This is a genomic window from Saccharothrix stipae (assembly GCF_054781895.1).
The window spans coordinates 227,010-284,140 of record NZ_BAAGTN010000031.1 but is presented as its reverse complement, the minus strand read 5'-3'; the positions used below and the strand labels follow the sequence as shown (position 1 = coordinate 284,140).

The following is a 57,131-nucleotide window of genomic DNA, read 5'->3' as shown; positions in this document are numbered from 1 at the left end:
AGGTGCGTCGGCACCGAGCCGATCGCGCCCTTGCGCACGTCCGCCATGGCCTCGCCGATCGCGGCCGCCACGGCGTTCGACTTGGGCGCGGTGGCCAGGTGGATGGTGGCGTGGGCGAGGTTCAGCGCGCACTCCGGCAGCCCGATGAGCTGCACGGCCTGCGCCGCGGCCACGCAGGTCTGCAACGCGGTCGGGTCCGCCATGCCGACGTCCTCGCTGGCGTGGATGACCAGCCGCCGCGCGATGAACCTCGGGTCCTCCCCCGCCTCGATCATCCGGGCCAGGTAGTGCAGCGCGGCGTCCACGTCCGAACCGCGGATCGACTTGATGAACGCGCTGGTCACGTCGTAGTGCTGGTCGCCCTGCCGGTCGTAGCGCACGGCCGCCTTGTCGACCGTCGCCTCCAGCGTCGGCAGGTCGAGCACGCCCCCGGTGCCGACCGCGTCCGCCGCCGCTTCGAGAGCGGTCAGCGCGCGCCGGGCGTCACCGCCGGCCAACCGGACCAGGTGGTCCTCGGCGTCCGGCTCGACGGTGACCGTGCCGCCGAGCCCGCGTCCGTCCTGGACCGCGCGCTTGACCAGCACGCGCACCGCGTCGTCGGTCAACGGGCGCAGTTGCAGCACCAGCGACCGGGACAGCAGCGGCGAGACGACGGAGAAGAACGGGTTCTCCGTGGTCGCCGCGACCAGCAGCACGATCCGGTCCTCGACCGCGCCCAGCAGCGCGTCCTGCTGGGTCTTGGAGAACCGGTGCACCTCGTCGATGAACAGCACGGTCGACTCGCCGGAGCGGACCAGGCGGCGGCGTGCCTCCTCGATGACCGCGCGCACCTCCTTCACGCCCGCCGACAGCGCCGACAGCGCGGCGAACCGCCGGCCGGTGGCCTGGGAGACCAGCGTGGCCAGCGTCGTCTTGCCGGTGCCCGGCGGGCCGTAGAGCATGACCGAGGCGGGCGACGAGCCCTCCACCAGCCTGCGCAGCGGCGCGCCCGGTCCGAGCAGGTGGTCCTGCCCGACCACCTCGTCCAGGGTGCGCGGGCGCATCCGCACGGCCAGCGGCGCGTTGGCGGCGATGCGCGCCGCCTTCTCCTCCGGGTCGACGCCGAACAAGCCGTCGTCGAACAGCCCTTCGTTCACGTGTTCGACTGTAGCTTCCCCGTGCACAGCCGCTGTCCGAGCGTGCAACGGCGGTTCCGCCGCAGGTCGCGAGCGGTGCAGGGTGTGCGGCATGAGCAAGTTGAGTCCGGAGCAGATCGCCCGGCACGCGCACGACGCGGGGTTCCGCGGGCAGGACCTGACGATCGCGGTGGCGGTCGCGCTGGCCGAGTCCGGCGGCGACCCCCGCGCGCACAACGCCACCCCGCCGGACAACTCCTACGGGCTGTGGCAGATCAACATGCTGGGCTCGATGGGGCCGGCGCGGCGGCGCGAGTTCGGGCTGGAGTCCAACCGGGAGCTGTTCGACCCGGCGGAGAACGCCCGTGCGGCGAACAAGATCTCCGGTGACGGCCGGTCGTGGACACCGTGGACCACGTACACGAGCGGTGCTTACAAGCGCCACCTGGACGAGGCGCGGCGAGGCGTCGAGGGGATGAAGCGCGGCGGTTCGCGGGGAGGGTCGGGAGGCGGCGGCTCGGGCGGCGGTTCCCGTGGCGGCTCGGGTGGCGGTGGGTTCTCCGTGGACGTGGGGGTGCTGCGGGACTACGCGCGGCGCACGCGGAACTCGGCGGACGACCTGACCGCGTTGGGTCGGCGGCACGTGCGCGAGGTGCGGGAGATCGCCGAGGACAGCTTCGGGCGCATCGGCAAGCAGTCCGGGTTCGCCGACGCGCTGGACAACTTCGGCGCGGCGCTGCGCAAGCAGGTCAAGGCGGTCGCGCACAACACCGACGCGCTGGCCACGTCGGCCGGCCGGTCCGCCCGCGCGTACAAGGAGCAGGAAGACGACATCGCCGGATCGTTGCGCGGCGGGAACCGCGGCGGCATCAGCGGTGGAGGGGAAGGCTAGTGGACACGCGGGAGATGGCCCGGCACTTCGCCGAGAGCATGATCGGCCACCGGAACTCCCTGGCGGGCAAGGCCGAGGACGCGGTGAAGGCGCAGTACGCGCTGCACCAGACCGCGTCCGGGCTCACCGACCAGCACGAGGACCAGCGCAAGGCCGCCCGGACGGTGCTGGAGCACTGGAAGGGCGACAACTCCGAGGGGTTCGAGAAGCGCGCGAACCGGCTGGGCAGGCAGCTGCGGGTCACCGCGGACGCCGCCCGTGACGCGGAGAAGATCGTCGCGGGCGTCACCAGCGCGTTGACGACCGGGCACGCGCGGGCGCGGCAGGCCGTCGACGAGTACCTCGACACGGCGACCCGGCTGCTGGACGCGGGCAAGGCCGTCGGCACGCAGGCCGCGTTGCTCAAGGCCGTGGCCCAGGCGGCGGACCTGGAGCCGAAGTACACCAAGGAGACCACCGCGACCGTCCGGCACGTGCGGGGTGAGCTGGAGGACGCCGCGCGCAAGCTGCGCGCGTTGGAGAAGGAGGTCGAGCACGACGGCGTCGCGGACGGGCGGGCCGAACGCACTCGCGGCCGCACCGGGCCGTCCCGCGCCCGCGCTCGCGGCCGTTCGCGGACGGTCATCTCGGCCGCACGGCGTGAGCTGGGCACCCGGGAGAACCCGCCGGGCAGCAACCGCAACCCGTACGGGCCGACGGCGGCGTGGTGCTCGTCGTTCGCCACCGCGATGTGGCGCAAGGCCGGGGTGGACATCCCGATCCTGCCGTTCACCGGCGACGTGTTCCGGTGGGGGCAGCGGCACGGGAAGGCGTACACGTCGTTGAGCGCGGTGAAGCCGGGTGACGTGCTGCTGTTCGGGAGCGGGCCGAGCAGCCCGGCGACCAGCACGCACATCGGGATCGTGGAGAAGGTCTCCGGTGGGACCGTGACGCTGATCGAGGGCAACTCCGGCGACAGCGTGCGGCGCAACACCCACCGGCTCAGCTCGGCGACGTTCTACGGAGGGGTGCACCCGTGATCACGGCGCACGCGCACGACCCGGACACGGGGATTTCGGTGGAGGTGGGCCCCGGCGGCGGGTTGCGCGACCTGGTGCTGGACTCGCGGTCGTTGCGGCTGGGGCAGTCGGGGTTGGCCCGCGCGATCCTGGCGTTGGTCGACACGGCGACGGCGCGGGCGAACGCGCGGGCCCGGCACGCGATCGGTGACGACGCGGCGGCGTTGGGGCTGGACGTGCGGGCGCGGTTGGTGGAGTCGGTCGAGGACACGACCCCCGAGACGTGGCGGGTGTGATGGGGCTCGGGGAGCGGTTGGACGCGGTGCGGCGGGAGGCTTCGGCGTCCGGGGTGACGGTGGTGGTCGACCTGCACGGGAAGCCGGTCGACCTGTCGTTCACGCGGGAGGCGTTGGCCGTGCGGCCGGACGAGCTGGCCGGCTTGATCCGCCGGTTGGCCGACGAGGCCGCCGCGGCGGCCGTGGCCGAGGGCATGTCGATCCTCGCCGAGGTCGTCCCACCGGACCTGCTCACGTCCTGAGCGTTGAACTCGGGGTACCTGAACGTAGGACACGCGCGTTCCGAACGTAGGACACGCGCGGCTTGAACGTAGGACTCTCGCGCGTGTCCTACGTTCGGAACAGGCGTGTCCTACGTTCAGGACGGGTGAGTTCTACGTTCGGGGTGGGTGCGGCGAGGGGTTAGGGGTGGGGTTGGGTCAGCAGGGTGGTCAGGTGGCGGGTCAGCCACGGTGTGTCGGCCGGTGAGAGGTGGACCCACTCGGTGTCCGCGGACTCGTCCGTGGTCAGGGCGTAGCGGCCGGCGGCGGTCTCGGTCCAGCTCAGGACGCGGGAACGGCCGGCGGGGCCGGTGGCGGCCAGTTGGCCGGTCGACTTGCGCGGCGAGTCGACCAGCGTGGTGATCGCCCGGGTGGCGCGGCCGGTGATGTCGGCCCGGGCCAGGGTGCGCTCCAGCGCGAGGTGGCCCGACTCGGCGTAGGCGTCCATCGCGGCGGCGAAGACGGACCTGGGCATCCGCACCTGCTCGCCGGGACCGGCGGGCGCGTCGCCGATGACGCGCGTGATCGCGGACGTCAGGTCGGTGACGGGCTCCAACGCCACCTCCCGGTCGTTGAGCACGGCCAGGACGCCTTGCCGGCCGCGGGCGGTGGCCAGCACGCGCCACGGGTGCGGGCGGAAGACCAGCGCGTCCACCGAGACCTCGCCGTGCGCGAGCAGGGTGAACAGGTCCTCCAGCTCCGGTGAGACGTCCTCGCCGTCGGCCAGGCCCGCCTCGGTCAACGTGCGGAGCACCTCCGCGCCAAGGGCGTCCCGGTCGTCCATCGTCTCACCGTGGGACGGCACTTCGAGCGGATAGGGCGGCTCGCCCACGCCCAAGTCCTCCCACAGCAGGTCGAACTCCAGGTGGGACAGGACGACCGCGGTCGCCGAACGTCGCGCCATGAGGCCAGAAGGTAGCGCCCGGCGCCCGCCTTCCGCGGCCGGTTGGGCAACACCGGTGGCTACGCTGCTCCCCGTGGACGTCGCCGGCGGGTTCCTGACTGTGCGGGCTTCCGGCGCGGCGGCGGCCAAAGCCGCGCTCAGCGGGGGTGCGCCCACCCCGGAGCACATCCAGCTGCTCGTCGGCTGCACGGTCGCCGAGGGCGTGCCCCGCCACGGCACCGCGCTTCGGTTTCCCGATTGCGCGCTGCACGTCCTGCCCGACGTGGTGATGCTGACCGTCGCCGAGGCCCGGCTGACCGTCGGCTTCGGCGAGCTCAAACCGCTGATGTTCCAACAGGTCCCGGTGGACGCCGCGCTGCGCTCGGTCTTCTCCGTCGCGGTGGCGCAGGTGCTCGCCGCCGCGCCCGCGCTGGACCCGCACGGCCTGTCCCACCACCTGCTCGGCCTGGCCGAACTGGTGCTGCGCAGCGCCCTGCGCGCCGAACTGGAGCGGGTGGACTCGCTGGTCGCGCGAAGACGCGAGGCGTTGGAGTACATGCGCGAGCACCTCTCCGACGCGAACCTCACCGCGGACCGGGTCGCCGAGGCGTTGTTCATCTCCCGGCGCCGCCTCTACCAGCTGTTCGACGACGGGCAGGGCGTGTCCGAACGCATCCGCGGCCTGCGGATCGACCGGGCCAAGGCGTTGCTGGCCGATCCGGCGAAGGCGGCGCGCGGCATCGGCGAGATCGCCAAGGACTGCGGTTTCGTCAGCGCCGCGCACTTCTCCCGGACGTTCCGCCAGGTGGTCGGGCAGACACCGAGCGAGTTCCGTAGTCGCTGAACGTCATGCCCGAGACGAACCGGCCCGCGACGCCCGCCACGTCGAGCCAGCCGCGCCCGGTCGGCGAGTGCAGCGTGAACACCGCGATCCGCGGGTGGTCCGGGTCGGTCACCACGACCTGCAACTGGGCGCCGGGCCCGGTCACCGGGATACGTTCCACGATCACCACCGGGTAGCCGGTCGCCGTCTCGCCCCGGGTGACCTCGCGGATCGCCGGGCCGTCGAGGTGGAAGCCGAGCTCGCCGGGATCGGCGGGCCGGTCGACCCCGACCACGCCCGCCATCAGCAGCGCCGGGTCCGCGTCCCGGTGCTCGACCACGGCCAGCAGGCCGGCGCCGTGCCGGTGCGCCAGTTCCGCGGCCTGCGTGGCGGACACTTCGAGACCGGGGTCGCGGGCGCCCTTGAGCCGTTGCAGCACGACCAACAGCTCCGCCGCGGTGCGTTCAGGAGTGCCGAGTGCCACCGGGGTCACCCCCGGCACGGGAGCGAGTCTCACCCCAGGCCCGCCCGGAACGCCGCCGCCGCGCCCCTGGTGGACGCCGGTCGAGGTGGACCGAGCAGCACGGAGGCCAGCTCGGCGGTGATCGACGAGAAGCCCGTGAGCGTGTCCGCGATGGCCGTCGACGGCTCCTCGGCGCGCAGCCGTTCGGCGACCCGCCTGGCCTCCGCGCGGTGGTCGCGCGCCAACAGCCGGGCCTCCTCCAGCACCTCGTCCAACTGCCGCCTCACCTCGTCGTGCCGGGCCGTCGCACGTTCGTGCGCCTCGCCGTCGGCGGCGGTGAACGCGGCCATCGCGCCGGTCCGGTCGACCTCGTCGGCGGCGTCGGCGAGCGCGCGCCGCAAAACCAGCGCGCGCCGGTCCAACTCCTCGGCCCGCCGCTGGTTGCCCAGCAGCGTGGTGGCCCACCCGTCGAGCACCTCGGCCGCCGCCCGCATCGCGCGCCGCACCGCCGTCAGCTCCGACACCACCGCCTCCAACCGCGTCCTGAACCCGTCGGCCGCCGCACCCGTCCACTCCCTCGGTGGCTCGCCGGGCACCCCGAAGGCGACGGAGAACCGCTCGCTCGCCGCCGCCACCGCGCCCGCGTGGCCCGGTGTGGGGTCGAAACCCAGACCCCGGTAGTCAGTCATGGCGCAGCTCGTCGGCCTGCCGATAGGTCTCACCCGCCGCGCGCAATGCGTTCGCCACCGCGTCCAGCTCGACACCGCGCAACACCCGCGCCCATTCCACCACCAGCTGCTCGACCGCCTCCGTGACGCCCTCCGGCCCCAGGTCGCCCGGCGGCTGCGCCACGGTGGACCCGGCGGCGCGCACCTCGTCGGCCGCCTCGTCCAACCGGCCCGCGAACGCGGTCAACGCGTCCGGGTCGACCAGGTAGCCGCCGCTCATTCGCCGAGCACCGGCGGGAACGCGGGCGGCAGGTCGTCCAGCAGGTCCAGGCCGTTGTCGTAGCGGTTGCGGTGCTCGCCGTCCTCCTCGCGGTTGGCCGGGGCCATCGGCGGGTACATGCCGAAGCCCTGCGGACCGCCCGTGCCGAGGACGGGTCCCACGCCGCCCCGGGCCGCCGCGCCACCCGGCACCGCGCCGAGCACGCCGGAGGAGCCACCCGGGCCGAACCCGCCCTGACCGAACCCACCCGGACCGAACCCGCCCTGGCCGGCGCCCTGACCTGAGCCGTAGCCGTGGCCGAACGAGCCGCCGCCCGGTCCGAGCCCGGCCTGCGAGCCGAACCCGCCGGGACCGCCGTGGGCGGTCTGACCGGGCGCGGGCCCACCGGCGGCGGCGACGGAAGTGGTGCCCTCCGGCCGCACGCCCGGCTGGAGCGGCGAGGGGTCCGCGGGTCCGGGCGTCTGCCCGGGCGTCTGCGGTGACGGCGGTGGCGCGGTCCAGGGCGGCGGCGTCGGCGTGGGCCGGTGGTCGGCCGTCGGCTGCGCGACGGTCGGCGCCTCGTCGAACACCGGCAGCTCGCGGCCGATCCCGTGGCTGGCCGCCTCGTACTGCTCCATCACCCGGACGGCCTGGTCCATCGCCTCCTGCTGCTCCCGCTTGGACGGCATGTGGTCGTCCAGGAGCTGCTTGAGCATGTACGCGCCCTGCGGCCCGTCGAGCGTGGTCACGTCGTACCCCTCGCGGAACCACTTCTCGGCGTCCGGGTGCACCGGCTCCGGGATCGCCCGCGCGGCCTCCGTCACCGCCGAGGTGTAGCCCTCCAGGCCCTCGCCCACCTGGAACGCCTGCTTCGAGGACTGCGCGCCCCACTTGGTGAGCTCCGAGACCGACGCCGCCGCGGTCACGGCCGACGGTCCGCGCCACGACAGCGCCAGGCCCTGCACGATCTTGCGCACGTCCGCGGTCGCCTGGTCGATGTCGGCGGCCAGGCGCTGCCACTCGTAGGTGCGGGTGGCCATCTGCGCGGCGTCGGCCGACTTCACCATGTCCCAGAGCTGCCGGTGCGTGTACGCCCGCCAGTTGATCTTGCCGAAGGCCTCCGGCTCCCGGTTCGCCCGGCGCTGCTTGAGCCGCTTCTCGTTGCGCCGACGGGTGGCCCGCGAGTAGTCGTGGAAGTCCGACCAGTACCCGCCCTTGCGCTCGCGCTCGTTCACCGCAGCCGCCCCAGGTCCTGCCGCACCTGCTCGTCCTGTGCCTCGTGGGTCCGGCCCACCTGCTCCAGCGAGTCGCGCAACCGCTCCAGCTCTTTCAGGTAGGACCGCAGCGCCGTGCGCACGCCACCGCCGAGGTCGCCGCCGCGCAGGCCGAACGCCCGGCGCATGTTCAGCGCGACCGGGCCCTTGCCGTCGCCGAGCGGTTGCTCCATCTCCCGGTCCGCGCGGGCCAGCAGCTCGGTCAGCACCCCGTGCAGCCGTTCCAGGTCGGACACCGCCGTGGTGAAGGAGGCCAGGTCGAGCTCGATGAAGTCACCGCCCTCGGCGACCACGTCCGCCGCACCGGCGCCGGTCGGCTCGGGCACCACCGCAACCGCGACCGGCCCCGACTCGCGCTGCTCATCGCGCAGCTCTTCGCGCATCCGCTTGGCGTCCTCGACGCCGCGCACCCTGACGACCATGGACCACATCGTGGTGTGCCCGCGCGCGGGTGACCAGACCGGGTGCACAGCGGGAGCAGCGTCGGTGCACGATCGGACAAGGCGAGCGCACGACGAGGGTGCGGCCGAAGCGCACGATCGGACAAGGCGAACGCGCGGCGGTGGTGCGTGATCGGGTGGAACGTGTGCGAAAATCGCGTCCCGTGCCGTCACCTGCCGTTCACGCGCGCGCCGTGTTGCTCGCCGGTCCTTCCGGCTCGGGCAAGTCCACCCTCACCACGCACCTCGGCCTGCCCGTGCTGCGGCTCGACGACTTCTACCGCGAGGGTGACGACCCGCTGCTGCCCCGGGACGAGGCCGGCCGCCCGGACTGGGACGCCGAGGGCTCCTGGAACACCTCCGACGCCCTCGCCGCCGTGGTCGAGCTCGCCACCACCGGGACGGTCCGGGCGCCGGTGTACGCGCTCGGCGAGGACCGGCGGGTCGGCTGCCGCACCGTGACCGCGCCCGGCCTGTTCATCGCCGAGGGCCTGTTCGCGGACCGGCTGGTGGCCGGCTGCCGCGAGGCGGGCGTGCTGGCCGACGCGATCGTGCTCGCGCCCAACGCCCTGGTGACGTTCGCCCGCCGGTTCGCCCGGGACGTGGCGGAGGCGCGCAAGCCGGTGCCCCTGCTGGCCCGCCGCGGCCTGCGGCTGCTGCGCGAGCACCCCGGCGTGGTGCGCCGCTGCGTGGACGCCGGCATGCGCCCGATGCGCCCGCACCACGTCCGGCTCGCCACGATCGGGGGCATGGCGCCCGCGCCGGTGTAGCCGGACCGCGCCGGGGGTACTGCTGCCGGCATGGCTGAGTTCGAGCACGAGCAGGCGATCCCGGTCGACGCGCGGGTGGTGTTCGACCTGGCCCGCGACGTCACCGCGATGGAGGCGTGGCTACCCGACGGCCTCCAGGTCGAGCGGAGCGGTCCGGAGCGGGTCACCGGGCGGGTGTCGATGGGCGACGAGATCGACGAGGCCGAGGGCTACCTGGCCGCGGACACCGAGCAGCGCCGGCTGGAGTGGGGCGACCTCGACGGCGGCGGCTACTCGGGGTGGCTCCAGGTGGACGACGAAGGCCCCGGTCGCAGCCGCGTGGTGCTGCACCTGGACGTTCGCGGCGAGCACCACGCGGCGGAGGGCGGCGAGGCGCACGAGATCACCGACGAGCACCTCGTGCAGGCGCTGAACCGGCTCGCATCGCTGGCGACACAGAGCGTCACGTGAGCGTTTTCACTGATCATCAGGTTTGAACGCGGAAAAGCGACATTTAGTGTGAGCGCCGTTCACCTGGGCACGTCCGCACGTCGAGGCCCCGGATCGTCTTCGAGGGAGCTTCGATGTTCCGCGCGCTGCGCGGCCGCAACTACCGCCGCTGGGCGTTCGCCGACCTGATCTCGGTGACCGGCTCGTGGATGCAGTTGATCGGCCTCAACTGGGTCGTGCTCGAACGGACCGGCTCGGCCACGTCCGTCGGCCTCTCGGTCCTGCTGGGCACGCTGCCGTCGGTGCTGCTCGGCCCGTGGGCGGGCGCGCTGGCCGACCGGCTGCCGGTGCGCCGGATCATCCTCACCTGCCAGGCCCTGCACGCCGCGCTGGCCGCGCTGCTGGCCCTCGCGGTGTGGCAGGGCGCGTCGATCACGGCGGTGTTCGCGCTGACGTTCGCCTCCGGGCTGGTGACGGTGTTCGACGGGCCCGCGCTCGGCCGGTTCGGCGGGCAGGTGGTGTCCCGGGAGGACCTGGGCAACGCGGTGGCGCTCGGCTCGGTGCTCAGCTCGACCGGCCGCATCCTGGGCATGAGCAGCGCCGCGGTGCTGGCCGCCGCGTTCGGCTCGCCCGCGCTGTTCCTGATCAACGCGGTGAGCTTCCTGGCCGTGATGGTCGCGGTGCTCACCATCCGCCGCGCCGAGCTGCACCCGTTGGAGCGCAGCCCGGCCGGCCGGGTCGGCGTGACCGCGGGCCTGCGGTACGTCGCGGCCAGCGGGCGGCTGCTCCTGCTGTTCGCGCTCGGTTTCACGCTGTCCAGCCTCGGCCGCAACTACCAGGTCACGATGGCCGCGATGAGCCCGGACGCGACCGCGTACGGCCTGCTGTCGACGGTGTTCGCGATCGGCACGGTGCTCGGCGGGCTGGCCGCGGCGGCGCGCAGGGCGCTGACCGTGCGGCTGCTGCTGGTGGTCGCCTGCGCCACGAGCCTGCTCCAGGTGACCAGCGGGCTGGTGCCCGGTCTGCTGGGGTTCGCCCTCGTGCTGCTGCCGATCGCGGCGGGCGCGGTGGTCATCGACACGACCATGAGCACGCGGATCCAGCTCGACACCGCCGACGGGATGCGCGGCCGGCTGCTGGCGGTCAACTCGGCCGTCGGCGCGGCGGCGGGCGCGGTGGGCGCCCCGCTGCTCGGCTGGCTGTGCGAGCGGATCGGCGCACCGGAGACGCTCGTGCTGGCGGGCGTGCTGACGCTGCTGGCGACGGCGTGCGCCGCCTCCGTGCTGGCCGCGCCGCCGCACCGCCGGACCGCGTTGGCGCACCGCGTGCTGCGCCGGCCGCACCAGCCCGCCCCGCCCGCCGGTCATCCGCACGGACCAGTGCGCCCGGGGAAACGCCTCAGGCCGCGTGCGCGCGTCCGGGTGTAGCTCCGCAGGTCCGGAGAGCGGTATGGATTGGGCCGCTCGGATGCACTGAGTAGTCGCCCATTCACAGATCGAGGTGGCCCCCGTTACAGTCATGGCTGCTCCTGGGAGCGCTCCCAGAACCTCAACGAGGAGGTGAACGACGTGACGGCCCGACGATGGATCGCACTGGCCGCGGCTGGTGCGGCAAGCCTGCTGATTGCCACGCTCGTGAATGTGGTCGGCCCCACCACCGCGTCCGCGCACGGCGCGATGATGACGCCGGGCAGCCGGACCTTCATGTGCTGGAAGGACGGCCTGAGCCCGACGGGCAACATCCAGCCGCAGAACCCGGCCTGTACCGCCGCGGTGAACGCCGGTGGCACCAACGCGCTGTACAACTGGTTCGGCGTGCTGCGGTCCGACGGTGCCGGCCGCACCAGCGGCTTCATCCCCGACGGCAAGCTGTGCAGCGGCGGCAACCCGACGTTCTCCGGGTTCGACATCGCCCGCAACGACTACCCGGTGACCCACCTCACCTCCGGCGCGAACTTCGGCTGGACCTACAACAAGTGGGCCGCGCACCCCGGCACGTTCCACCTGTACGTCACCAAGGACAGCTGGAGCCCGACCCGGCCGCTGGCCTGGAGCGACCTGGAGAGCACGCCGTTCCACAGCGTCACGAACCCGCCGAACAGCGGGGCCGTGGGCAGCGTCGAGGGCAAGTACTACTGGAACGCGAACCTGCCGTCCGGCAAGTCCGGTCGCCACATCATCTACTCGGTGTGGACCCGTTCGGACAGCACGGAGACGTTCTACAACTGCTCCGACGTCGTGTTCGACGGCGGGAACGGCCAGGAGACCGGCGTCGGCAACGGTGGCGGCACGACCACCACGACGACGACCACCACCACGTCGACCAGCACCTCGACCAGCACCACCACCACGACCCCGACCAGCACCACCACCACGACCCCGAACAACCCGGGCGACCCGAACTGCATGGCGATCTACAAGATCACCAGCTCGTGGTCGGGTGGCTTCCAGGGCGAGGTCGAGCTCATGAACCACAGCAAGAGCGCGTACAACGGCTGGACCGCCACCTGGACGTGGGGCGGCAACCAGGCCATCAACAGCCTGTGGAGCGGCGTCAAGTCCGGCTCCGGCTCGCAGGTGATCGTCAAGAACGCGGCGTGGAACGGCACGGTGGCACCGGAGGCATCGGTGAAGTTCGGCTTCACGGCCAACTACTCCGGCGCCAACTCGCTGCCCACGGTGACCTGCACCAGCCCCTGATCCCCCTGTCGGGCTGATTCGGGCGGTCGGACTGATCCGGGCTGTCGGGCCGATCCGGGGCCGTCAGTCCAGGCGGAACCCGAACGGGAGCTCCAGCCGGTGCCGGGCGAGCAGCTCGGTGTCGGCCAGGAGCTCCCGCGTCGGTCCGTCGGCCACCACGACACCGCCGTCGATCAGCACGCTGCGCGGGCACAACTGCAGGGCGTAGGGCAGGTCGTGGGTGACCATGAGCATGGTGTGATCCAACCCCAGCAACACCTCGGCCAGCTCTCGGCGGGCCACCGGTTCCAGGTTCGCCGAGGGCTCGTCGAGCACCAGGATCTCCGGGTCGCAGGCCAGCACGGTGGCCAGCGCGACGCGGCGGCGCTGCCCGCCGGACAGGTGCAGCGGCGACCGGTCGGCGAACCCCTCCATGCCGACCGCGGCCAACGCGCGGTCCACCCGTGCGTCGAGCTCCGCGCCGCGCAGCCCGAAGTTCGCCGGGCCGAACGCCACGTCCTGCCGCGCGGTCGGCAGGAACAGCTGGTCGTCGGGGTCCTGGAAGACCACGCCGACGCGCCGGCGGATCTCCTTGAGGTGCGCCTTCTCCACCGGCAGCCCGGCCACCTCGACCAGGCCGGAACCGCCGCCCAGCACGCCGTTGAGGTGCAGCACGAACGTCGTCTTGCCCGCGCCGTTGGGACCGAGGACCGCGACCCGCTCACCGCGTTCCACCCGCAGGTTCACCCCGTAGAGGGCCTGGTGGCCGTCCGGGTACGCGTACGCCAGCTTCTCCACCACCAACGCGGGCGCGGACCGCCGCGGCTCGACCGCCGCACCGCCACCGGCGCCGTCGGGCATCCGGCCCGTCCAGCCTCGCGACACCATCGCCAGGTGCACCCTCTCGCCGCGTTCGTAGGAGCGGATGAACAGGCTGCCCACGCCGCGCGCGGTCGCGCCGAGCTGCCAGAACAACCGCGGGTCGTCGCCGCGGGAGATCCGGGCCACCCGCATCCGCCTGGCCTCGCCGACGATCACCTCGGCGTAGCGCAGCATCAGCGTGGCGATCGTGACCAGCACCGACGGCATCCGCAGCCGTTGCAACCCGAGCAGCAGGTCCTGCGGCGCGGTGGTGGCGGCGAGGGTCAACGACGTCAGCAGCCCGAGCGTGCCCTTGGCCAGGATGTTCCACCCGGCCAGCGCGCCCTCCACCGACACGGCCACGCCCAGCACGTCGACCCGCTCCCCCGCGCCGGTGAACGGCAGCAGCAGCACCAGCAGCACGAACGGCACCTCGATCACCGACCGCGCGGCGAACCACCGCACCGGGACGCGGGCCACCGCCCAGACCGCGGTGAGCGCGAGCAGGTACGCGCCGAACGCCCAGAAGGCATCGCGCGGCGTGGCCACCACGCACAGCACGGCCACCACCGTGGCGACGATCTTCGTCTGCGGTGGGAGGCGGTGCACCGGCGAGTCGCCCGGCCGGTGCAGGAAGCCGTGGTGCCCGGCGCTCACCCCACGTCGGTTTTCACGTCGGAACGCACGTCGGTGTTCCCGGCGGTGTTCCCGTCGGAACGCTTGCGCAGCAACCGGAACAACCCGGCCGCGACGGCCAGCGTGAGCACCACGCCGAGGATGCCCGCGAGGCCGGTGAACCGGTCGTCGCCCGCCACCGCGTAATCGGCCAGCGGCCACCCCGCCAGCGGGTGGTCCTGGGCGTGCTCGGCGATGCCGTGCTGCTCGGTGACGTGGTCGAGCCCGTCCGGGTCCGGGTCGGCGAAGTAGGACACGACCCCGGCCAGCAGCAGGCTGACCACCGCGAACCCCAGGAAGAAGCGCTTCACGCCCTCAACTCCAGCTTCTGCGGCACGCCGCGCAGCAGGTGCACCAGGTCCGGCCGGGCGGCCGCGACCGCGGTCACGGTGACCGCCGTGATCAGGCCCTCGCCGATGCCGATCAACACGTGCACGCCGAGCACCGCCGCGGCGACCGTGCCGAACGCGACACCGCCCTGGCCGCCGATCGCGTACTCCAGCACGAAGCCGAACGCCGCGAGCACCGTGTTGACCAGCGCGGACACGAACGCGACGGCGGCCAGGCCGCCCTTGTTGCGGGTGGCGAGCCGGCGCAGCGCCACCGCCGTGAGGTAGCCGACCGCCGTGCCGACGAGGGCCATGTTGGTGATGTTCGCGCCGAGCGCGGTGACGCCACCGTCGGCGAAGAAGAGGGACTGCACGACCAGCACGATCGTCACGCACAGCGCGCCGACCCACGGCCCGACCAGGATCGCGGCGAGCGCGCCGCCGAGCAGGTGCCCGCTCACGCCGGGCAGCACCGGGAAGTTCAGCATCTGGGCGGCGAACACGAACGCCGCCACCAGCCCCGCCATCGGCGCGGTCCGGTCGTCCAGGTCACCGCGGGCCTTGGCCAGCGCCACGCCCACCCCCGCCACGGCGACCGCGACGAACAGCAGCGAGGTCGGCGCGTTGAGCAGGCCGTCGCTCATGTGCATTGCCACCTGTTCGGACACGCACCCCACGCTAGTTGCACATAGACCGCAATGGCCAGCTCGATGCAACAACGACGTGGATCACACCGTCCGCCGCCGCAACGCCGCACGAACGGGATCGCGTGCCGCTCACGTGGTCGGGACCGCGGGCTCGACCTCCCGGGTGAGCGCGGTCAGCGTGGCGAGCAGGCCGGGGAACCGCTGGTCGAACTCGGCCCGGCGGAGGCGGACGAACGTCCCGTTGCCCGCGTCGCGCTGCACGATCAGCCCGGCCTCGCGCAGCGCCCGCCAGTGGTGGGTCTTGGTGGACTTCGCGACCGGCATGGGGAACGAGGAGCACGCCCGTTCGGCGTCGTCCGGGTCGGCGGCGAGTTCGGCCACGACCGCCCGGCGCATGGGGTCGGCGAGCGCGCGGAACACCACACCGAGGTCGACCTCGGCGATCGGCGGCACGGCCATGTCCACGGGCGACCCTCCTCGACAAAGGTACGAAGTTCGTCGTACCTTTTGAGTGCGACGTCCATCGTACCTCCGGAGGCGGCCGTGCTCTGCGTGCTCGACGTCAACGAGACCCTGCTCGACCTGGCCTCGCTGGACGACTTCTTCGCCGACCTCACCGGCGACGCCGGGGCCCGGCGGGAGTGGTTCGACCTGTTGATCCACAACGCGCTGACCACGACCGCCCTGGGCGGGTACAAGCCGCTCGGCGAGATCGCGGGCGCCTGCCTGGGGTCGGTCGCCGCCGCGCACGGCGGCACGGTGACCGGCGAGCACGAGAAGGAGCTGGCCGGGCTGCTGCGCGAGCTCCCGGCCCACCCCGAGGTGGCCGACGCGATCGCCCGGCTGCGCGAGGCGGGCTTCGGCGTGGTCACCCTGACCAACTCCGTCGCCGCCGTCGTCGAGGACCAGATGGTCAACTCGGGCCTGCGGCCGCTGATCGACGCCATCTACGCCGCCGACCAGGTCCAGCGCCTCAAGCCCGCGCCCGAGCCCTACCGGCTGGTGTTGCGCGAGCAGGGCGTCGCCGCGTCCGACGCGGTCCTCGTCGCGGCGCACGACTGGGACGTGGCCGGCGCCGCGGCGGCCGGTCTGAACAGCGCGTTCGTCGCCCGCGAAGGGCGCAAGCCACTGCCCGCCGCCGACGCGCCGACCATCGTCGGCGACGACCTGGACGACGTCGCCACCCGGCTCATCGCCAAGTACGGGAGCTGACGGCCCGCACCCGCCGGTCGGCCCCGCCACCGGGACCGGCCGACGCCCGCCGCCGTCGCCTACCGCCACCGGAGGTTGCCACTATGCTCTGCCTGCGATGACTCTCACCGACCGCCTGCCGGCCACCCCCGACCCCGACGTGCTCTACGACACCTTCGCCGAGTGGGCGCGGGAGCGGGGGCTGTCGCTGTACCCGGCGCAGCAGGAGGCGTTGATGGAGATCGTCTCCGGGTCGAACGTCATCCTCAGCACGCCCACCGGCTCGGGCAAGTCGCTGGTCGCCATCGGCGCGCACTTCACCGCCCTGGCGGAGGGCAAGCGGACCTTCTACACCGCGCCCATCAAGGCCCTGGTGTCGGAGAAGTTCTTCGCCCTGATCGACACCTTCGGCGCGGCGAACGTCGGCATGATGACCGGCGACGCCAGCGTCAACGAGACCGCGCCGATCATCTGCTGCACCGCCGAGATCCTGGCCAACATCGCCCTGCGCGACGGGACGCGGGCCGAGGTCGGCCAGGTGGTGATGGACGAGTTCCACTTCTACGCCGAGCCGGACCGCGGCTGGGCGTGGCAGGTGCCGTTGATCGAACTGCCGCAGGCCCAGTTCCTGCTGATGTCCGCGACCCTGGGCGACGTCGCGTTCTTCGAGAAGGACCTGACCCGCCGCACCGGCCGCACCACGTCGGTGGTGCGGTCCGCCGAACGACCGGTGCCGCTGAACTTCCAGTACGTCACCACGCCGCTGCACGAGACGATCGAGGAGCTCCTGCACGGCCGCGAGGCCCCGGTCTACGTCGTGCACTTCACCCAGGCCTCGGCCCTGGAACGCGCGCAGTCGCTGATGAGCGTGAACGTCGCCACCCGCGCGGAGAAGGACGCCATCGCGTCGATGATCGGCCGCTTCCGGTTCACCTCGGGGTTCGGCAAGACGTTGTCCCGCCTGGTCCGGCACGGCATCGGCGTGCACCACGCGGGCATGCTGCCCAAGTACCGGCGGCTGGTGGAGCAGCTGGCGCAGGCGGGCCTGCTCAAGGTCATCTGCGGCACGGACACCCTGGGCGTCGGCATCAACGTGCCGATCCGCACGGTCGTGTTCACCGCCCTGTCGAAGTACGACGGCCAGCGCACCCGCCACCTCAAGGCGCGCGAGTTCCACCAGATCGCGGGACGGGCGGGCCGCGCGGGCTACGACACCGTCGGCACGGTCGTGGTGCAGGCGCCCGACCACGTGGTGGAGAACGAGAAGGCGCTGGCCAAGGCGGGTGACGACCCGAAGAAGCGGCGCAAGGTGGTGCGCAAGAAGGCGCCCGAGGGCTTCGTGTCGTGGAGCGACCAGACCTTCGAACGGCTCAAGACCGCCGAGCCGGAACCGCTGACGTCGAGCTTCCAGGTCAGCCACGCCATGCTGCTCAACGTGATCGGCAGGCCCGGCGACGCGTTCGGCGCGATGCGGCACCTGCTGGAGGACAACCACGAGGACCGGCCCGCGCAGCGCAAGCACATCCTGCGCGCCATCCAGATGTACCGGGGCCTGCTGGCCGCGGGCGTGGTGGAGCGGCAGGGCGGCGAGATCCGGCTCACCGTGGACCTCCAGGTGAACTTCGCGCTCAACCAGCCGCTGTCGCCGTTCGCGCTGGCCGCGATCGAGCTGCTGGACCGCGAGTCGCCGTCGTACCCGCTGGACGTGCTCTCGGTGGTCGAGTCCACTCTGGACGACCCGCGCCAGGTGCTGTCCGCGCAGGAGCACAAGGCGCGCGGCGAGGCCATCGGCGCGATGAAGTCCGAGGGCATCGAGTACGACCAGCGGATGGAGCTGCTGGAGGAGGTGACCTACCCGAAGCCGCTCGCCGAGCTGCTGGAGGCCGCGTTCACCACCTACCGGCGCGGGCACCCGTGGGTCGCCGACCACCACCTGTCGCCGAAGTCCGTGGTGCGGGACATGTTCGAGCGGGCCATGACGTTCACCGAGTACGTCTCGCACTACCAGTTGGCGCGGTCGGAGGGCCTGGTGCTGCGGTACCTGGCCGACGCGTACAAGGCGCTGCGGCAGACCGTGCCGGAGGACGCCAAGACCGAGGAGCTCAGCGACCTGCAGGAGTGGCTGGGCGAGCTGGTCCGCCAGGTCGACTCCAGCCTGCTGGACGAGTGGGAGAAGCTGCGCAACCCCTCCGCCGACGACACCGCGGCGGCGATCAGCGACGCGCCACCGGCGGTCACCGGCAACGTGCGCGCGTTCCGGGTGCTGGTGCGCAACGCGTTGTTCCGGCGGGTGGAGCTGGCGGCCAGGCGCAACTACTACGAGCTCGGTCAGCTCGACGGGGACGCCGGCTGGTCGGCCGAGGACTGGCAGGACGCGCTGGAGCCGTACTTCGAGGAGCACGACGAGATCGGCATGGGGCCGGACGCGCGCGGGCCGGCGCTGCTGGTGATCACCGAGGAGCCGGGGCTGTGGCGGGTCCGGCAGATCCTGGACGACCCGGCCGAGGACCACGACTGGGGCTTCACCGCCGAGGTCGACCTGGCCGAGTCCGACGAGATCGGCACGGCGGCGCTGCGGATCACCGAAGTGGGCAGGCTGTAGCAGGCCTGGGGTCCATCCGGTGGTACTGCGGTCCGGACCTGCGTACGAGCATGTCAAGGTCGGGAGAGAACGGAGGCGGTTGACCCTGTCTCAGGACGAGTTCGGCGTGCTGGGGTCCCTCGTGGTCCGCCGGGACGGCCGCTCGGTCCCGGTCACCGCCGCCAAGCACCGCATCGTCCTGGCGACACTGCTGCTGGACGCGAACCGCTCGGTGCCGGCGAGCGACCTGATCCGCCGGGTGTGGGGCGAGACGCCGCCGGACCGCGCGGCGCAGACCCTGCCGGTGTACGTGATGCGGTTGCGGCGCACGCTCGGCGAGCCGCAGCTCATCCACACCACGCCGACCGGCTACCGGATCGACCTGCCGCCCGGGGCGCTGGACCTGCACCGGTTCGCCACGTCGGCCGAGGAGGGCGCGAAGCTCGCCGCCGCCGAGGACCTCACCGCCGCCGCCCAGGCCTACGAACGCGCGCTGGAGTGCTGGCACGGTCCGCCGCTGGCCGACGTGCCGTCGGAGTCGCTGCACGAGACGGAGGTGCCGAACCTCGCCGAGCAGCGGCTGCGGGTGATCTCCGAGCTGGTCGACGTGAAGCTGCGGCTGGGCCGGTCCGACGAGGTGATCGCGGACCTGCGCCGGCTGACCGCGCAGCACCCGTTGCGGGAGCGGTTCTGGTCGCAGCTGATGGTGGCGCTGTACCGGGTGGACCGGCAGGCCGACGCGCTGGACGCCTACCGGCAGGCGTCGACGGCGTTGGCTCGGGAGCTGGGCGTGGACCCGAGCGACTCGCTGCGCGCGGTGCAGCACGCGATCCTCACCGGCGACCCGGCGCTGCACCAGCCCGCCGCGAGCACGTGGGCGCCGGTGTCGCAGCTACCTGCGCCCGTGGGCAACTTCGTGGGCCGCGGCGCGGAGCTGACCCGGGTGACGGGGCTGCTGACGCGGGCGACGGCGACCGTGGTGGTGTGCGGGCCGCCGGGGGTGGGCAAGACGGCGTTCGCCATCTCGGTGGGGCACGCGGTGCGCGACCGGTACCCCGACGGGCAGCTGTACGTGAACCTGCGCGGGCACGCCTCGTCGCCGCCGCTGCCGACCGCCGCGGTGCTGGCGCGCTTCCTGCGGGCGATGGGGGTGCGGGCCGACCACATCCCGGTGGACACCGAGGAGCTGGTCCGCGGCTACCGGGCCCGGCTGCGCGGCAGGCGGGTGCTGATCACGCTGGACAACGCGGCGTCGGTGGAGCAGGTGCTGCCGCTGCTGCCCGGCGACCCCGGCTGCTCGGTGGTGATCACCAGCCGCAACGAGCTGCGGCTGCGTGCCACGACCGTGCGGCTGGACGTGCTGCGCGGCGACGAGGCGTGGAAGCTGCTGGCGCGGTCGTTGGGGCCGGAGGCGGCGGTGGCGCAGTTCGACGCGCTGGGCGAGCTGGCCCGGCTGTGCGGGTACCTGCCGCTGGCGCTGCGGATCGCGTTGGGCAACCTGGTCGGCGCGCCGCACGTCGACGTCGCGTCGTACGTCGAGGAGTTGCGCGGCGGTGACCGGTTGGCGGCGCTGGCGGTGGACAACGACGACACCGCGGCGGTGCGGCGGGCGTTCGACCTGTCGTACGCGGCGTTGACGCCGCAGGCGGCGCGGCTGTTCCGGTTGGCCGGGCTGCTGCCGGGGCCGGACTTCAGCGTGTTCGGCGCGGCGGCGCTGCTGGACGCGTCGCAGGACGTGGCGCGCGAGCTGCTGGAGGACTTGGCGTCGGCGCACCTCGTGCAGCGGGTCGGGGTGGACCGGTTCGCGCTGCACGACCTGCTGCGCGACTACGCGGCGGACCGCGCCGAGGCGGCCGGTGAGGACCTGGTCGCGGCGCGGGGACGGCTGTTCGACTGGTACCTGCGCACGTCGCTTGAGGTCGGCGACGTGCTGTACCCGGAGCTGGGCGCGTCCGGGCCGCCCCGGATGGCGCCGGACGCGGCCAGGGCGTGGCTGGACGCGGAACGGCCCAGCGTGCTGGCGGCGACCGAGCACTGCGCGGCGCACGGTCCGCTGCCGATGGCGTGGCGGCTGATCGACGCGGTCGGCGGGTACTTCGGCTCCCACGGCCACCACGTGGAGTTCGTGCACGCGATCGACGCCGCGCTGGGCGCCGCGCGGACCGCGGGCGACCACGACGCGGAGACGTTGATGCTGGTGTGGCTCGCGGCCGAGCACCGCAACCTGGGCAACCTGCGGTCGGCGCAGCGGTACCTGCGGTCGGCGCGGCCGGTCGGGCGGACGGTGTGGCTGCACGCCGGGTTGGACGGGGTGGTGCACCTGGAGCTGGGCGAGCTGGCCCCGGCGTTCGCCTCGTTCGAGCGGCTGATGGCGTTGAGCGGGCAGGAGTGGGCCGGGCCGCACGTCCGGATCGGGGCGCTCGCCGGGCTCGGTGCGCTGCGGCTGATGCGCGGCGAGTCGGTGGCGGCGAAGTCGTTGCTGGCCGAGGGGCTGGAGCTGGCGAGGTCGGCCGAAGGGGTGAACCTGGAGGCGGCCTGCGCGGCGTTGCTGGGGCGGTGCCACACGGCGACCGGTGAGTACGAGCGGGCGGTGGAGCTGCTGCGGCACGCGTTGGCGGGGTGGTACCGGACCGGCGCGCGGCACGCGCGGGCCGAGGCGATGGCGCACCTGGCGGCCGCGCTGTGCCTGGGCGGTGAGCACCCGGAGGCGTTGCGGACGGCTCAGCGGTCGTTGGCGCTGGTGCAGGAGCTGGGCGGCAGCCCGCGCATCGAGTCGGAGGTGCACAACGCCCTCGGCCTGGTGCTGTGCCACCTGGGCAAACCGACCCGCGCCGTGGCGGCCCACCTGCGTGCGCTGGAACTGGCCACGTCGTCGGACTACCGCTACGGCATCGCCCGCTCCCACGTCCACCTGATCCGCGCCATGGCCAACGACGGCCGCCGCACGGAAGCCCTGCGCCACGCCCGCGTCGGCCGGGACCTGGCGTTGCGCTGCGGCTTCGGCGAGTTCGAGGCCATGGCCACCACCGCCCTGGCCGACCTGACCTGAGCCCGCGACCTGACCCGAGCGGTGGCGAGGTCAGCAGTCAGCCGTCCTCGCGACGAGGCGTCGCTCGACGTAGGCCAGGTCTAGGGAGCAGTGGTCGGCCAGACGCTCGTGCTTGCGCCGCAGCAGGGGATCGATCTTCTGCCCCTCGCGCGGGGTGACCACGACCATCGGCCTCGTGGACATCTCCACGGCCGCGTTCACGGCCGCCCACAGGAGATCCCGGAAGGTCCCGGGCTTGCCCCAGCACACGTACCTCCGCGCACCCCTGAGGACCGCGTGGCAGTGCATTGGCTTCTCCCGGATCGTGTTCGACACGATGGTCCAATCGTCGCCCAAGGAGCGGCGCACCAGCTCCGCCGGGTCGGTGAGGCGCTTGCTGGTGTACTCGGCGAACGGTCCCACTCCCTCGAGCGCACGGGCGTATTCCTTCAGTGGGCCGTCCTTCAGCCAGACCCTGATGTGCTCGGCGGTGTACCAGTCCGCGAGTTCACCGCCGATGGCCGGATCCTCGATCCACCGGGCGTATTGCCGGGTCTTGTCGCGCGCCGACATCCCCTCCCAGTCGAGCGACTCCACCTGCAGGTACAACTCCCGGACCACCGCCTCGCGAATGGTCTTCGGTATCTCAAGAGCCGCGGTCAACACTCCCCCTCCACGTCGACGCGCATGACGTCAGCGCGCACCAGCGGTTCGGACGGCTCGGGCCACCTGCTCGGCGACGGTCTCCGGGTCCTCGTGCTCCCACGCCCGAATCACCGTCCAGCCGGCATCCCCCAACAACCGGTTGGTCGTCTCGTCGCGCTGCTTGTTGCCTTCGATCTTCCGCCGCCAGAACTCCGCGTTGGTCGATGCCGGTCGGTGATGCTCCGGACAACCGTGCCAGTAACAACCATCGACGAACACCGCGATCTTGGCGCGCGGGAACACCACGTCGGCGGTCCGGCGGACCTCTGCCACGGGACGGGTTGAGACCCTGTACCGCAGGCCACGCGCGTGGAGCAGTGAGCGCAACCGCATCTCTGGAGCCGTGTCCCGCCCCTTGTTGCCGCGCATCGAGGCGCGCACATTGGGCGAGGAAGCCCACGACCCCTCCGCTCGCGTCTCGTCTCGCACGAGCCCTTCTATCCGGGCGTGCTCCCATCCGGCGGCGAGGTTCCTGATCCGCGAGGGCCGGTCCACGGCGCAGAGGTATCTGGCGCGCACCCGCCCGCCGTCGGTCCAAAGCAAGTAGGCGTGCACGGAACCGGAGACACGGCGCCTCAGTTCGACGGTGCCCAGCGCCTCCCTTCCCTCGACGGGGACGACCCTGCGGTGACGGCCTCCAGCGGCCCGGTCCTGCTCTGCGGACGCGGCGGTGCGACTCCGCCCCCTGGGTGCCTTCCACGCCCGTTCGGGCAGGGGGCGGTCATCGACGCGGGCGGCCGCGGCCCGTCCCCCACTGGTCACGATCCGTTCTCCACCTCGTCGAGGCTCTGGGCGACCGCCTTTGCGAACACCTCGCCCAACCGAACCGGCACGGCGTTGCCAAGTTGCCGCATCTTCTCACCCCTCGGGCCGCTGAGCTTCCAGCTGTCCGGGAAGCTCATGACCCGCGCGGTCTCCCGGACGGTCATGTAGCGGTGGCGGTAGACCCGATTCCCGGGCAGCGCGGCCTCGTCGAGGAGGTCGTCGGTAAGCATCACGGACTCGCCGCCGGGTACACCGTGGACACCGGCCTTCACCGTCTTGGCCGGCCGGTCCAGCTCGTTCGGGGTGTGTCCAGGGTAAATTCTCGCGTCCGGCCAGCCGATGTGATCGGTGATCGGCCCTTCGGGGCAGTACTCGCGACGATCCAGCCTGTCCCAGGCGATCGACTGAAGCGGTTCACCACCGTCCACGCCCATGATGGCGTCCCTGAGCGTCCGCCAGGGTAGGAGGCCGTCGTTCGCCAGTGGAACCTGGGTATACCGCTTCATGGCTCGCTCACGCACGTGGTCGGGTACCTCCGGGTGCCTCGCCCAGTACTCACCGCTGTGCATGGAGTGGACCAGCGCGGCTTCCGAATGAGTCGGTCGCACGGCATTCCTGAAGGCGTCCAGATCGACCCCGAGGTCCGCGCGGAACGCGACGATGATGACCCGGTTCCTGATCTGAGGAACGCCGTAGTCAGCCGCGTTCACCTGGGTCATGACGACCTCGTAGCGCATCTGGGGGTCGACGGAATCCTCGTCGGTCTCCTTCAGCACGGCATCGTGCTCCAGCCACGTCGACGCCGGGTCGCGTTCTTTGAAGGGGAGAGACAGCTCACGGAGGATGTAGTCGAAGTACGGCCTGAACGAGGGGCGGAGCAGACCGCGAACGTTCTCACAGATCACGGCCTTGGGCTGGATCTCGCGCACCGCGCGGAACATCTGCGGGAACATGTTGCGCCGGTCCTCGTCACCCTTGGCGACGCCGCCCAGGCTGAAGGGCTGGCACGGTGGTCCGCCGGCGATGATGTCGACCTTCCCGTGCAGGTAGCCCATTTTCAGCTCCTGCACGTCCCCGGGCACGACCAACCAGGGATCCTTCGGGCCGGGGATCCGTTCCTCCTCGCCCCGCAAATCCATGTCGTTGGCCAGCAGGGTGTCACAGGCGTGCTTGGCGAACTCGTTGAGCAGCAGGGGCCGAAACCCAGCGTTGTGCACGGCCATGGCGAGACCGCCACCCCCCGCGAACAACTCGACCGATGTCCGGTCCTGCGCGGGCTTTCTCGGGCGTCGCGGCACGGCGGGCAGCCTAGCGCAGACCATCCCGCCGACCTGCGAAGTGGGGGTGGTACCCCAAGCCACGGGACCTCCGTCCCTCTCCTTGTGGGTCAATGACGGCGGCCCCGTCACACCGGCTCTAGCCCTCGTCCAGGACGGAGTACGGTGGCCGGCCGGAGTCCTGCGTCCTGTAGGCGAGCGGCCTCCTGTCCGACGGCGCGGCGTCCCCCGGAAGTTCCAGTCGAATCGCCATCACGACTTCCCGGGGATCCTGGTCGACCGACCCGGGATCGTAATCCGGTTCCGTGCTGACAACCGGGTACAGGAGCATCACACCGCTGGAAGGGTTCTGGGCCTTGAGCGATTCGACGCCAGCGCGGTCGGCGCTCGTGGAGTTACCGCGCAAACGCCGTGTGCCCGCCGTCGGGTCCAGTGCGCGACCGTGCAGGCTCAACGGACCGATACCCCGGAGGATTCCCCGGCGGCCGCCCTTCTGCTGCGGCATGACGACCTTCCAGTCGCGGATCTGATCCTGGTCCAGGCCGATGAGCCAGGCCAGGTCGGGCTTGAAGGTGTCCTCGTGCGCCCATTGCAGTTTGCTGAGAGCACCGATCATCTCGTGGTGTGTAACCGTGCCCACAAAACCCTGGGTCGTGCCCCTCAGCGAGACCAACCTGCCTTCGTCCACAGCGGCCACCAACAGTGGGACACAGGCATCGATGTTGCTCTCGAGGACGTCCGTCCTGCTGAGTTCCGGGTAACCGGAGCTGGGCTCCTTGGTGAGAGTGCGACGCTCCACCAATACCGCGTTGTACATCTTCGCCGCCGCCGTGGGACGCAAAATCCTGCTCGTCACCAAAGGAGGCACCTGCGCGGGCGTTACCGCCGGGTGGCCGTCGATGATCTTGGCGTACTGGCGCAACTCGGCGCGGAACTCCTCCTCATCGCGACAGATCGACTCGAACGCGTCCCTGAGCCCTCGCGTGACGTACAGGCGGACAAGGTCTCGGTACCCGGCTCGGAATCCGAACCAGCGACCCATCTGCATCAACGCGTCGGCGTCCTTCACGTCACGTCGGTAGTACGACACGGTGAGGCCCTCGACGGTGAAGCCACGCGCCAGCTTGTTGCCTCCGACGAGGATCCGCCAAACGTCATGCTGTCCGAAGTCGAGGTCGTCCTGTTCGATGTCCTTGTCACTGTTGACCACGAGGACAGGGTTGCCCTTGGGGCTGATGCGTCGGATCGCGTCGCCGAGGTGGCGTCGTGCCAACTCCTCGAACGAGTCAGGCGTGGGCAACTCGGGCTCGACCGCGCGCGACACGGGCAGCAGGTCTCGCTCGTACAGCTCCCGCAACCGCGGGTGGCTGCTCGGGCTGTAGTAGGCGGCCTCCGCCCAGGTCCGCTTGATGATCCCGGCGGTGTCCCGGTGCACGGCCGTCCTCATGGCCTCGTGGACGAGCATCGTGTGGTGCTTGTACGAACCGGTGCCCCGGTCCTTCCGGAACAGCTTGACCGCAGCCGCCAGGACGAAGAAGTCCATGGCCTCCTGGAGGTCCGCGTGCTCGTCACTGGCGGCGAGCAGCCGTACGTGGGCCTTCTCCTTCGAGTTGGCGTAGGTCCGTTCCTCCGGAGCGACCGCGAGGTCGAGGTCGTGGAACTCCGCCGCGCCCATGTAGGCGGGCGGACGTTCCAAGGAGATGAGGAAGTCCTTCGGGAAGATGTCCTGCGCGTCGCCCGGATCCACGAAGACGTTGGCGAACGGCGTGGCCGTATAGCCGACGTACTGGCCGCGCGGCAACATCCCCAGCAACTTGGAGATGAGCCGGTTGATGCTGGTGCGCTCGGTCTTGCCGTCGGCCCAGCGCTTCGGGTTGGTCGTGTTGATCGATGCCTGGTCGGACTCGTCGTCGATGATCAGGGTGGGGATGTCCTGCAACTTCGCGGTGATGGCGCCGAGGTCCTTGGCGAGCTTCTCCAGAACACCGCTGTTCTTCTTGACGATCACCAAGCGTGCGTCGGCGCGGAACAGGTTGTCCGGGTGGTTCAGCGACTTGGCGCGGTCGAACCGCTCGAAGTCGAGCGCCTTGATCCCCTGCTTGAGGCTGCGGTAGTCGAACCGGTACGTCGTCATGCGGTGGATGTCGGGCCGCCCGATGTCGGCCGGTTGCGCGCCGTGGCTGACGAACCGGCCGTCCGCCCAGTCCTGATCGGCTTGGTAGTCGACGTCCACGAGGGCTTCGGGGTTGTTGAGGTCGATGCCGCGCAGGATGTTCTCGCGACCGACGAGTTCCATGTCGATCCGGCGCTGAGTCTGCTCCCGCAGGAGGTTGGTGGTACCGGTGAGCACGATCACCAGTCGGTACCCCGCGTCGACCGCCTTGGAGATGACGCCCGTGAAGTTCGCCGTCTTGCCGCTCTGCACGTAACCGACGACCAGGCCCTTTGCTTGGTACGGCGCCTTCCTTGTCGGGTCGCTCAGGCGTTCGACGACATGGGTCGTGGCGATGTCGAGCTTGGTCACGGCCTCGGGTGACCAGCCCCGCCGCTCGGTCAGGTAGTCGGCGTAGTGGGTCCAGTAGAAGTCGCGCTTCTGCCGCACCTGAGTCGAATACCAGGGCTCCCAGTCGTCCGCGATGACCACGGTGCCATCCGGGTCGGCGATCGGGAACAGCTCGTCGAACAGGTTCGCGGTGGCCTCGTCGACCTTCAATCGGCGGGTGATCACCTCGCGACGCGCGCGGGTGTGGGGTCCGGTGTTCTCGGCCCAACGCACGTCCTCGGCACGAGCACCGTCCCAGGCGGCGATCCTGAGGTGCAGAGCCAGTCGTAGTTCGTCATCCGGGCCTGCGTCCGCGAGATAGTCGCGCAGGGCCGCGTCGGACGTGTCGACGAAGGCGTCGAGCTCCTCGGCCGCGCTGCCGGCCTTGTCGTGCAGGTTACCGGGGCCGAGTCGCCTCATGGCGTCGAGCGCGCTGATGTAGGCGTCGGCGAGTGGCTCCGTCATCACTGTCCTTCGAAGGCCAGGGCCGAGCGCAATACGTCGACCGGCTCGTCGTGGGCGACCCCGGTGAGGTCGACTCGGTACTTGATCTCCGGCACGTGGACGAGACCGGCCACGCCCGCGGCGAAGCTTTCGCGTGTCAGCCGCGGGAATCCGCCATCCACCGCATAGACGAGCGACGGCGACCGCCTGGTCCACCTCGTGTCGCAAGTCGGTGCGAGGCGGTCGGTCCACCCGACCATGTCGAGGCCGGCCTCGAACCGGTCACTGGCCGCTCCCGCGCCGACCGCCCGGCGAAGCGCCTCGATCAGTTCGGGCAGACTGGTTCCGGAGCCGAGGCCCGCCTGGGTGACTTGGTGGGAGACCAGCCACAGCGGTCGGTCACCGGTGGGCAGCAACTGCGTCCACGACTCGATCCAGTGGCTCCTCCGCTCACCACTGGTCGTCTTCACCTCGACGTCGAGAGCCGCCAAGCCGAAGTCGTGCTCCTCGAAAGCGCTGCCCCGCCACGCGCGCACGGCGTCGTCCGGTCCCAAGGAACCGATCAGCCCACCGAGCACCAGAAGTTCGCCGAAAAGGCCGATCTCCTTCTCCGGCGAGAAGCGCTCGGTCCGTTGCAGCAGCAGCGAGAGCTGTCGCAACGTGAGGCGCAGCGCGTCAGCGGGACGCATCCCGTCGAGTTGGATCCTGTCGGACATGGCGCACAGCAACGGATAAGCGTCGCGGTACAGCGCCGGATCGGTGACGACCACCTCCAGGCACTGGTGGCCGTCGTTCCAGGTGCGTCGCGCCACCAGGTGCCTCAGGTTCGTCTCGGGCGGTCGGTCCTCCGAGGTGGTGCGCACCCGCAGCCCCAGTTCACGGGCACTCGGGGTGATGAACAGCACCACGTGCGGATCGCCCGAGACACGCAGGACGATGGGGATCCCTTCGTCCAGGTACCTGCGCAGTCCCGCCGGTGAGAGGTGGCGTTCATCGTTCGGAGGGCTCACTGGCGCTCGGCTTTGACCGCCGTGGTGAGGAGTTCCTGCCACAGGTCGATGTTGTCCTTGTCCCTCGCACCGAGCCTGTCACCTTCGAAGACGTTCTCCACCACGAGGTAGAGAAGTGTCTTGATCAGAGGTAGGTCGTTGAGCCCGCCATGCTTGCCACCCAGGAGCACCTTGCGATAGCGCTTGTTCAGCCACAGGGTGTTCGCGGCGCGGTCGATCTCGAAGAACGACTCGTCGGTGAACTGGCGCCATCGGATGTCGATCGGCTCCCCGCCGGCCAACGCCGGGATCTCGTGTTCGATCGTGGCACGCACCCGAGGGGGCAACCCGGAACCGGGCATGATCATCGCCTTGCGGTTCTTGTCCCGCTCGCGCGACTTCCGGTACACCTGCTCGGCGATGTCGAGGTAGCCGGTGAACGACATGCCGTCGTCGGATCGGGCTGCCTCACAGAGGCTCGCGAACTCCGGCCCGACCTGCACTCGCGACTTCTCGGGGTTCATCCGGAAGAAGCCGACAATGTCGTCGTCGATGTCGACCTCGACCCTGGCCAGTTGCAGCCTGGGGTGGGGCGCGTGGACGCCATCCCAGCCACCGGCGTGCAGCAGTCGGTCGTGGCGGTAGAAGTACAGACCTTGTCGCTCGACGTGGCCGCCTGGCAGCTTGAAGGCCGGGCTCGTGGAACGTCCTGGCCAGATATGGCACCGCAACGACACCTCGACGCCGCCACTCGTCGCCCTGACGACCTTGGGGAAATCGACCCGGCCGGGACGGGTGTAGCCGAACGGGTCGAGCGGGGCGACGGGTACCCGAACGCCGCTGTACCCCGTCTCGGCGTCGCGGACCTCGAACTCGATGTTGACGCGCCCCTTCTCCAGGAACCTGTGGAAGATCAGTCCGAGGTGCTCGCCCACCGCGGTGATCGTGTGCTCGATGAAGCGCTCGACGCGGGCCGGTTCGTCACTGACTGGGAAGGCGCTGACATCGTCCCAGCGGATGACGGTGCCGCTGCCGGACATGGGGATGCCCCAGTCACCGTCGACTTCGTCGGCCGCGAACCGCTCGGACACGATGTCGCAGTAGAAGCCGGTCGCCGTCCCGTCCAGCCGCCACCGACGCCCCACGGCGGCGCACCCGACGGCCCGCGACATGACCGAGAACGCCCTTGACTGGCTGAACGAGGCCGCCTTGAGTCCCAGGCCGAAGTGACCGAGGTCATCCGCGCCGTACGACCGGCGGCCGCCTACGGTCATCGCCGAGTTGATCGCGTCCGGAGTGATGCCGCGTCCGTTGTCGACTACGTAGAGGGACCGGAGCCTGCCGGCAGCCCGCACGATCCTGATCAAGACGTGCGAGGCACCGGCGTCGATGGAGTTGTCCACGAGGTCCGCGAGAGCGGTTTCGAGCCTGTGGTTCCTCCCGATGGCCTCCAAGGCGCGGGGATCGGGCGGCAGTTCCACAGTGCCGTCCGTCGGAACGCCCTCAGTCCACCCACTCATGACACTGACCTCATGTTCTCGCCGCTCACGGCGCGAGCGGCCTGCGCGGAGCCGCGTTCACGACGCGGAACTCCGACTTCGACCCGGTACACGCACCACCCTGTCGATGCATATAGTCGCGCCCCATTGGGGTGTTACCAGCACGCCAACGACACGTGACCAGCCAACTCGACGACCAGGACTGTTACCCAGTCGATGAGTTGGGTTCCACCCGAATGGGCTACAAATCCCTGACTTCCCAACACGACCGAGCCGATTCGAGGCTGCACGGAGCGTGACGGGCCATGCCTCGCCAGACACCGCGACCGATCGGCTGCTCACGTCCAGCCTGGCTGGGATGCTGGAACTCGAGCGCATCGGATGGGCCCTGCAGCCGGGCAGTACATTTTGCCGGCGCACACCAATCGAGACCACTCCCCCGGGTCGTTGACCGGTGTGTCGATCAACGGGAGCATCGGGTTTCGATACTTCGGCGGCTCACTCGTGGGGGATGTCATGGAATACGATCCGCACGTCGACCTGGCGCGGATCGCGGACCCGACGCCACGCACTTCCGCCGAATTGGTCTGCGCGCTCACCGAGTTGGCGCGGCTGGCCGACGAGTGGTCCGACGTGGTGCGCGGCCTGTACGAACCGACCCGCCGACTGGTGGGCAGCGCGGCGGCGGCGTCGGTGTCGCTGGCCGCGCGGCGGGCCGAGGAGGCGTTCCTCGAACTGGAGATGACGCTCGGTGACGCGCAGGCCGCGCGGCGGTCATTGCCCTTGGCCACCCCGAAGGGCGAGGATAGGCGTCCGGTGGTCTAATCGCCGACGCTGCCGACCCGCATTGGAACTCCATGACCTCAGGACTTCCCTGCCCTCTCTGCGAGGGCCCGGAGCGCCGTGGGGCGCTTGAGCGCACGCTGCGGGTGCTCGCCGTGGACGACGAGGCCCCCGCGCTCGAAGACCTCGTCTACCTGTTGCGCTCCGACCCGCGCGTCGCCCACGTCGAAGCCGTCACGGACGCGACCAAGGCGCTGCGCACGCTGCACCGCGCCATGGACGCGGGCCAGCCGGTCGACGCGGTGTTCCTCGACATCCGGATGCCCGGCCTGGACGGCCTGGACCTGGCCCGGGTGCTGTCCCGGTTCGCCCAGCCGCCGCGGATCGTCTTCGTCACCGCGCACCAGGAACCCGCGGTCGAGGCATTCGAGCTGAAAGCGCTCGATTACCTGCTCAAGCCGGTCCGGGCGGAGCGGTTGGCCGAGTCGGTGCACCGGATCGTGCACGAAGTGCTCCATTCGAAGACGGCGGAACCGGCCGTCGCCGCGCCCGTCGAGAAAACACCCGATGTGGGCGACGAGGTCATTCCGGTCGAATTGGGCGGTATCACCCGGTTCATCCGGTTGGCCGACATCCGGTACGTCGAGGCGCACGGCGATTACGCCCGGCTGCACACCGCCACCGGAAGCGGATTGGTCCGCGCCGCGCTCAACGGGCTGGAGGAGCGGTGGCGCTCCGCCGGGTTCGTCCGCATCCACCGCAGTCACCTCGTGTCACTCGGGCACATCGACGAGCTGCGGCTGGAGGACGGTCACCTGAGCGTCAACATCGGCGGCGCGGTGCTGCCGGTCAGCCGGCGGCACGCCCGGCACCTCCGGCAGCTGCTGGTGCGCCGCAACCGGCAGCCGTCGTGACCTCGCCGCAGCGACCGCCAACCCAGCGCGTCGTGGTGACGAGCCCGCGCACCCGCGCGCCGCGCGCTCCCCGGCCGTACCCCGCGTCACGTGAGATCGACGAGCAGAGCGAGCTCGGCGCGGTCTACATGCGGTCGCTGATCAGGACCCAGCGGCGGCTCGGGCTGCTGCTGTGCGCGGTGGTGTGCGGGAGCGTGGCCGCGCTGCCGCTGGTGTTCACGTTCGCGCCGCAGGTCGGCGCGCAGCGGCTGCTCGGCCTGCCGCTGCCGTGGCTGCTGCTCGGCTTCCTGGTGTTCCCCGTGTTCGTGCTCGCGGGCTGGTTCTACGTGCGCCAGGCCGAGCGCAGCGAGCGCGAGTTCGCCGAACTGGTGGAACGTTCTTGACTTCCTCCCAGCCCCGGAAGGTGGGAGCCCGACGCGCTTCGCGGCGCGTAGCGCTCATGCGCTGCACCTCGCGGTGCCCGCTTCCTGGTTCACAGCCGATCGCGGAAGGGAGGACCTTGCCGTCTGACATCAGCTCCGCAGGCATCGCCCGAGTCGCCTCGGGCTACGGCTCGACCAGCCGCGAGGATGTTCCTGGCCGCGTTGAGGTCCCGATCGTGCCGGGTGCGGCAGTCCGGGCACGTCCAGTGCCGGACCGAGAGCTTCAGCTCGGCGAGCAGGTGTCCGCACGCCGAGCATGTCTTGCTCGACGGGTACCAACGGTCGATCACCACGACGGCGCGTCCGGCGCGGGCCGCCTTGTACTCGAGCTGTCGGTCCTCGATCGCGATGAGAACCGCCGAGCGCACCAGCTTCGTGCTGGTGCGGTGCAGGAAGTCGTGCCTGGTGTCGCGGACCTTCCGACGGGCACGAGCGACCTTGGCTTTGACCTTGCGCCGGTTGTTCGAGCCGCGTTGGCAGCGGGCGAGTCGGCGTTGGTGGCGGGCCGGGTTCCGGGTCTTGCGCACCAGGCGACGGGGGTTGGCGACCCGGTCGCCGTCACTGGTCACGAGAAAAACCTTCAGCCCGAGGTCCACACCGACCTCGTACCCGGTGGCAGCCCTCGGTTCGGGTTCCTCGGTCTCGATGGCGGAGGTCGCGTACCAGCGGCCATCCGGCTCACGGGACACCACGACCACCGTGGGGCTCAGCGCGGCCACGTCGACTTCGGCGAAGGACCACACGAACTCCAGTGGGGCAGCGGTCTTGGCCGGCCACAGCTTGCCGTCACGCTCCGGAGGCTGCGGTGAGCAGTGGGTACGGCATCGTCGCGGTGCTGGTCGTCGCGGTCGGCACCATGCTGGTGGGCACGTACGGGTTGCGGATCTCGCGCACGACGTCGGACTTCTTCGTCGCCTCGCGCACCGTCTCGCCGTGGTGGAACGCCTCCGCCATCGGCGGCGAGTACCTGTCGGCGGCGTCGTTCGTCGGCATCGCCGGGCTGATCTTCGCGCACGGCCCGGACATGCTGTGGTTCCCGGTCGGCTACACGGCGGGCTACCTGGTGCTGCTCGCGCTGGTCGCCGCGCCCCTGCGCCGCAGCGGCGCGTACACGTTGCCGGACTTCGCCGAGGCGCGGTTCGCCTCGCCCGCGGTGCGCGCGGTGGCCAGCGTGTTCGCGCTGGGCATCGGGTGGCTGTACCTGCTGCCGCAGCTCCAGGGCGCGGGGCTGACGCTGCACACGGTCACGGGCGCGCCGGACTGGGTGGGCGCGCTGGTGGTCGCGGTGGTGGTCACCACGAACGTGATCTCCGGCGGGATGCGCAGCATCACGTTCGTGCAGGCGTTCCAGTACTGGCTCAAGCTGACCGCGATCGCGGTGCCGGTGGTGTTCCTGGTGATGGCCTGGCACGCGCACGGCGCGCGTGACCTGACCGGGCCGCAGTTCCCGGAATTCCCGGAGCAGACCACGGTCACGTTCGACACCGACACGGCGTTCGACGCCACCCGCGCCACGCCCTACACCGGCGCCGGCCGGGTCGACGGGCAGCCGGTCGAGGGCGGCGGCGAGCTGACCGCGGGTCGGCACGAGGTGGCCGCCGGCACGCGGCTCACGTTCCCCGAGGGCGCGGCCGTGCCGCACGTGCGGTCGATCCCCGCGAACACCAACGACGTGTGGGCGCTGCCGATGCGCGGGGGCGAACGGTTCCCCCTGTACGCGGTGTACTCGCTGATCATCGCCACGTTCCTGGGCACCATGGGCCTGCCCCACGTGATCGTGCGCTTCTACACCAACCCGAACGGCCGCGCGGCGCGGCGGACCACGCTGATCGTGCTGGGGCTGCTGGGCGTGTTCTACCTGATGCCGCCGATCTACGGCGCGCTCGGTCGGCTGTACACACCGGAACTGCTGATGACCGGCGCCACGGACGCGGTGGTGCTGGTGCTGCCGAGCCGGATGATCGACGGGCTGGGCGGGCAGCTGCTGGGCGCGCTGGTGGCCGGTGGCGCGTTCGCCGCGTTCCTGTCCACGTCGTCCGGGCTGATGGTGTCGCTGGCGGGCGTGCTGAGCCGGGACGTGCTGCGGTTGCGCGGTGTGCGCGGGTTCCGGGTGTCGACGGTGCTGGCGGTGCTGGTGCCGTTGGGCATGACGTGGCTGGTCGGCAAGGTGCCGGTGGCGGACATGGTGGGCCTGGCGTTCGCGGTGGCCGCGTCCTCGCTGTGCCCGCTGCTGGTGCTGGGCATCTGGAGCACGCGCATCACCACGGTGGGAGCGGTCGCCGGGATGGTCGCGGGCGGGATGCCCGCGCTGGTGGCCGGGTTGGTGACGATCAGCACCGGTGGCCGCGGCGAGTGGTACCACGTGTTCCTGGCCCGGCCCGCCGCGTGGACCGTGCCGTTGGGCTTCATCGTGATGTACGTGGTGTCGCTGCTGACGCCGCGCAAGGTGCCACCGGGGGTGAACCACGTCATGGTGCGCTTGCACGCGCCGGAGAACCTGGGTCTGCGCAGTCAGGACCGGTTGTGACCGCGCTGTGGACGGCGGGCGCGATCCTGCTCGTCGGCCTGGCCGTGGTGATCACGCTGTGGTGGACCTCCCGCACCCGCAACGACTTCCTCACCCACGAGCAGCGCATCACGTTCGAGACCCTGCACACCGCGTGGTCCGCCGCTCCCCCGCTGCGCGCCGGGCTGGTGCCGGAGGCGGCGAAGAAGTCGGCCAAGCACCTGCGCACGCTGCTGGGCACGCCCGCGCTGGCGTTGACCGACGAGACCGAGGTCGTGGCGTGGGAGGGCGAGGGCGAGCACCACGCGGCCGAGGCGATGACCCTGGCCGCCGACGTGTTCGACACCGGCCGCACCCGCGCGTTCGACATCACGTGCGACGCGCCCGACTGCCCCGTGCACACGGCCGTCCTCGCGCCGCTGACCGTGGAGGGGCGGGTGGTCGGCGTGCTGGCGGCGTACAGCCGTGAGGCGTCGGCGGGGCTCGTGCGGGCGACCAACGAGGTGGCGAGGTGGGCGTCGGGCCAGCTGGAGCTGGCCGAGCTGGACCGGTCGCGGACCCGGTTGGTCGAGGCGGAGGTGCGGGCGCTGCGGGCGCAGATCTCGCCGCACTTCATCTACAACTCGTTGTCCGCCATCGCGTCCTACGTGCGCACGGACCCGGAGCGCGCTCGCACGCTGTTGCTGGACTTCGCCGACTTCACCCGCTACTCGTTCCGCCGGGCGGGTGACTTCACCACGTTGTCGGAGGAGCTGAAGTCGATCGACCAGTACCTGGCGCTGGAACGGGCCCGGTTCGGCGAACGGCTCAAGGTGACGTTGCAGATCGCGCCCGAGGTGCTGCCGGTGACCGTGCCGTTCTTGTGCCTGCAACCGCTGGTGGAGAACGCGGTGCGGCACGGGATGGAGGGCAAGGTCGGGCCGGGGCACATCTCGATCCTCGCGGCGGACGCGGGCGCGGAGGCCCACATCACCATCGAGGACGACGGCATCGGCATGGACCCGGAAGCGTTGCGCCGCACGCTGGCCGGTCAGGTGGGCGAGACGGCCGGGATCGGGTTGGGGAACATCGACGAGCGGCTCCGGCGCTGTTACGGCGACGACTACGGTCTGGTCGTGGAAACGGCGCAGGGGCTCGGCACGAAGATCAGTGTGAGGGTGCCGAAGTACCAGGCGGGCGTGCACGCCTAGCCGCGAGGACCGGGGGTGAGCGGATGGCGCGACGGGGCCGCGTGGTGCACCGCACCATCATCTTCATCGACAGCGACTCCTCCCCGCTGCCACCTGGCGTCGTCCCGGCAGGCGACCTGTCCGCGGTGGTGCGGCAGTCGTTCCGCGACGTGGGCATCGCGCATGCCGTCGAGCCGGACGAGGATGACGACGGACTGTTGCGCGTGCTGCTGGGGCCCGGTGTGTCGAAGACCCTGGTGGCTCGGGAGTGGCCGGCCGCGCTGGAGCGGTTGCTCGACAGGTACAACGACGGCCTCCCGGAGTCCGGCCGGGTCCGATTGCTGGTGTCGCTGCACGCGGGCAAGTTGGTGTACGACGTGAACGGCGTGGACGGCTCGGCGCTGGCCACGGCCCTCGGGCTGCTCGACTCGGCCACCATGAAGGCGGCCGCCAAGGCGAGCCCGAACGCGTTGAGCGTCATCGCCTCGAACCCCTTCTTCGAGGAGGTCATCAAGGGCACCGAGGACGCCGGGGCGTACCGGCGGACCTGGATCGGGACCGAAGGGCCCGGCGCCGTCGCCTGGATCCGGACGGGTGAGGTCCGCGCGGCGGGGCGCGATCGCGCGGACTTCGGGGTCCTGTACAACCCCGCGGACGCCGAGTGGGCCGAGTGGATCGCCTTCCAGCTGCGGCAGGCCGGGTACTCCGCCGTGCTGGACGCACGCGCCCTGCGGTCGCCGGAGATCCACCTGGCGCCCGTGGACCACCGCGTCCACCAGGTGTTGGTCGTCGTGTCGAACAACCTGTCCATCGCGGAGATCTTCGTCGCGCGGGAGCTGCCGGGTGAGGTCGTCGCGGTCCAAGTGGCGGTGCGGACCACGACGAAGCTGTTCGGGCACACCTGCGACCTGGTGGGGCTGAGCTCGCGGGCGGCCCGCGACTCGTTGTTCGACGCGCTCGGCATCGCGGTCAGAGCCGGGGAAGCGCCGGGATACCCGGGAAAGCCGGGTCCGACGGCCCTGCCCGTGGTCCGCGACGGGCCTCGCGCGCCGAGGCTGGTCGTGGTGGTCTCCAAGCCGGACCGCGTGTTCGCCAAGGCGTTGGCGGAGTCGCTGGCGGGGCTGCTGTCGGAGGGCGCCCTGTCGGACGTGGCCCTGCGGTTCGTGGACGAGAGCTTCGACTTCGACACCGTGGTCGTGCCGGGGGTCCGGGACGCGGGCCTGGTGCTGCTGATGGTGAGCCGCCACCTGCTGGCCACCGGGTACGGGGCCAGCCGGGAACTCGGCGTGGCCATGCAGCGGCACCGGCGCGAGGCCGCCGTGGTGCTGCCGGTGGTGCTCCGACCGACGTCGTGGGAGGGACAACCGTTCGGCTCCTTGGCGCCGCTGCCCACGGGTGGTCGGCCGGTGGTCGACTGGGACAGCCAGGACGAGGCGCTGCTCAGCGTGGTGGAAGGGGTGCGGTTCGCGGTTCAGCAGTTGCGCGGTGAGCCGCCCGTGCCCGTGGACGCGAGGACCATCGCGGAGCCCCGGAGCCTGGGCGAGGTGTTCACCGTGGCCGGGGTGCCGACGGTGACGTTCGTGGAGCCGGACGACTTCGCCGAGTTCCGGATGTCCCTGCGCCAACCGGGGTTGGGCATCGTGCTCGAAGGGCCGTCCGGCATCGGGAAGACGACGCTGCTGCGCAAGGCCGTCGCGCTGGACGGTGACCGGCTCGGCGAGGTCACGGTGTTGAGCGCGCGCAACCCGGCCGACCTGTCGACCATCGCCGCGTTACCCGCGAAGCACACCGGTCTGGTCGCGGTGGACGACTTCCAGCGATTACCCGAGAACCTCCAGAACGAGCTGGCCGACTACCTGAAGTTGTTGGCGGACAACGGTTCCTCCGACCGTCGGCTGGTGCTCCTCGGCATCCCCGGCACGGCGCGCAACCTGGTCTCCGTCGGCACGGACGTCGCCACGCGGATCAGGGTGTTCCGGCTCGGGGCGGCCGTCGAAGGGCTCGTCGTCAAGATGATCGAGCAGGGCGAGAACGCGCTGAACATCGTGTTCGACCGCAAGGCCGAGATCTCCCGCGCCTCGGCGGGCAGCCTGCTCACCGCGCAGATGCTGTGCTGGCAGGTCGCGGTCACGGCGGGGGTCGAGCAGACCGAGCCGAGCCGCAGGTCGGTGCGCACCGACCTCGCCCACGCCCGCGCCAAGGTCACCGAACGGCTGAAGCTCAAGTACCACGACGTGGTGGTCGACTTCATCACGCGCGACCGGCCGGACGAGGCGGTGTGCGTGGACCTGCTGCTGGAGCTGGCCCGGACCCCGGACGGGATCCTCAAGCTGGACGGGCAGCGCACGGACCTGTTCGAGGGCCTGCGCGCCGACCACCTCTTCCACGACCCGCGCGGGCACCGGCTGGTCGCGGACGACCCGCAGTTCCGGTTCTACCTCGGCCAGCTGCACCGCGACGACCTGCTCGACCTGGCGGGCAAACGCCTGCCGGTGCCGCGTGACCAGGTGTTCGTCTGCTACAGCCACCAGGACGCCCACTGGCTGAGCCGGCTCCAGGTGCACCTCAAGCCGTTGCGGCTGGACGTCTGGTCGGACCACCGGATCGAGCTGGGCGAGAAGTGGCAGCAGGAGATCACCCGGGCCCTGGCCCGCGCCAGGGTCGCGTTGGTGCTGGTCAGCGCCGACTCGCTGGCGTCGGACTACATCAACTCCGAGGAGTTGCCGCGACTGCTGGCCGCCGCCGAGGAGGGCGGCTGCCGGATCATCCCGGTGCTGGTCGGCCCGAGCCTGTTCGACGAGACGCCCGCGCTCAACCGGTTCCAGGGCGTGCCCGCGAAGACCACGCTGAGCGAGTTACCGCCGCACGACGGCGAGCGGGTGTTGGCCGACCTGGCGGCCAAGCTGGCGACACTGCTCGGCTGAGCCCGTCCGGTCAGGCCGCGAGGACCGCCAGGCCCAGGGCCGCGGCGCCCGCGGCCGTGAGCCGGGCGGGTGCGCGGTCACCCGGCGCGACCGGGCTCGACGCCTCGATCAACCCGGCGTGCACGAGCGCACGCGCCGCGGTCGGGTCGCAGAACGGCAAGCCGTCCACCCGCACGTCCGGCTCGGCGCTGCGGGTCAGGTCGACCCGGTTCGCGACGGTCGCCCTCAGCAGGGCGATCTCACGTCTGGACAGCTCCTTCATGACCAAACACCTCCATGGGGACGAACGGCGCAGCGGACGTCCCGGTTCACTTCGTGGGACGTCCGCGTTGCCACCGTCGTTCCCGTTGAGCTCAACCCGCGGCGCGCGCGCCGCGTCGTTCTGCCGCTTCCAGCACCAGCCGCAACCACTCGGCGTCGGCCGCCGCGCCTTCCATCGCCACCCGCCGCAGCCGCAGCCACAGCCCCGCCTCGCTCCACTCCTGGAACCGGCGGTGCACGGTCGGCACGGTCACGCCGAACGTCGGCGGCAGGTGCCGCCACGCGCAACCGCTGGTCAGGACGAACACGATCGCGGTGAAGATGGCCCGGTCCGACACCCGGCCCCGGCCGCCGCCCTGGCGACGCACCTTCGCGGGTGGCAGCAGCGGCTCCACCACCGCCCACAACGACGGCGGCACCAGGCGCACGGCCAGCTGCTCGATCACGTCGGCGTGCGGCGGACGGGGAGGCGCTTCCGGCGCCCGGCGCACCCACGGCTCCTGCCGCTGGGCGTCGCCGCGCTGGCGGGCGCGCAGCAACATGGCCAGGGCGGCGTCGTCCGTGCGCCGGGGAGCGACCGCGGGGTGCGAGTGCTGTTGCACCTGGCGGGCGATCTCCGCGCCCACCGTTCGACCGAACGGCTGCGCTGGTCGTACGTAGTTGGTCATCAGGTCCTCCGCCCAGGACTGTCGTGATGGCCATCACGCTAGGAACACCGAAGCTCCCTGGTAAGGGAACGCGCGACGAACGGGAGTGGTCCAGCGTCACGCGGCCACCCGAACTCCGCCGAACGGCAACGCAGGAGCGACGAGCGGATGAGCGGTCGTCACTCCCCGGAGGCTGCCGACCACGGATACGCTCGAAAGCGTGACCACGCCGCCGCGTCTCCTCGCCACCAGTGACCTGCACGTGACCTATCAGCAGAACCGCGACTTCGTCGAGGCGATCCGGCCGCGCTCGCCCGACGACTGGCTGATCGTGGCGGGTGACGTGGCGGAGAAGTTCGACGACGTGGAGTGGGCGCTGGGCGTGCTGCGCGGCCGGTTCGCCCGGGTCGTGTGGTCGCCGGGCAACCACGAGCTGTGGACCACCAGGGACGACCCGGCGCAGGCGCGCGGCGAGGTGCGCTACAAGCAGCTGGTGGAGCTGTGCCGGAGCATCGACGTGCTCACGCCCGAGGACGAGTTCGCGGTGTTCGAGGGCCAGGGCGGGCCGGTGGCGGTGGCGCCGCTGTTCACGCTCTACGACTACACGTTCCGCCCGGCGGGCACCACGGACAAGGAGTCCGCGCTCGCCGCCGCCCAGGGGGCCGGTGTCATCTGCACCGACGAGTACTTCCTGCACCCCGACCCGTACCCGAGCCGTGAGGCCTGGTGCGCGGCTCGGGTCGAGGAGACCGAACGCCGGTTGCGCGCCGTGGACCCTTCGTTGCGCACCGTGCTGATCAACCACTGGCCACTCGTCCGTGATCCCACGTTCGTGCTGCGGTACCCCGAATTCGCCCTGTGGTGCGGCACGGAGCGGACCGCGGACTGGCACCTGCGGTTCCGCGCCGCGGTGATGGTCTACGGCCACCTGCACATCCCGCGCACGATCCGCAAGGACGGCGTCCGCTTCGACGAGGTGTCGCTGGGCTACCCGCGCGAGTGGCAGCCTCGTGGCTGGACCGCCGCGCCGCTGCTGGACGTGCTGCGTGAGGGGGACGCGCGATGATCACCGACCTGCTCAGGCCGCCGGTGTCGGCGTTCGAGTCGTTCGGCGACCCCGACGGGGTGGTGTTGTTCCCCGAAGAGGAGGAACACATCGCCCGAGCGGTGGACAAGAGGCGCCGGGAGTTCACCACCGGGCGGCACTGCGCGCGCACCGCGTTGGCCGAGCTCGGGTTCCCGCCCGCGCCGCTGCTGCCCGGTCCGAAGCGCGAGCCGGCGTGGCCCGACGGGGTCGTGGGCAGCATCACGCACTGCAAGGGCTACCGGGCCGCGGCCGTCGCCCGCACGTCCGAGGTGTGGACCATCGGGATCGACGCCGAACCGAACGAGCCGACCCCCAGCGGGGTGCTCGACGCCATCGCGGTGCCCGGCGAGCTGGCCAGGATGGGCGAGCTGGCCGCGGGCGGCGACAAGGTGGCGTGGGACCGGCTGCTGTTCAGCGCGAAGGAGTCGGTCTACAAGGCGTGGTTCCCGCTGGCGCGGACGTGGCTGGGGTTCGAGGATGCGGAGGTGACCATCAACCCGGACGACGGCACGTTCACCGCGCGGATCCTCATCGAGCCGCCGGTGGTGCACGGCGCGCCGCTGGACGGGTTCACCGGTCGCTGGCTGGCCCGGGAGGGGTTTGTGGTCACCGCGATCGCGGTACCCGCGCGCTGATCGGGGTTGGGGAGGCGGCGGTATGGGCGACGAGGTCGGGCGACAGGAGTTCACCCGCGATGACCGGACGCGGTACCGCACCAAGGTGCGCCGCTGCCTGGACGTGTTCGCCCGGATGCTGCGGGAGTCGCGGTTCGAGTTCGACCGGCCGACGACCGGGTTGGAGATCGAGCTCAACCTGGTCGACGACGCGGGCGACCCGGCGATGCGCAACGCCGAGGCGCTGGAGGCCATCGCCGACCCGGACTTCGTGACCGAGCTCGGCCAGTGGAACCTGGAGATCAACGTCGCACCCCGGCTGCTGACCGGCGGCGGGATCACCGAGTTCGAGGACGTGGTGCGCCGATCGCTCAACGAGGCCGAGCACAAGGCCCGCAGCGTGGACGCGCACATGGTGATGATCGGGATCCTGCCGACGCTGCAACCCAAGCACCTGGCGGTGAGCGCGCTGTCGGGCAACCCCCGGTACGCGCTGCTGAACGAGCAGGTGCTGGCCGCGCGGGGCGAGGACCTCCAGATCGCGATCAGCGGGGTCGAGCGGTTGCAGATGACGGCGGACTCGATCGTGCCGGAGGGCGCGTGCACGAGCACGCAGTTCCACCTCCAGGTCTCGCCCGAGGACTTCGCGGCGTACTGGAACGCGGCGCAGGCCATCGCCGGGGTCCAGGTCGCGATCGGCGCCAACTCGCCGTTCCTGATGGGCAAGGAGCTGTGGCGGGAGACCCGGATCGCGTTGTTCCAGCAGGCCACGGACACGCGCAGCGACGAGCTGAAGGAGCAGGGCGTCCGGCCGCGGGTGTGGTTCGGGGAGCGGTGGATCACGTCGATCTTCGACCTGTTCGAGGAGAACGTGCGGTACTTCCCGGCGTTGCTGCCGATCTGCGACGAGGAGGACCCGTTGCAGGTGCTGGAGCGCGGGGACACGCCGTCGTTGGCGGAGCTGCGGCTGCACAACGGCACCGTCTACCGCTGGAACCGGCCGGTGTACGACGTGGTGCGCGACCAGCCGCACCTGCGGGTGGAGAACCGGACCCTGCCGGCCGGGCCGACGGTGGTCGACATGCTGGCCAACGGCGCGTTCTACTACGGCCTGGTGCGCGTGCTGGCCGAGGAGGAGCGGCCGCTGTGGTCGCAGATGTCGTTCAGCGCGGCGGAGGAGAACTTCACCTCGGGCGCGCGGGCGGGGATCGACGCGCAGGTGTACTGGCCGGGTCTCGGCACGGTGCCGGTGGCCGAACTGGTGCTGCGCCGCCTGCTGCCGATGGCGCACGAGGGCTTGGTGCGGATGAAGGTCGAGGCGGCCGAACGCGACCGCCTGCTGGGCGTGATCGAGCAGCGCTGCCTGACCGGCGTGAACGGGGCGACGTGGCAGGCGCGTTCGTTCCACCGCCACTACGACCACACCGCCCTGGACCGGCCCGAGGCGTTGCGCCGGATGCTGCGCACGTACCGGGACCTGATGCACAGCAACGAACCCGTGCACACCTGGCCGGTCTCCTGACACCAAATTGTCAGACCCCGCCGGCAGAATGAAGAACAGGGGTCCCCTGGGCGAGGACCCCTGCGAAGCATTCGGGTCGGGTGGTGCGCGAGCGGCCGGGCGGGGTTGCGGGCCGAGGTTCGCAACCCGGCGGCGATGGTGGTGTGGCCGGTCAGGCGCAGGGCGTTGGTGGCGAGGTTGCGCAGGTATGCCATGGTCCGGGGCGCGTTGCCGTGGACTCCCCGGCGCCGCGACACCCGCAGGTCACAGACCTGCTCGACAGCGACCAGGGCCGGCCGGCCGATCCACAACCACGGACATCGGGCGGCCGGGTCAGGGGTGGTCAGGTGGGGGTTGCGGGGCGGTCAGTGCCTTCATGGCGTCGGCCTGTCGGGCTTCGACGGCGCGGTTCCACCACCGGTCGCCCTCCTCAAGGCCCTTGTGCAGCGCGGACAGGCTGAACATCGCGTCCGGGTGGCCCGCCTCGGCGGCCCGGCGGAACCAGGTCTCCGCCCGCTCCGACGGCGGCTCGACCCGCCGGCCCGGACGGTGGGCCGCGGCGCGGGTGCTCGCACTTCCCCACCGCGTCAGCAGCATCCCCAGCTCGTACATCGCCTGCGTGTCACCCGCCTCCGCGGCGCGCCGGAAGCAGTCCTCGGCCTCGTCGAGGTCGCCGCGCCGCCGGGCCAGGGCGCCGAGCACGACGAGCACCCGGTGACGGGTGGCGGCGTCGCGTCGTCGGCGGGCGAGGGCGGCGGGGTCCAGGGGCGGCAGCGAGGCCCACAGGTCGTGGTCCACCTCCACCCCGGCCGCGTTCGACGCCCGCTCCAGCCAGGTCTCGGCCGCGGCGGTCTCGCCCCGGTGCACCAGCAGCAGCGCGAGGTCGGCCATGGCGGACGTCCGACCGGCGCCGGCCGCCCTCCGGTACCACTGTTCGGCCTCGTCCGCCCGACCCGCGGCCACCAGCACCGCGCCCAGCTGTCCCATCGCGTCGACGTCACCGGCCTCGGCGGCACGCCGGTGCCACGTCTCCGCCTCGTCCACCGCACCACGTCCCGCGAGCACCGAGCCGAGCTCGGCCATGAAGAACGGCTCACCGGTCGTCTCCACCGCCCGGCGCAACCACCGCTCCGCCTCGTCGGTCTCTCCCCTGGCCCGCAGCCGGGTGCTGATCACCGCGAGGGCCCGCGGGTTGCCCGACTCGGCGGCACGGCGGTACCACTCGTCGTCACCCGACCGGTCCACCGCCGAGATCAGGTCGGCCAACGCCATCATGGCCTCCTGGTCACCGCGTTCGGCGGCTTCCCGGTACCAGCGCTCGGCGTCGTCCGGGCGTCCGTCCTGCCGGGCGAGACGGGCCAGGCCGTGCATCGCGACCGTGTCGCCCTCACCCGCCGCGCGGGCGTACCAGCGCGAGGCCTCGGCGAACGCGCCGCGCCCCTCGCAGGCCAGCGCCAGCAGGTTCATGCCGTCGACGTCACCGCGGTCGGCCGCGGCGCGGTACCAGACCTCCGCCTCCGCGGTGTTGCCGCCGCGCGCCGCGGCCACCCCGAAACCGACCACCGCAGCCGTGTCACCGCTGCCCGACTTGTCTCCCACGTGCGCCCCCCGGATGTCGCCTCCCCACCGATGCTCCCGCACCACCGGTGTCCGCCGCACCCCCGTCGGCGGCACCGCATCGTGGCGTGCCGCCGACGGGTGGCAACCCTCAGCTGGTCGGGAAGTTGTCGGGTGTCCGCATCCGGTCACGGATCCAGGCGCCCGCCGGCTTGAGGACACCAGTGCCGGTGAACGTGGAACCGGCGCACGTGCCCTCCTTGAACACCGCGCCCGAGCGGAAGTCGTCGGAGAAGTTCCAGTTCGTCCAGCCGATCTTGTTCGCGGCCAGGAAGTCCAGGTACTTCTGGCTGTAGGCGAAGTCGTTGCCGCCGTCACCGGTGTAGGTCTGCGTGCCGAACTCGGTCACGAAGATCGGCAGCCGCGCCGCCGCCCGCTGCAACGCGGCGAAGTACTCGTCCTGGTGCGACGCCGCGTAGAAGTGGAAGGTGTACATGAAGTTCGTGGCGTTGATCGGGTTGGCGATGATGTCCTGCTCGCTGCGCCCGTCGGAGATGCCCAGCGATCCCCAGCCGTGCGTGCCGACGAACACCACGCCGTCGGGGTCCTGCGCCCGGATCACCGGGATCATCTGCTCGGCGTAGGACTTGATCCCCGCCCACGACACGCCGTTCGGCTCGTTCGCGATGTCGTAGATGATGTTGGTCTTGTCCCGGTGGCGTTGCGCGACCTCGGTGAAGAACGTGCGGGCCGACGAGATGTTCGCGTTCGGGTCGCCCGGGTCGAGCTGGTGCCAGTCGACCAGCGCGTACATGCCGCGCCGGGTCGCCTCCTCGATGTAGCCGTGCACCATGTCGGTGAACCGGCGGGGGTCGGTCTCGTACCCGCCCTCCTGCACGTACATCGAGATCCGCAGGACGTCGGCGCCCCAGTCGCCCGCCAACGCGTCCAACGACGCGGGCTTCACGCACTGGGCGTACCACTGGATGCCGTGCGTGCTCATGCCGCGCAGCTGGATCGGCTTCCCGTACTGGTTGCACAGCTTCACGCCGCACACCCGCAGCTGCCCGTTGACGTCGGCGGGCCGACCCGCGCCGACCGTGCCGGTGTCGACGGTGAGCCGGTCGAGGTTCGGGCCGCCGTTGGCCGTGGTCGCGGTGACGCGCACGCGGTTCGCGCCGGCGGTCAACGACGCGGTCGCGGAGCCGGTGCCCCAGGTGGACCACGCGCCGGTGCCGGGGAACGCGATGCCGGCCGTGCCGCCGCCGTTGACCGTGACGCTCACCGGCCGGTTGGCGGTGGTGCCGTTGGCGTACCGGAAGGTCAGGGTCGCGGGGCCGGCCGCCGCGGCGGTCACGGTGAACTCGACGTACGAGCCGGACTCGTTGTCGTAGTTGACGAAGCCGCTGCCGGTGTAGCCCGCGTGGTTGGACTCGACCAGGCCGTTGGAGATCGTCGCGCTCTCCGCCTGGTGCTCGGTGACGGCCGCCGCGCCGACGTCCGCCGAGGCCGTCGGCACGGCGAGGAGGGCCGCGACGAGCGGCGCGAGCAGGGTGGGTACGGGCCATCGGGGTGCCACAGGGTGCCTCCCACGGGTCACGGGGATGAGGTGGAACACGCTGGCGGCGGCACAGTTAGGAAAGTTTCCTATCTGTTGCGTGGATCACAGCACCCCGGGACACCACGTGTCAACGATTCAGGGCGTCGACACCGACAGCTTGGTCACCGGCGGCTCGGTCACCAGCTTGGTCACCAGCGGCTCGGACACCGGTACCGCCACCGGCACCGGCCGACGCACCCGCAAGTGGGTGCTCGCGCTCCACGCCGACACCAGACCCGGCAGCAGCACGTGCCACGGGAGAGCGACCAGCACGTCACGCCGCACGGCCAGCACGATCCGACCCACCGCGCCACCGTCGAACCACACGACCCGCAGGGGCGCCTGACCCGGCACGTCCTGCACGGCGGCGAACGGCACCAGACCCGGCGGCAGCACCACCCGGTGGACGCACGACTCGGCCGTGACACCGTCGGCCCGCAACACCTCGTGCCGCACGAACAGGGACCGCACGGCGGCGACCAGCCGTCGTTCACCCAGACCCGCACGCACCTGGACGGTCATGCACTCGTACCCGGCTACGGACACAGGCCGTGTGGTCACGCGGTGAGCCCTTCCTCGCACTTAGGTAAACCTAAGTTAGCACCACCGCTCATCGCCGCATCAGTAGTCGTCCCCGCCGAAGAACGTCTCCTCCAGCCGGTCCGCCGTGCCCGCGAGCAACGCCAGCGGCTCGGTGAACTCGTGGATGTCCAGGTCCACCAACGGCAACGAGTGCCGCAGCACCACGTGGTCACCCATGATCGCCGCGCCGCACGCGATGGTCGAGTTGCCGACCTCGGTGAGGAACGCGTGCAGGTCGACGTTCGCCGCCAGCCCGATCGGCGACGCGATCTGCACCCACTCGTGCAGCTTGTCGAGCACCTCGCGGACCAGGACGACCACCTGGGTCCGCTCGTCGTCCTCGTCGAACTGCTCGAAGTTGAACAGGATCCGGATCTCGTCCTCGTTCTCCGCGATCACGTCATAGGTGTCGTGCACGTATGCGGCGAGGTCGCCCCAAGTGGCCATGCGATCACCCTACGGGCGCGACCGCCGCCCACACCGCATCACCGACCACATCGGTGGCCGCGGCCAGGTCGAGCGCGCCCATCAGGTGACGCCGGGCGCACTCGTGCGCGGGGCCCATCACCACGGGATCCAGCGCCCACAAGGGGAACTCGCGCACCTCACCCGCCGCCATCCGCACCGCGAACCAGCGCGCGACCGGCTCGAACACCTCGGCCTTCACGGCCGGGTCGGCGGTGGACGGCGCGGCGTAGAGCAACCGGGCCCGACCGGGGTGCTCGGCGACCCACCCCAGGTACCGCGCCACCACCGCCCGCACGGCCCGCTGCGCGTCACCGGCGTCCAGCGCCGGGACCATCGCGGCGACGCAGTGCGCGAAGCTCTCCCCGTACAGCACCGAGAACAGGCCCGCCCGGCTGCCGAAGTGGTGGTAGACGCTGCCGTTGGACACCCCGGAACGGGCGGTCAGCGCGCTGATCGTGACCGCGTCCAGCCCTCCTTCGTCGACCAGCGCGAGCGCCGCGTCCAGCACGGCTCGCCGACCAGTCGATCCCATGGGGTTAGAGTACCGCTCTAGAGCGTCGCTCCCCAGGAGGTCACCGTGGCCCGTTCCATCCCCGATCTGCTGCGCGAACGCGTGCGCGAGACCCCGGACGCCGAGGCCCTGCGCCACCGCGTCGGCGACACGTGGACGTCGTTGACCTGGGCCGAGGTCGGCGAGCACGTGCGCAGGCGGGCGCTGGGATTCCGGGAGCTCGGCGTGCGCGACGAGGCGCGGGTCGCGATCATGGCGGCGACCAGCGTGGACTGGATCCTCACCGACCTGGCCGTGCTGGCCGCGGGCGGCGTGACGACGACCATCTACCCCAGCAGCACGCCGGACGTCGTCGCGCACATCGTCCGCGACTCCGGGAGCGTGCTCGTCGTCGCCGACCCCGAGTTGGCCGGCAAGGTCGACGCGAAGGTCGTCACGCCCGACTGGGAACCTGCGGACCCGCAGGGCGACTACGACGCGATGGTGGACGAGCTGACGCCGGACCGGCTGGCCACGCTGATCTACACCTCCGGCACCACCGGCACGCCCAAGGGCGTCGAGCTGACCCACGACAACTGGCTCTACACCGCCGAGGCGATCCGCGAGCTGGGTGTGCTGACCCCGCAGGACCTGCACTTCCTGTGGCTGCCGATGTCCCACGCGTTCGGCAAGGTGCTCCAGGTCGGCATGCTCGCGACCGGCGTGCCCACCGCCGTGGACGGCGACGTGGACCGGATCGCGGCCAACCTGCTGGAGCTGAGGCCGACCGTGGTGGCCGCCGCGCCGCGCATCTTCGAGAAGATCCACCAGCGGGTCGTCGCGTCGATGCGCGAGACGGGCGGGGTGAAGGCGAAGCTGTTCGACTGGGCGTTGACCGTGGCCGAGCACCCGGAGTGGGCGCTGCGCCGCAAGATCGCCGACAAGCTGGTGTTCAGCAAGCTGCGCGACCGGGTCGGCGGCCGGATCAAGTACTTCGTGTCCGGCTCGGCGCCGCTGTCGCGGCCGGTCGGCGAGTTCTTCGACCGCGCGGGCATCACGATCCTGGAGGGCTACGGCCTGACCGAGTCGTCGGCCGCGTCGTTCGTGAACCGGCCCGGTGCGAACAAGCTCGGCACGGTCGGCAAACCCCTGGTCGGCACCGAGGTCCGCATCGCCGACGACGGCGAGGTGCTGATCGGCGGTCGCGGGATCATGCGCGGCTACCGCGGCCTGCCCGAGGAGACCGCCGAGACGCTCCAGGACGGCTGGCTGCACACCGGCGACATCGGCGAGCTGGACGAGGAAGGCCGGTTGCGCATCACCGACCGCAAGAAGGAGCTGATCAAGACCTCCGGCGGCAAGTACGTCGCGCCGCAGGCGGTGGAGGGCCTGGTCAAGGCCAACAGCCCGTACATCGGCAACGTGCTCGTGCACGGCGACGGCCGCAAGTACTGCGTCGCGCTGGTCACCATCGACCCCGACCTCGCGCCCGCCGACCTCGACGCGGACGCCGAGGTGGGTCGGGCCGTCGAGGCCGCCAACACCAAGCTGGCCCGGCACGAGACGATCAAGTCCTTCGCCGTGCTGCCGGAGGACTTCTCGGTGGACGACGGCACCCTCACCGCGAGCCTGAAGATGCGCCGCAAGGAGATCGAGACCCGCTACCGGGACGTGTTGGACAGCTTGTACTCCTGAACCCCGGGCTGCCGGGCTCCGACTGCCTCGACGGGCCGGTGGGCCACCGCGATCGCCCACACACCGGCCACCAGCACGGCCACCACCTCGGTGAGCACCAGCAACCGCTCCACGTACCCGAGCGGGAACACCCGCCACCACGCCGTGCCGACGACCGCGTGCACGCCGATCGCGTACAGGATCGGCGAGAACGCCAGGGCCGACAGCAGGCCGAGCCGGAACGTCCGGCGGGCGTGCGCGCCCCACACCGGGTCGCGCCGCCACGGCCGGGCCAGCAGCGTCGCCGCGATCGGCAGGGCGACGAACGCGACCAGGCTGGCGAAGCGGTGGATGCTGCCGCTCGTGCTCGGGCCGAGCGCCCAGTCGTTCTTCGGGAAGATCACCACCAGCGTCAACCCGACCGACCACGCGGCGAACGCCACCGCGCCCACCGAGTTCCACTTCGCCACCCCGTGCTTCACCAGCACCCCGAGGATCGCGACCGACCCGGCCACCAGCAGCAGCACGGCCGTGTCGAACACCCAGCGCTGCGGCCCGAGGGCGTACTCGCTGATGGTGCGGCGCAGGTGTCTGGTCGACTCGCCGAGCCGGTAGAGGTCCATCCCGCCGACGAGGGCGACGGTCAGCAGCACGGCGACGGCGCCCCCGAGGGCGACGAAGCGGGCCGGGGAACGGGTCGGGGCGGGCTCAGCGGTCAGCACAACGGACAGAACGGACGGCGACCACCACGTTGTTCCGCAGCCGGCGAATCGACAGCTCGCTGACAGCCGCCCCGCCCTCTGCACTCACTCGGCCGGGCGAAGTGTGCAACCCAGGACAACCTGAACCGCATGTCTCACGTTAGCCGGATAAAACGGCCGGCCCGGCGGCGACCACCCCGCCGCAGGGACATCAGCTGGACTGGCGGACCACGAGCGTCGGCGCGAACACGACGGAGCTGACCGGGCGGTCGGGCCGCTCGACCCGTTCCACCAGCAGGCGGGCCATCTCGCCGGCCATGTCCTCCACCGGCTGGCGCACCGTGGTCAGCGGCGGGTCGCACTCGACCGCCGGGCTGCTGTCGTCGAAGCCGACCACCTTGACGTCCTCGGGCACCCGCCGACCGCCGTTGCGCAACACCGGCAGCGCGCCGGTCGCCATCAGGTCGGAGGCCACGAACAGGCCGTCGAAGTCCACCCCCGCCGGCAGCTTCCGGGCCGCCTCGGCCCCGCCCTCGCGGGAGAAGTCGCCCTCCACCACCACCGGCTCGGGCAGGCCGTGCCGGGCCACCGCCTCGCGGAAGCCGCGCAGCCGGTCCTGACCCGCGGGCGTCTCCAGTGGACCGGTGATGGTCGCCAGCCGTCGGCACCCGGAGGACACCAGGTGGTCGGCGGCCAGTCCCGCGCCCGCGGCCTGGTCGACGTCGACGTAGGTGATCGACATGGGCCGGACGGGGCGCGCGGCCAGCACCACCGGCAGGTTCGCCTCGATCAGCTGCCGCGGCAGCGGGTCCGCGCCGTGGGTGTGGATCAGGATCACGCCGTCCAGCCTGTGCTGCCGGATGTCGTCCACCACCTCGCGGTGGTCGCCCGTGGTGAGCACGAGCTGCACGCCGAGCGGTCGGATCACCGGCAGGACACCGCTGACCACCCGCCCGAAGTACGGGTCGTGCACGGTGCGGCCCTCCTCCGGCAGGACGAGCCCGATCGCACCCGCCCGGCGGGTGACCAGGGAACGCGCCGCGCGGTTGGGCGTGTACCCGGTCGTGGAGATCGCCTTCTCCACGACTTGGCGCAGCTCACGGTCCACCGTGGCGACCCCGTTGACGACCCGGGACACCGTGGCCCGGGAAACCCCCGCGATCCGCGCGACCTCTTCCAACGTGACTGGTCTGCGGTCCACGTCCGTCTTTATACCGGGAGGTGCGGCCACGCGAGGCGTGGCCGCACCCACCCCGTCACTGGTAGACGCGGACGTAGTCGACCAGCATGCGCTGCGGGAAGACCGTGGTGGCGTCCGGCGGACCGGGCCACTCACCGCCCACCGCGTTGTTGAGCAGGATGAAGAACGGCTTGTCGAACACCCACGGACCGCGGGTGGCCTCGACGGTCGCCTTGTCGATGGAGATGACCGTCACACCGTCGATGCCGAACGTGATGCCCCGGCTGTTCCAGTCCACGTGGAACGTGTGGAAGGCGTTGGCGAAGTCCTGGCCGATGTCGCGCATCCGGCCGATGCCGCCACCGCCGAAGTACGCCGGGCCGTGGATCGTCTGGTACGCCGTGTTCGGCTCGCGACCGAGGTGCTCCATGATGTCGATCTCGCCGCTCGCGGGCCACGGCGTGCCCTTGAAGATGTCGTTGCCGAGCATCCAGAACGCGGGCCACAGGCCCTTGGTGCCCGAGACCTTGATGCGGGCCTCCATGCGGCCGTAGGTCCAGGACGCCTTGCCCTCGGTGATGAGGCGGGCGGAGGTGTACTGGCACGTGCCGGAGCCGCTGACGGGGTCGACCGGGCACGCCGAGCCCGGCGTGACCTCCCGCCTGGCCTCCAGCACCATGTTCCCGGCGCCGTCGGTGAACGCGTTGCGGTTGTCGGTGTAGTACTGCAGCTCCGCGTTCTGCCCGGTGCCGATCTCCGGCCGCCACTTGCCCGCGTCCGGCCTCGTGCCCGAGGGCGCGTTGAACTCGTCGCTCCACACCAGCCGCAGCGGGTTGCCGGGGTCCGGCGCCTGCGGCGGTGGCGGCGTGGGGTTGCCGCCGGTGCCGTAGACCTGGAACTCCCACAGCGAGTAGCCGTACTGCCCGCTGCGCTTGGTCAGGTTCACCCGGACGTACCGACCCGTACCCGACACGGTGAACGTCTGCTTGAAGCCGGTGCCGTTCGCCACGGTGTGGATCGTGGTCCAGCTCGACCCGGTGGCCGAGGTCTGGATCTCGAACCCGGTGGCGAACGCCGGGTCCCACTGCAGCACGACCTTGCTGACCTGCGCGGTCGCGCCCAGGTCGACCGAGATCCAGCCCGGGTCGACCCAGCCGGTGGTGGCGCTGGTGGCCCACCGCGTGGCCGGGTTGAAGTCCAGCGCCTTGGCGGGCGTGCACCCCGGGCAGGCGCCGTCGTCCTGGAACGACGAGGCGGACGCGGGCTTGTTGTAGGACAGCAGCTGCTCGCCGGGCGGGTTGCCACCCGTCGTGCCGGTTCGGACGGCGAACTCCCACAGCGACACGCCGTACTGCGTGGCGCGCGCCGTGGTGTGGACGCGGACGTAGCGGCCCGTGCCGGCGAAGGTGACGTTCTGCGTGCCGCCCGTGCCGGTGGTGGTCTGGTACACCGTGGTCCAGACGTTGCCGTCGGCGGAGGTCTGGACCTGGAAGGCCGTCGCGTGGGCGGCCTCCCACTGCAACGTCGCGCCGCACACCTCGCGGCTCGCGCCCAGGTCGACCCGCAGCCACTGCGGGTCGCTGAACGCGCTGGACCACCGGGTGCCCGCGTTGCCGTCCACGGCCGAGGCGGCCACGAACGGGCTGCCGGTCTCCACCGAGGAGGCGGTGACCGGTGCGTTGAGCGCGGCGTTGGCCGTGCCGCACTCGGCCGCCCGCGCGGTGACCACGGGCACGACCAGCGCGCCGAGCAGGGCGATGGCGGTGATCAGGCGCTTCACGGGCGGCCGTCCGCGCCGCACTTGATGATCGGGTTGATGCAGTCGCGCACCCGGCGGGCGAGTTCCGCCTCCGGCCACGCGTTGAAGAAGTCGCCGTGCATGGTGAACCCCGCGCCGGAGGCCAGCCGCAACCGCGACGGGTCGCCGTTCACCGGGTAGCGCAGCACCTGGCGCAGCTTCGGCACCGGCACCGGGTGGGTCGACGGGCAGTCCGCGTTCACCGGGTAGGCCATGTGGCTCTTGTGGTCCGCCGAGTCCAGGTCGCGGCCGTTCCAGCACTGCGGGAAGTCCAGGTAGGACTCCAGCATCGTGCCCGCCGGGCAGTTCACGAAGTCCTTGGACGCGCCCACGTGCCCGGCGTGCAGGCAGGACCAGCGCGAGATCGTGCTGGCGTCGGGCTGGGTGGCCTTGGCGTTGCCCGCGACGATCCGCAGACCCAGCGGGAACGGCTGGATGCGTGCGATCACGTCGTCGCGCACGCCCTCGCCCAGGTAGTAGAACGTGGTGCCGGTCGGCTCCACGGGCTGGTTGTCCCGGTACATCGTGGGCACCCAGTAGGAGGACAGGTCGGTGCCCGGGTTGCAGTTGCTCGTGCCCGCCAGGAGCGACTGGACGGTGGAGCGGGCGTTGGTGGTGGTGTTGCCGAAGAAGCTGTGCATGTGCGACCCACCGGGCAGGTTCGGCGCCACGATCGGGTCGTCGGGCAGGCGGTGGCTGTACGGGCAGTCGGCCAGGAACTCGGCGACCCGCACGATCGGGCCACCGGCGTTGCGGACGCCGAACACCTGGAACTCCCACAGCGACACGCCGTACTGGGTGGCGCGGGCGGTGGTGTGGACGCGGACGAACCGGGTGGTGGCCGAGACGGTCAGGTTCTGCACGCCGACGTTGCCGGACGCGGTGGCGATCGTGGTCCAGGCGTTGCCGTCGGCCGAGGTCTGGAGTTGGAAGGAGCGCGCGTAGGCGTTCTCCCAGTTCAGGGTGACCTGGCTGATCGCGGTGGACGTGCCGAGGTCGACCCGGATCCACTGCGGGTCGGCCGCGGCGCTGGACCAGCGCGTGCCGGCGTTGCCGTCGACGGCGGCGGAGGCGGGCGTGCCGCCGTTCTCGGTGGAGGAGGCGGCGACCGGCTTGCCCTGGGACAGCAGTTCCGGCGCCGCGGAGGCGGGAGAGGTGACGAAGGTCAGTGCGGACGCGGTCAGCGCCGCGACCGTGGTCGCGGTGACCAGACGACGCCATCGGCGAATGGTGGGGATCACGACTCCCCTTTCGTAGGGCGTAGCAGGGAGATTGGGAGAGCGCTCTCACAGCGGAACGTAAGACGGCCCCCTGTATCAGTCAAGGAAAGGAGGCAGTTCCGGTCATCCCGGAACACCGACGGAGAGAGCGCTCTCTCACTCCTGAGCGTTGAACTCGGGGTACCTGGACGTAGGACACGCCTGTTCCGAACGTAGGACTCTCGCGAGAGTCCTACGTTCAGGACGCGAGAGTCCTACGTTCAGGTAGGCCGAGTTGAGCGTTCAGGAGAGGCGGGCGGCGGCGGGGAGGTTGGTCGGCGAGGCGGTGGGCCAGGTCAGGGGGTCCGGGCCCAGGGTCCACAGCTCGGCCACCTGGAGGGCGCACCACGGCGAGACGGGGCGGGCGCCGGCCAGGACGGCCGGGGCGAACTCCGCCCACGGCACCCACTCGAACGAGTCCACCTCGTCCGGGTTGGGCACCGGGTCACCGGAGACCAGGCCGCGGAACACCGGGCACATCTCGTTCTCGGTGACCCCGTTCTCCATCTCCGCGCGGTAGCGGAACGCGGGCAGCACCAGGTCGAGGGTCACCTCGGCCAGGCCGAGCTCGTCGGTCAGGCGGCGCGTCACGGCCGACACCATCGACTCGTCCGGCGCGGGGTGGCCGCAGCACGAGTTCGTCCACACCCCCGGCCACGTCTTCTTGTGCAGGGCACGCCGGGTCAGCAGCAGCCGGCCCGCCCCGTCGAACAGGTAGGACGAGAACGCCAGGTGCAGCGGGGTGGACGCGTGGTGCACGGAGGCCTTCTCGGCCACACCGATCCCGGCACCGGACTCGTCCAGGAGCACGACTTGTTCCACCCGCCCACCTTCCCACACACCCGATCAACGCGCGTCGGCGAGCACCTCGGGGTTGCGCACCAGCTTCCCGCTCGGCGTGCGCGGCAACGCCCGCAGCACGTGGATCCGCGCCGGCTGCTTGAACTCCGCCAACCGCTCGGCGCACCACCCGGCCAGCACCTCCGGGGTGAGCGCCCGCGACCCGGTCGAGACGTAGGCCTCGATCGCCGCGTCGTGCACCGCGATCGCCTCGGTGACCAGCGGGTGCGACCGCAGCGCCGCCTCGACCTGCGTCAGGTCCACGTTGCTGCCCCGCACCACGACGAGCGAGTCCGCCCGGCCGAGCAGCCGCAGGTTGCCGCGCGCGTCGAACTCGCCCCGGTCACCCGTGCGGAACCACCCGTCCAGGTAACGGCCGGGCTCGCCGGCGCCCAGGTACGGCGACTGGTCCAGCGCCACCTCGACCAGGCCGTCGCGCACCCGGATCGTGGTGTCGGACAGGGGCTTGCCCACCGACGGCCGGGTCGCGCCCGACACGTCCATGGCCAGCGCGCCGGTCTCGGTGGTGCCGAAGCACTCGCCGACCATGAAGCCGTGGGCGGCGGCGAACCGGTCGGCGACCTCGGGCGGCATCAGCTCACCGCCCGCGAACGCACCGCGCACGGTCCGCAGCGCGTTCCGGTCCGCGGCGGCGGCGAGCAGCTCGAAGTGGAACGGCACGCCGGTGATGAAGTCGACCTCGTGCCGCACGGCGGTCCGCAGCACGTGCTCGGCCGACGGCCGCTCGGCGAACACCAGGTGCACGCCGGCCGCCAACGCGTGCAGCAGCCCGCCCACCAGGCCGAAGCTCTGCGCGGTGGAGTTGAGCAGCAACAGCCGCTCGCCGCGCTGCGGCATGCCCTCGGCCGCGCCGAACCGCATCACCTCGCGGATGATCGACTCGGTGCTGCGCCCGACGACCTTGGGCCGCCCGGTGGAGCCCGAGGTGAACTGGACCAGCCGGTGCCGGGTCGCCGCGGGCTGCCCGTCGGACGTGGGCTCGATCACCAGCTCGTGGCGCTCGCGGAAGGCGCCGTCCGACCGGCCGGACGCGCGCACCACGAACTGCGGCCTGGTCAGGTCGCGGAGCACGTCGACCTCGGCGGGCTTGAGCCGGTGGTCGACCGAGATCACCCGGGCGCCGAGGCTCCACAGCGCCAGCGCCACCTCCAGCTGGGTGAAGCTCGGGGGCACGTGCAGCGCGACCGCGCTCCCCTCGCCCACCCCTGCGGCGGCGAGCAGGCCCGCCTCGGCGGCGACCGCGGCGCGCAACGCGCCGTGGGTCACGGTGTGCTCGTGGCTGAACACCGGCACGTCGTCGCCGTGGCGGCGCAACAGGTCGGTGACGAACTCGCGCATCTTGGCTCAGGTCTCCTTGCAGAACTCGCCGATGGGGATGCCCACGTGCCGCTGTTCGGTCGCGATGTAGCCGAGCAGCTCGTCACCGCGTTGCAGCTCGGTGACGTTGCGGACCTTCCCGCCGGGGCCGAGCACCCGCACGTGCCAGTCGTCCTGCACGGTCAGGCTCACCTCGACGCCCTCGGGCGAGTGCGCGGTGATGGTCAGGATCGGGCGGGATTCGAGCTTGGCCCGGCCGACGGTGAGCTTGCGGGTGCGGCCCTCGGAGTTCACGGCGAGCACCGTGCTGCCCGAGCGCAGCTCGGACAGGTAGTTGGTGCGGTTGTCCGGGCCGAGCACGTAGGAGTGCAGGGCGCCGGCGTTGACCCGGAACGGCCGGGTCGGCATGTAGGGCAGCGGGTGGGTCTCGCTGCAGCACAGGATGAAGCCGGAGGAGAACGAGCCGACGAGGATGCCCTCGTCCTCCTGGAAGTGCGAGGCGGTGTCCACGCAGACGCGGTCGCCCAGGCCGTTGTGGGTGATGCCGTCGACGGTGAGCGTGGTGAGGTCCAGCGGCGCGGTGGTCGCCTCCAGCAGCCGGGCCAGCTTGAACACGTCGTTCGCGTCGCGCGGGGCCATCAGCACGCCGTCCGAGCCGTGCTCCAGCACGTCCAGCACGATCGCGGCCTCTTCGAGGTCTGCCACGACGGTGACCAGCTTGCCGGGCGCGCCGTCGGCGGCGGCGATGACGATCTCCAGCGGGATCTTCGTCGGGTCGGTGAACGCGACCACGGTGTGCCCGAGCCGCACCGCCGCCGCGCACGCGAGCTTGAGCGTGCGGTCGTCGCGGACCTGCACGAACGCCGCGTCGGTGGTGAGCCGGTCCAGCGCGTCCTGGTCGTCCACGACCGCGGTGACCAGGTGCGGGCTCTCGACCGGCGCGTCGGTGACGAGCACGCGGGTGATCGTGGGCGGCAGGGTGTCCAGCAGCGCGGGGTCGTCGGACACGACGCCGGCGAGGCGGGCGTGCACGGC

General features: G+C 71.5%; 53 protein-coding genes and 2 pseudogenes (2 of these 55 cut by a window edge). 22 read left to right on the top strand and 33 right to left on the bottom strand.

Annotated features, from left to right (window positions below; genetic code table 11):
* Window positions 1–1,124: the 5' portion of a replication-associated recombination protein A gene (locus ACYVLT_RS39680; protein WP_461125417.1), read on the bottom strand. Its footprint begins 211 nt before the window's first position; only the first 1,124 of its 1,335 coding nucleotides appear in the window; it begins with the start codon at window positions 1,122–1,124; its stop codon lies off the left edge, out of view.
* A gap of 103 nt (window positions 1,125–1,227) precedes the next feature.
* Here ACYVLT_RS39680 and ACYVLT_RS39675 point away from each other — a divergent pair, with 103 nt between their 5' ends.
* From ACYVLT_RS39675 to ACYVLT_RS39660, 4 genes are read left to right on the top strand one after another with little or no spacing between them, the layout of a single operon-like run.
* The gene (locus tag ACYVLT_RS39675; protein ID WP_461125305.1) at window positions 1,228–2,007 is read left to right on the top strand and encodes a transglycosylase SLT domain-containing protein; all 780 of its coding nucleotides are present in this window, start codon (window positions 1,228–1,230) and stop codon (window positions 2,005–2,007) included.
* Window positions 2,007–3,026, top strand: coding sequence for a CHAP domain-containing protein (locus ACYVLT_RS39670; RefSeq protein ID WP_461125304.1), 1,020 nt, complete (start codon window positions 2,007–2,009; stop codon window positions 3,024–3,026). Before ACYVLT_RS39675 ends, ACYVLT_RS39670 begins: the two co-directional genes overlap by 1 nt.
* Window positions 3,023–3,301, top strand: coding sequence for a YbaB/EbfC family DNA-binding protein (locus ACYVLT_RS39665; RefSeq protein WP_461125303.1), 279 nt, complete (start codon window positions 3,023–3,025; stop codon window positions 3,299–3,301). Before ACYVLT_RS39670 ends, ACYVLT_RS39665 begins: the two co-directional genes overlap by 4 nt.
* Entirely contained in the window at window positions 3,298–3,543 is a 246-nt protein-coding gene (locus ACYVLT_RS39660) for a hypothetical protein (RefSeq protein WP_461125302.1), read from the top strand. Before ACYVLT_RS39665 ends, ACYVLT_RS39660 begins: the two co-directional genes overlap by 4 nt.
* Before the next feature lie 160 nt (window positions 3,544–3,703).
* Here ACYVLT_RS39660 and ACYVLT_RS39655 read toward each other — a convergent pair whose 3' ends face one another.
* On the bottom strand, window positions 3,704–4,465 hold the full coding sequence (locus ACYVLT_RS39655) for an ESX secretion-associated protein EspG (protein ID WP_461125301.1): 762 nt from the start codon (window positions 4,463–4,465) through the stop codon (window positions 3,704–3,706).
* 73 nt (window positions 4,466–4,538) lie between these two features.
* Here ACYVLT_RS39655 and ACYVLT_RS39650 point away from each other — a divergent pair, with 73 nt between their 5' ends.
* Entirely contained in the window at window positions 4,539–5,288 is a 750-nt protein-coding gene (locus ACYVLT_RS39650; RefSeq protein WP_461125300.1) for a helix-turn-helix transcriptional regulator, read from the top strand.
* Here ACYVLT_RS39650 and ACYVLT_RS39645 read toward each other — a convergent pair.
* The 5 genes from ACYVLT_RS39645 to ACYVLT_RS39625 are packed head-to-tail and all read right to left on the bottom strand — an operon-like array spanning window position 5,215 to window position 8,353.
* Window positions 5,215–5,760: a hypothetical protein gene (locus ACYVLT_RS39645; protein ID WP_461125299.1), complete on the bottom strand. Its 546-nt coding sequence runs from the start codon at window positions 5,758–5,760 to the stop codon at window positions 5,215–5,217. The genes ACYVLT_RS39650 and ACYVLT_RS39645 overlap by 74 nt on opposite strands.
* Before the next feature lie 20 nt (window positions 5,761–5,780).
* Entirely contained in the window at window positions 5,781–6,419 is a 639-nt protein-coding gene (locus ACYVLT_RS39640; RefSeq protein ID WP_461125298.1) for a hypothetical protein, read from the bottom strand.
* The gene (locus ACYVLT_RS39635; RefSeq protein ID WP_461125297.1) at window positions 6,412–6,678 is read right to left on the bottom strand and encodes a WXG100 family type VII secretion target; all 267 of its coding nucleotides are present in this window, start codon (window positions 6,676–6,678) and stop codon (window positions 6,412–6,414) included. The genes ACYVLT_RS39640 and ACYVLT_RS39635 overlap by 8 nt, the downstream gene beginning before the upstream one ends.
* On the bottom strand, window positions 6,675–7,892 hold the full coding sequence (locus tag ACYVLT_RS39630) for a PPE domain-containing protein (RefSeq protein ID WP_461125296.1): 1,218 nt from the start codon (window positions 7,890–7,892) through the stop codon (window positions 6,675–6,677). Before ACYVLT_RS39630 ends, ACYVLT_RS39635 begins: the two co-directional genes overlap by 4 nt.
* On the bottom strand, window positions 7,889–8,353 hold the full coding sequence (locus ACYVLT_RS39625; RefSeq protein ID WP_461125295.1) for a hypothetical protein: 465 nt from the start codon (window positions 8,351–8,353) through the stop codon (window positions 7,889–7,891). Before ACYVLT_RS39625 ends, ACYVLT_RS39630 begins: the two co-directional genes overlap by 4 nt.
* A gap of 212 nt (window positions 8,354–8,565) precedes the next feature.
* Between ACYVLT_RS39625 and ACYVLT_RS39620 the strand changes: the two genes are divergently transcribed.
* The 4 genes from ACYVLT_RS39620 to ACYVLT_RS39605 all read left to right on the top strand — a co-directional run bounded on the left by ACYVLT_RS39620 (window position 8,566) and on the right by ACYVLT_RS39605 (window position 12,269).
* A complete protein-coding gene (locus ACYVLT_RS39620; RefSeq protein ID WP_461125294.1) occupies window positions 8,566–9,141 on the top strand; it encodes a uridine kinase family protein in 576 nt (191 codons plus the stop codon).
* Window positions 9,142–9,171: 30 nt separating this feature from the next.
* The gene (locus tag ACYVLT_RS39615) at window positions 9,172–9,591 is read left to right on the top strand and encodes an SRPBCC family protein (protein ID WP_461125293.1); all 420 of its coding nucleotides are present in this window, start codon (window positions 9,172–9,174) and stop codon (window positions 9,589–9,591) included.
* 113 nt (window positions 9,592–9,704) lie between these two features.
* Window positions 9,705–10,997 (top strand): MFS transporter, encoded by a 1,293-nt coding sequence (locus ACYVLT_RS39610; protein WP_461125292.1) that lies wholly within the window; start codon window positions 9,705–9,707, stop codon window positions 10,995–10,997.
* 141 nt (window positions 10,998–11,138) lie between these two features.
* A complete protein-coding gene (locus ACYVLT_RS39605) occupies window positions 11,139–12,269 on the top strand; it encodes a lytic polysaccharide monooxygenase auxiliary activity family 9 protein (protein ID WP_461125291.1) in 1,131 nt (376 codons plus the stop codon).
* A gap of 63 nt (window positions 12,270–12,332) precedes the next feature.
* Here ACYVLT_RS39605 and ACYVLT_RS39600 read toward each other — a convergent pair whose 3' ends face one another.
* The 5 genes and pseudogenes from ACYVLT_RS39600 to ACYVLT_RS39580 form a co-directional block, all read right to left on the bottom strand.
* Entirely contained in the window at window positions 12,333–13,109 is a 777-nt protein-coding gene (locus tag ACYVLT_RS39600; protein ID WP_461125416.1) for an energy-coupling factor ABC transporter ATP-binding protein, read from the bottom strand.
* A gap of 15 nt (window positions 13,110–13,124) precedes the next feature.
* Window positions 13,125–13,718, bottom strand: a pseudogene (gene cbiQ, locus ACYVLT_RS39595) (cobalt ECF transporter T component CbiQ); the annotation flags it as partial.
* A 44-nt stretch (window positions 13,719–13,762) separates the two neighbouring features.
* Window positions 13,763–14,095, bottom strand: coding sequence for a PDGLE domain-containing protein (locus tag ACYVLT_RS39590; RefSeq protein WP_461125290.1), 333 nt, complete (start codon window positions 14,093–14,095; stop codon window positions 13,763–13,765).
* On the bottom strand, window positions 14,092–14,781 hold the full coding sequence (locus ACYVLT_RS39585) for an energy-coupling factor ABC transporter permease (RefSeq protein WP_461125289.1): 690 nt from the start codon (window positions 14,779–14,781) through the stop codon (window positions 14,092–14,094). The genes ACYVLT_RS39590 and ACYVLT_RS39585 overlap by 4 nt, the downstream gene beginning before the upstream one ends.
* A gap of 108 nt (window positions 14,782–14,889) precedes the next feature.
* Window positions 14,890–15,219 (bottom strand): ArsR/SmtB family transcription factor, encoded by a 330-nt coding sequence (locus tag ACYVLT_RS39580; RefSeq protein WP_461125415.1) that lies wholly within the window; start codon window positions 15,217–15,219, stop codon window positions 14,890–14,892.
* 84 nt (window positions 15,220–15,303) lie between these two features.
* Between ACYVLT_RS39580 and ACYVLT_RS39575 the strand changes: the two genes are divergently transcribed.
* From ACYVLT_RS39575 to ACYVLT_RS39565, 3 genes are all read left to right on the top strand, one after another.
* Window positions 15,304–15,972, top strand: coding sequence for a haloacid dehalogenase type II (locus ACYVLT_RS39575; protein ID WP_461125288.1), 669 nt, complete (start codon window positions 15,304–15,306; stop codon window positions 15,970–15,972).
* A gap of 97 nt (window positions 15,973–16,069) precedes the next feature.
* Complete coding sequence (locus tag ACYVLT_RS39570) at window positions 16,070–18,553, top strand: DEAD/DEAH box helicase (protein WP_461125287.1); 2,484 nt, start codon at window positions 16,070–16,072, stop codon at window positions 18,551–18,553.
* Window positions 18,554–18,632: 79 nt separating this feature from the next.
* Window positions 18,633–21,581, top strand: coding sequence for an AfsR/SARP family transcriptional regulator (locus ACYVLT_RS39565; protein WP_461125286.1), 2,949 nt, complete (start codon window positions 18,633–18,635; stop codon window positions 21,579–21,581).
* Window positions 21,582–21,611: 30 nt separating this feature from the next.
* On the opposite strand, the gene ACYVLT_RS39560 is transcribed toward ACYVLT_RS39565, so the two are convergent.
* The 6 genes from ACYVLT_RS39560 to ACYVLT_RS39535 form a co-directional block, all read right to left on the bottom strand.
* Window positions 21,612–22,226 (bottom strand): hypothetical protein, encoded by a 615-nt coding sequence (locus tag ACYVLT_RS39560; protein WP_461125285.1) that lies wholly within the window; start codon window positions 22,224–22,226, stop codon window positions 21,612–21,614.
* 27 nt (window positions 22,227–22,253) lie between these two features.
* Complete coding sequence (locus ACYVLT_RS39555; RefSeq protein ID WP_461125284.1) at window positions 22,254–22,634, bottom strand: very short patch repair endonuclease; 381 nt, start codon at window positions 22,632–22,634, stop codon at window positions 22,254–22,256.
* A 389-nt stretch (window positions 22,635–23,023) separates the two neighbouring features.
* Window positions 23,024–24,352, bottom strand: coding sequence for a DNA cytosine methyltransferase (locus ACYVLT_RS39550; RefSeq protein WP_461125414.1), 1,329 nt, complete (start codon window positions 24,350–24,352; stop codon window positions 23,024–23,026).
* Between the two features lie 94 nt (window positions 24,353–24,446).
* Window positions 24,447–27,314: a Z1 domain-containing protein gene (locus tag ACYVLT_RS39545; RefSeq protein WP_461125283.1), complete on the bottom strand. Its 2,868-nt coding sequence runs from the start codon at window positions 27,312–27,314 to the stop codon at window positions 24,447–24,449.
* Window positions 27,314–28,156: a PD-(D/E)XK motif protein gene (locus tag ACYVLT_RS39540; protein ID WP_461125413.1), complete on the bottom strand. Its 843-nt coding sequence runs from the start codon at window positions 28,154–28,156 to the stop codon at window positions 27,314–27,316. Before ACYVLT_RS39540 ends, ACYVLT_RS39545 begins: the two co-directional genes overlap by 1 nt.
* Before the next feature lie 143 nt (window positions 28,157–28,299).
* Complete coding sequence (locus ACYVLT_RS39535; RefSeq protein ID WP_461125282.1) at window positions 28,300–29,802, bottom strand: ATP-binding protein; 1,503 nt, start codon at window positions 29,800–29,802, stop codon at window positions 28,300–28,302.
* A gap of 495 nt (window positions 29,803–30,297) precedes the next feature.
* Between ACYVLT_RS39535 and ACYVLT_RS39530 the strand changes: the two genes are divergently transcribed.
* From ACYVLT_RS39530 to ACYVLT_RS39520, 3 genes are read left to right on the top strand one after another with little or no spacing between them, the layout of a single operon-like run.
* Entirely contained in the window at window positions 30,298–30,606 is a 309-nt protein-coding gene (locus ACYVLT_RS39530) for a hypothetical protein (protein ID WP_461125281.1), read from the top strand.
* Window positions 30,607–30,638: 32 nt separating this feature from the next.
* Window positions 30,639–31,478: a LytR/AlgR family response regulator transcription factor gene (locus ACYVLT_RS39525; protein WP_461125280.1), complete on the top strand. Its 840-nt coding sequence runs from the start codon at window positions 30,639–30,641 to the stop codon at window positions 31,476–31,478.
* Window positions 31,475–31,861, top strand: coding sequence for a DUF485 domain-containing protein (locus ACYVLT_RS39520; RefSeq protein WP_360449541.1), 387 nt, complete (start codon window positions 31,475–31,477; stop codon window positions 31,859–31,861). Before ACYVLT_RS39525 ends, ACYVLT_RS39520 begins: the two co-directional genes overlap by 4 nt.
* Before the next feature lie 89 nt (window positions 31,862–31,950).
* Here the strand turns inward: ACYVLT_RS39520 and ACYVLT_RS39515 are convergent, their stop codons facing one another.
* The gene (locus ACYVLT_RS39515; RefSeq protein ID WP_461125279.1) at window positions 31,951–32,643 is read right to left on the bottom strand and encodes an RNA-guided endonuclease InsQ/TnpB family protein; all 693 of its coding nucleotides are present in this window, start codon (window positions 32,641–32,643) and stop codon (window positions 31,951–31,953) included.
* A gap of 62 nt (window positions 32,644–32,705) precedes the next feature.
* Between ACYVLT_RS39515 and ACYVLT_RS39510 the strand changes: the two genes are divergently transcribed.
* From ACYVLT_RS39510 to ACYVLT_RS39500, 3 genes are read left to right on the top strand one after another with little or no spacing between them, the layout of a single operon-like run.
* Window positions 32,706–34,427: a sodium/solute symporter gene (locus ACYVLT_RS39510; RefSeq protein WP_461125278.1), complete on the top strand. Its 1,722-nt coding sequence runs from the start codon at window positions 32,706–32,708 to the stop codon at window positions 34,425–34,427.
* Window positions 34,424–35,596: a histidine kinase gene (locus ACYVLT_RS39505; protein ID WP_461125277.1), complete on the top strand. Its 1,173-nt coding sequence runs from the start codon at window positions 34,424–34,426 to the stop codon at window positions 35,594–35,596. The genes ACYVLT_RS39510 and ACYVLT_RS39505 overlap by 4 nt, the downstream gene beginning before the upstream one ends.
* 23 nt (window positions 35,597–35,619) lie before the next feature.
* Window positions 35,620–38,499: a TIR domain-containing protein gene (locus tag ACYVLT_RS39500; RefSeq protein ID WP_461125276.1), complete on the top strand. Its 2,880-nt coding sequence runs from the start codon at window positions 35,620–35,622 to the stop codon at window positions 38,497–38,499.
* A 10-nt stretch (window positions 38,500–38,509) separates the two neighbouring features.
* On the opposite strand, the gene ACYVLT_RS39495 is transcribed toward ACYVLT_RS39500, so the two are convergent.
* Both ACYVLT_RS39495 and ACYVLT_RS39490 read right to left on the bottom strand, forming a co-directional pair.
* A complete protein-coding gene (locus ACYVLT_RS39495) occupies window positions 38,510–38,761 on the bottom strand; it encodes a hypothetical protein (protein ID WP_461125275.1) in 252 nt (83 codons plus the stop codon).
* A gap of 103 nt (window positions 38,762–38,864) precedes the next feature.
* A pseudogene (locus ACYVLT_RS39490) lies at window positions 38,865–39,206 on the bottom strand (transposase); the annotation flags it as partial.
* 421 nt (window positions 39,207–39,627) lie between these two features.
* On the opposite strand from ACYVLT_RS39490, the gene ACYVLT_RS39485 reads away from it, so the two are divergent.
* The 3 genes from ACYVLT_RS39485 to ACYVLT_RS39475 are packed head-to-tail and all read left to right on the top strand — an operon-like array spanning window position 39,628 to window position 42,630.
* Entirely contained in the window at window positions 39,628–40,473 is an 846-nt protein-coding gene (locus ACYVLT_RS39485) for a metallophosphoesterase family protein (RefSeq protein WP_461125274.1), read from the top strand.
* Window positions 40,470–41,129 carry a 4'-phosphopantetheinyl transferase family protein gene (locus ACYVLT_RS39480; protein WP_461125273.1) on the top strand — a complete coding sequence of 220 codons (660 nt, stop codon included), beginning with the start codon at window positions 40,470–40,472 and terminating at the stop codon, window positions 41,127–41,129. Before ACYVLT_RS39485 ends, ACYVLT_RS39480 begins: the two co-directional genes overlap by 4 nt.
* Before the next feature lie 22 nt (window positions 41,130–41,151).
* The gene (locus tag ACYVLT_RS39475) at window positions 41,152–42,630 is read left to right on the top strand and encodes a glutamate-cysteine ligase family protein (protein ID WP_461125272.1); all 1,479 of its coding nucleotides are present in this window, start codon (window positions 41,152–41,154) and stop codon (window positions 42,628–42,630) included.
* A gap of 312 nt (window positions 42,631–42,942) precedes the next feature.
* Here the strand turns inward: ACYVLT_RS39475 and ACYVLT_RS39470 are convergent, their stop codons facing one another.
* The 5 genes from ACYVLT_RS39470 to ACYVLT_RS39450 form a co-directional block, all read right to left on the bottom strand.
* Entirely contained in the window at window positions 42,943–44,208 is a 1,266-nt protein-coding gene (locus ACYVLT_RS39470; protein WP_461125271.1) for a tetratricopeptide repeat protein, read from the bottom strand.
* Window positions 44,209–44,317: 109 nt separating this feature from the next.
* Window positions 44,318–45,745 carry a cellulase family glycosylhydrolase gene (locus ACYVLT_RS39465; RefSeq protein WP_461125270.1) on the bottom strand — a complete coding sequence of 476 codons (1,428 nt, stop codon included), beginning with the start codon at window positions 45,743–45,745 and terminating at the stop codon, window positions 44,318–44,320.
* 117 nt (window positions 45,746–45,862) lie between these two features.
* Window positions 45,863–46,327 carry a hypothetical protein gene (locus ACYVLT_RS39460; RefSeq protein WP_461125269.1) on the bottom strand — a complete coding sequence of 155 codons (465 nt, stop codon included), beginning with the start codon at window positions 46,325–46,327 and terminating at the stop codon, window positions 45,863–45,865.
* A 60-nt stretch (window positions 46,328–46,387) separates the two neighbouring features.
* Window positions 46,388–46,795 (bottom strand): hypothetical protein, encoded by a 408-nt coding sequence (locus ACYVLT_RS39455; protein ID WP_461125268.1) that lies wholly within the window; start codon window positions 46,793–46,795, stop codon window positions 46,388–46,390.
* A gap of 4 nt (window positions 46,796–46,799) precedes the next feature.
* Window positions 46,800–47,348 carry a TetR/AcrR family transcriptional regulator gene (locus ACYVLT_RS39450; protein WP_461125267.1) on the bottom strand — a complete coding sequence of 183 codons (549 nt, stop codon included), beginning with the start codon at window positions 47,346–47,348 and terminating at the stop codon, window positions 46,800–46,802.
* A 45-nt stretch (window positions 47,349–47,393) separates the two neighbouring features.
* Between ACYVLT_RS39450 and ACYVLT_RS39445 the strand changes: the two genes are divergently transcribed.
* The gene (locus ACYVLT_RS39445; RefSeq protein ID WP_461125266.1) at window positions 47,394–49,001 is read left to right on the top strand and encodes an AMP-dependent synthetase/ligase; all 1,608 of its coding nucleotides are present in this window, start codon (window positions 47,394–47,396) and stop codon (window positions 48,999–49,001) included.
* On the opposite strand, the gene ACYVLT_RS39440 is transcribed toward ACYVLT_RS39445, so the two are convergent.
* From ACYVLT_RS39440 to ACYVLT_RS39410, 7 genes are all read right to left on the bottom strand, one after another.
* Window positions 48,968–49,702 carry a DUF998 domain-containing protein gene (locus ACYVLT_RS39440; protein ID WP_461125265.1) on the bottom strand — a complete coding sequence of 245 codons (735 nt, stop codon included), beginning with the start codon at window positions 49,700–49,702 and terminating at the stop codon, window positions 48,968–48,970. The genes ACYVLT_RS39445 and ACYVLT_RS39440 overlap by 34 nt on opposite strands.
* Before the next feature lie 190 nt (window positions 49,703–49,892).
* Window positions 49,893–50,882, bottom strand: a complete 990-nt coding sequence (locus ACYVLT_RS39435; protein WP_461125264.1) for a LacI family DNA-binding transcriptional regulator — start codon at window positions 50,880–50,882, stop codon at window positions 49,893–49,895.
* Window positions 50,883–50,937: 55 nt separating this feature from the next.
* Window positions 50,938–52,641: a discoidin domain-containing protein gene (locus tag ACYVLT_RS39430; RefSeq protein ID WP_461125263.1), complete on the bottom strand. Its 1,704-nt coding sequence runs from the start codon at window positions 52,639–52,641 to the stop codon at window positions 50,938–50,940.
* A complete protein-coding gene (locus tag ACYVLT_RS39425; RefSeq protein WP_461125262.1) occupies window positions 52,638–53,900 on the bottom strand; it encodes a DUF1996 domain-containing protein in 1,263 nt (420 codons plus the stop codon). Before ACYVLT_RS39425 ends, ACYVLT_RS39430 begins: the two co-directional genes overlap by 4 nt.
* Before the next feature lie 261 nt (window positions 53,901–54,161).
* On the bottom strand, window positions 54,162–54,740 hold the full coding sequence (idi, locus tag ACYVLT_RS39420; protein WP_461125261.1) for an isopentenyl-diphosphate Delta-isomerase: 579 nt from the start codon (window positions 54,738–54,740) through the stop codon (window positions 54,162–54,164).
* Window positions 54,741–54,764: 24 nt separating this feature from the next.
* On the bottom strand, window positions 54,765–56,117 hold the full coding sequence (locus ACYVLT_RS39415; protein ID WP_461125260.1) for a class I adenylate-forming enzyme family protein: 1,353 nt from the start codon (window positions 56,115–56,117) through the stop codon (window positions 54,765–54,767).
* A gap of 6 nt (window positions 56,118–56,123) precedes the next feature.
* Window positions 56,124–57,131: the 3' portion of a 3-dehydroquinate synthase II gene (locus ACYVLT_RS39410; RefSeq protein WP_360449484.1), read on the bottom strand. The gene runs 66 nt beyond the window's last position; only the last 1,008 of its 1,074 coding nucleotides appear in the window; its start codon lies beyond the right edge, outside the window; it ends in the stop codon at window positions 56,124–56,126.

Excerpts from the sequence above, each read along its gene's own strand:
- ACYVLT_RS39555 (WP_461125284.1), bottom strand. The coding sequence starts at position 22,634 with ATGCGCGGCAACAAGGGGCGGGACACGGCTCCAGAGATGCGGTTGCGC.
- ACYVLT_RS39600 (WP_461125416.1), bottom strand. The coding sequence starts at position 13,109 with ATGCCCGACGGCGCCGGTGGCGGTGCGGCGGTCGAGCCGCGGCGGTCC.
- ACYVLT_RS39525 (WP_461125280.1), top strand. The coding sequence starts at position 30,639 with ATGACCTCAGGACTTCCCTGCCCTCTCTGCGAGGGCCCGGAGCGCCGT.
- ACYVLT_RS39500 (WP_461125276.1), top strand. The coding sequence starts at position 35,620 with ATGGCGCGACGGGGCCGCGTGGTGCACCGCACCATCATCTTCATCGAC.
- ACYVLT_RS39475 (WP_461125272.1), top strand. The coding sequence starts at position 41,152 with ATGGGCGACGAGGTCGGGCGACAGGAGTTCACCCGCGATGACCGGACG.
- ACYVLT_RS39570 (WP_461125287.1), top strand. The coding sequence starts at position 16,070 with ATGACTCTCACCGACCGCCTGCCGGCCACCCCCGACCCCGACGTGCTC.
- ACYVLT_RS39610 (WP_461125292.1), top strand. The coding sequence starts at position 9,705 with ATGTTCCGCGCGCTGCGCGGCCGCAACTACCGCCGCTGGGCGTTCGCC.
- ACYVLT_RS39550 (WP_461125414.1), bottom strand. The coding sequence starts at position 24,352 with ATGGTCTGCGCTAGGCTGCCCGCCGTGCCGCGACGCCCGAGAAAGCCC.
- ACYVLT_RS39480 (WP_461125273.1), top strand. The coding sequence starts at position 40,470 with ATGATCACCGACCTGCTCAGGCCGCCGGTGTCGGCGTTCGAGTCGTTC.
- ACYVLT_RS39580 (WP_461125415.1), bottom strand. The coding sequence starts at position 15,219 with ATGGCCGTGCCGCCGATCGCCGAGGTCGACCTCGGTGTGGTGTTCCGC.
- ACYVLT_RS39655 (WP_461125301.1), bottom strand. The coding sequence starts at position 4,465 with ATGGCGCGACGTTCGGCGACCGCGGTCGTCCTGTCCCACCTGGAGTTC.
- ACYVLT_RS39455 (WP_461125268.1), bottom strand. The coding sequence starts at position 46,795 with ATGGCCACTTGGGGCGACCTCGCCGCATACGTGCACGACACCTATGAC.
- ACYVLT_RS39615 (WP_461125293.1), top strand. The coding sequence starts at position 9,172 with ATGGCTGAGTTCGAGCACGAGCAGGCGATCCCGGTCGACGCGCGGGTG.
- ACYVLT_RS39495 (WP_461125275.1), bottom strand. The coding sequence starts at position 38,761 with ATGAAGGAGCTGTCCAGACGTGAGATCGCCCTGCTGAGGGCGACCGTC.
- ACYVLT_RS39415 (WP_461125260.1), bottom strand. The coding sequence starts at position 56,117 with ATGCGCGAGTTCGTCACCGACCTGTTGCGCCGCCACGGCGACGACGTG.
- ACYVLT_RS39450 (WP_461125267.1), bottom strand. The coding sequence starts at position 47,348 with ATGGGATCGACTGGTCGGCGAGCCGTGCTGGACGCGGCGCTCGCGCTG.
- ACYVLT_RS39535 (WP_461125282.1), bottom strand. The coding sequence starts at position 29,802 with ATGAGTGGGTGGACTGAGGGCGTTCCGACGGACGGCACTGTGGAACTG.
- ACYVLT_RS39675 (WP_461125305.1), top strand. The coding sequence starts at position 1,228 with ATGAGCAAGTTGAGTCCGGAGCAGATCGCCCGGCACGCGCACGACGCG.
- ACYVLT_RS39635 (WP_461125297.1), bottom strand. The coding sequence starts at position 6,678 with ATGAGCGGCGGCTACCTGGTCGACCCGGACGCGTTGACCGCGTTCGCG.
- ACYVLT_RS39640 (WP_461125298.1), bottom strand. The coding sequence starts at position 6,419 with ATGACTGACTACCGGGGTCTGGGTTTCGACCCCACACCGGGCCACGCG.
- ACYVLT_RS39625 (WP_461125295.1), bottom strand. The coding sequence starts at position 8,353 with ATGGTCGTCAGGGTGCGCGGCGTCGAGGACGCCAAGCGGATGCGCGAA.
- ACYVLT_RS39530 (WP_461125281.1), top strand. The coding sequence starts at position 30,298 with ATGGAATACGATCCGCACGTCGACCTGGCGCGGATCGCGGACCCGACG.
- ACYVLT_RS39545 (WP_461125283.1), bottom strand. The coding sequence starts at position 27,314 with ATGACGGAGCCACTCGCCGACGCCTACATCAGCGCGCTCGACGCCATG.